The following is a 56,537-nucleotide window of genomic DNA, read 5'->3' as shown; positions in this document are numbered from 1 at the left end:
GCTGCCGCATGTCGACCTGGACGCCGATCACCGGGTAGATGGGCTCCCCGGTCTCGATGAGGTTCTCGGCGACGCGCTTGGCCTGGTTGATCGGGATGGCGAAGCCCAGGCCGATGCTGCCGGCCTGCGATTCGCCGAAGCCTCCGCCGCCCGCCGACTGGATCGCCGAGTTGATGCCGATCACGGCACCCTGGGCGTTGAGCAGCGGACCGCCGGAGTTGCCCGGGTTGATCGACGCGTCGGTCTGCAGGGCGCTCATGTACGAGGCGTTGCTGCTGCCGCCGTCGCTGGAGGCGACCGGGCGGTTCTTGGCGCTGATGATGCCCGTGGTCACGGTGCCGGAGAGGCCGAAGGGGGCACCGATGGCGATGGTGGCGTCGCCGACCGCGACCTTCTTCTCCGAGTCGCCGAGCGGCAGCGGCTTGAGGTCTGCGCCCGAAGCGTTCCGGAGCTTGATCACGGCCACGTCGTAGCCCTCGGCGCGGCCGACGATCTCGGCCTGGTACTCCTTGCCGTTGGAGAACGTCGCGGTGAGCTTGCCTCCGTCCGCCGCTGAGGCCACCACGTGGTTGTTGGTGAGGATGTGGCCTTCCTTGTCGTAGACGAAACCGGTGCCGGTGCCGCCCTCGGCCTCCTGTCCGCCTCCCCGGGCGTTCAGGGTCACGACACTGGGGAGTGCCCGCTGGGCTATCCCCGCGACGGAGTCCGGGGCGCGGTCGAGCACATCCGGGTCGCCCGGGGCCGAGATGGTCGTCGAGCCCCCGTCGTTCTGCTCCGCGGCCCAGAACCCGAGACCGCCGCCGACGCCGCCCGCGACCAGCGCGGCGGCGAGTACGGCCGCCACCACGCCGCCGCGGCCCTTCCTGCCCGGGGGCCTACCGGGCGGCGGGGGCACGTGCCCCGGGGCGCCCCAGCCCGCGCCTCCGGGCGGGGGCGGTGGCGGGGGCCAGCCGGCGCTTCCCCCGCCGTGGCCCTGGCCCGCTCCGTGGGACGCATGGCCGCCGGCGTCGTCCGGAGCTCCGTACTCCCGGCCTGCTCCCGCCCGTGCTTCCCCGGCGCCGTAAGGGCCGGCCTGAACCGGCTGCTGCGCCGGTGCGGCCGGCGGCTCCGGCGGGCGGCCGGGTGCTGTCGGACCGGGTTCGGGCCGCGGAAGCGGATAGTCCGACTGCGCAGCGTCTCCGCCGGAGGGCCCTTCCGGGCCGGACGGCGGCGCGGAGGGCGGGCGGGGCGGCGCTCCGGGCGCGGGCCGCTCCGTGCCCGGCGGAACGGCGGCGCCCTCGTTCTCGGTGCTCACGGCTTTCTCCTCGGGTGCGCGATACGTCTTGAGTCACGGCCCACAGTGCTGCATGTCTGCCACCAGCTTTCCCCACGGCGTGTCAGGGCGCTGTAAGCGCGGCAGCCCGCCCGTCCGCCCTTTCCTTTCCGGACATACCGCACGGCTTCCCTGACGCCGGGGTTTCGGACGGCGGCCGTTCACCCTGTGTGCCCGCAGGGGTGGCACCATAACGCGGTGACCGATGCGCGCCCGGACCTCGGCCTCCGCCCGGGGCCCCCCACCACCGCTGTCGTCGCCCACCGCGGCTCGTCCGAGGACGCTCCGGAGCACACACTGGCCGCGTACCGCAGAGCCATCGAGGACGGCGCCGACGCCCTGGAGTGCGATGTGCGGCTCACCGCCGACGGCCATCTCGTCTGTGTCCACGACCGGCGGGTGGACCGCACGTCCAACGGCAGGGGGGCCGTGTCCGCCCTGGAACTCTCCGAGCTCGCCGCGCTCGACTTCGGTTCCTGGAAGGACCGGGACGAGGCCCCGGACTGGGAACGCACGTCCGTCCTCACCCTCGAACGGCTGCTCGAACTCGTCTGCGACACCGACCGCCGGATCGAACTCGCCATCGAGACGAAGCATCCGACCCGCTGGGCCGGCCAGGTCGAGGAGAGGCTGCTGGAGCTGCTCCGCCGGTTCGGGCTGACCGATCCGCCGCGGGGTGAATCTTCAGCCGTACGGGTGATGAGCTTCTCGGCCCGCTCCCTGCACCGGGTACGGGTGGCGGCGCCCCGCATACCCACCGTCTACCTGATGCAGTTCGTCTCGCCGCGCCTGCGCGACGGGCGGCTTCCCGCCGGGGCCCGGATCGCCGGGCCGAGCATCCGGATCCTGCGGAACCAGCCCGAGTACGTCGCCCGCGCGCACCGGGCGGGCAACGAGGTGCACGTCTGGACCGTCGACGACCCGGCCGACGTCGAGCGCTGCGTGAGCCTCGGCGTGGACGCCATCATCACCAACCGGCCCGGGAGAGTCCTGTCACAACTCGGACGCACGGACGGCCACCGGAACGGCTGAACCCCCCGGTGGGGAGCGCACCGGCGCGTTCACCGCGTCGTCGATCGCGCGAAGTGCGCCACCGGATCGCTTATGGCCGGTTTCCGGCCCACCGGGGGAGGGCATCCATCCTCTGGCGTGGGGCGAAGGAGGTCTCGGGGGTGGCGTTGGTGGTGGCACAGGAAGTGCCGACTTCATCGAGCATGGCCGTGCCCCATGGGCCTTCGGGCGTGGGCATGGCGCGGCGCCGGATGCGCGAGGGACTGGGCATGAGCGGCGTTCCCGAGGGGGTCGTCGACGACGCGGTGCTGGTCCTCTCGGAACTCCTCAGCAATGCCTGCCGCCACGGCAGGCCCCTGCGGGGCGGGCTCCCGGGCTCCGGCGGGGGCGAGACGGTGCGCGCCGCCTGGCGCGTGGACGAATGCGGGCGTTTGACCGTGGAAGTGACAGACGGGGGCGGTCCGACCCGACCACTTCCGGCCACTCCGTCCGTAACGGCTCGCGGCGGCCGCGGGCTCAACATCATCCGATCGCTCGCCCAGGACTGGGGAGTCCGGGACGAGCTGAGCGGCGAGGTCACGGTCTGGGCCCGGTTCGCCCCGGCTGCCCGGAACCGCGAGCACGGCCTCGGTGACCGGCTGGGCGTGGGCGCGCTGCCGGGCCTGGAAATCGCCGATCTCCTGGACGATCTCGCCTGAGGACGGGCGGGGTCCACCCCGTCGGACCGCGCGGCTCTCCATCGGCTCCCGCCGTCCGGAACCGGGAAGCGTCCGTTCCGTCTCCGGCCCGGAGCCCTCTTCCGCGCGCCCTTCGGCGCGCCCTTCCGCGGGCCCTCCTTGCCCGAGGGGGCGACCCCCGTCCGTCTCCTCGCTCCGCGCACGGCGTCCCGCGGGTGTCCGTCACCCGCGGGCCCTCCGCGTTCGGCGGGCGGAGTCCTTGTGAGGGGCTAGGCTCGGCGGCCACAGACCTACCGCCGCATCCGGGAGAAACCCACGCCATGGCGAAGAAGCGCCCCCAGACCAAGGCCGGCAAGTCGTCCTCCGCGCGGGGATCCGGCGTCCGCCCGGCGGCCGCCGCGGACGCCGATGTCCCCGTCGTCGGCGCGCGCGAGCCCTGCCCCTGCGGCTCGGGCCGCCGCTACAAGGCCTGCCACGGCCGTGCCGCGGCGCAGGCCGTGACGGAGCTCGTCCAGCGTCCCTTCGAGGGGCTGCCGGGCGAGTGCGACTGGGTGGCACTGCGCGAACTGGTCCCGGCGGCGACGGCCGAGCTGCGTCTCAGGGAGCCGCTGCCCGACGGCGTGCCCTCGGTGACCCTGGCGACCGTCCTGCCGATGGCCTGGCCCGCGCTGCGGCGGGACACCGGCGCGGTGCTCCTGGGGCTCCAGAACGACACCGCTTCCGGTGACATCAGCCGTGATCTGGCGGATGTACTCGGCCGCGCCCTGACCGCCACCCCCGGCAGCCCGGTGGCCGCCGAACGGGTGCCGGCCGGCGGACCGCGCCTGCAGGATCTGCTGGACACCGGGGCGCCGTTCACGCCAGTGATCCACGACGGTTTCGAGTTCTGGCTGGAGGATGCCTCGAACACCACTCCGGAGGTGGCCGCCTCCCTGGAGCGTGCGAACGAGGCGGCCATCCCGACGGTCCGGCTGTCCGGCGTCGAAGCCGCATACTGGTGCGAGACCCCGGAGAAGAACCATCTGCGCTGGGTGATGCCGCACCCCGAGGAGCAGTTGCTCGATGCGCTCGCACGGCTGCACGCCGCGGGCAACTCCGCGCTCGGCGAGGGCACCCGGCTCGTCGGCTCCTTCCGGGCGCACGGGCTGCTGGTGCCGGTGTGGGACCTGCCGCGTGGCATGAGCGCGGACGACACCGAGAAGCCTGCGGCCGCGTTCGCCGAACGGCTCGGCGACGTGCTCACCTCCGAGGCACCGCTGTCGCCGGAGGAGCGCCGGGCGCGCGGTGGGCTAACGAACCGTCAGGTGACCTTGAGCTGACGGGAGATGGCGGCCCGTTAGAGAAGAAGTGATGTCTGTCACATCAACTTCTACCGAGCAGTAAATTCGCCCTCCGATTCTCGCGATCGAATTTGCGAACGGCCGATCTCTTGTTACGGTTCTAGGAGCCCGGTCGCTGGTGCATCCCCCGTCGCCAGCGACCGGGCGTTTTCCTGCCCGCAGCCGTGGGCGGCCCGCCCGGTCCCCTGCTCACCGGGGAACGGCGGCCAACTCCCCGCCGCCGCCCGGCACAGGGCCCGCCGGCGTCCTCCCCGCACGACGGACCGGAACCTCGGCGCGTGGCGCCGACGGCGATCAGAGGGCTCAGTAGGGCAGACGGCTGCCGCCGCCAGGAGTCCCCGTCCCCGCGCTCGCCTCCACCAGCGCTTCCACAACGGCCTCCACCCGTGGCAGCCACGGCCCGCCCGCCTCCCGCAGCGGGGCCCGCTCCCAGCGGACCTGCCCGGCGCCGGTGTCCGAGGGCGGCAGGGCCAGATAGCCGCCCTCACCGTGGAAGCGCAGCGAACCCGGCACCCAGTCCTGGCTGTAGAGCAGTTCGCCCAGTTCCGGCAGCGAGTACGGCGCCACGAGCAGCGCCCAGCGGGACGGGGTGGCGACGACCGGCCCCAGCCGGACCCCCATCCGCCCCAGTTCGGCCACCGCCTCGGCGCCCGCGACCGCCGGCAGGCTGACGGCGCACGGGGCGCGGCCCCCGGTCGCCAGGATCACCGGCGCGGAGGGGCGGTTGGTCCACCACCAGCGCACCATGCGGGCGTCGGTGGTCGCCGCCAGCAGCCCGGGGTCGAAGGGGTGGGCGCCGGGAACAACGCAGTCGGGATGCGGGCAGGCACAGTGCACTGTGCCGCCTCTTCCCGGCTGGGTGCCCACGCCGGGCAGTACCGGCCACCGCCACTCGGTGGCGCAGGTCAGTGCCGCGTCGAGCATGACCGACCTTCCGCCGCGCCTGCGCTTGAGCAGGAGCCTGCGTCGCATTCCGGGGATCTCGCGCATGAGCGCTCGTTCCTTTCCGTTAACGCCGAGGGCTGTTTCCGTCGCGTGGAACTGTGTCTGACTGCGTGGAGCAGTGGAGCAACTGTCTGGCAACTACCTGGAGTGGAACTGCACACCGAACTGCTGGCACTGCGGTCACCGCGCGCTCGGGACCCGGCCCGTCGCGCCGCGCGGAACACACCTGACTGTGCGTGGATCAGCGCATCACATCGCCGGCCGGCGTGGAGCATGGCATGGGGTGGCGCCCGTTCGGCGCGTGCCGCCCCCGTGCCCCCCAGTGGCGAGGTGCCCCCCACCTGTCCGCTCACGAGTGGGAGAGCGGCGTTCCCAGGCTAGGACGCGCCCGGCCTCCGCCGGGTTCCGGCGCGCCCGAACCGCCCTCGCCCCCTCTGCCGAGTACGTACCCGCCGCAGTGGACATGACGCGTTGCCGACGAGCCTCAGTCGACCGCGCATCGACCGGAGCACGTCGTTTTCCGGCCAAACGTAGCAGTCCTCCGAGCCTCGTCAAACCCGCTGACCCGAGGACGACACGGGTAAGCCGATTGTGCGCATCCGAGCTCTTCGGAGATGTTCTGTCACGCTTGACACCTTTGGCGGGGCAAGCCGACGTATCTCCCTGTTCATCGTGATACGCGGCCGCGCCCGGGGTCGGCGGATCGGCCGGCACATCCGCCTCCGGCATATGCCGCCCAGCGGATGTGTCTCCACAGAACGGGCGGGCGGCGCGGGATCCGCAACACCCGGGCGGCAACCGTGCGTGCGTCATGTTCACGGAAAGTGGCCGAAATCAGTCCGATGACTCCGGCACACCGCCATAATGCCCTGCCTCGCGATGCCACCCCGCGGCGGCCCCACCGGGCCCCGGGCCCCTCCCGCAGTCGTCCCCACAGCCGTCCCCACGGCCGTCGCCGCACCGTCCCGGCGGCCATGGCCCGACTCCCCGCGCCCGGGGAGGGACCTTCGCTCCTGCCCCTCCTGCGCCCTTCCCGCCGCCCATACGATGGGAGAAGGTCCCGTTCAAGGAGGAAACCGTGACCGAGCAGCCCGTACCGGCCCAGCAGAGCGAAACCGCCCCGGCGGGCGACCACCAGCCGATCAAGCAACGCAAGAACGGCCTCTACCCGGCCGTCTCCGACGAACTCGCCGCCCATATGCGCAACGGCTGGGCCGACACGGAGCTGCGGGGCCTGGAACCGCTGCCGCAGGCAGCCGAGACGGCCCGCCGCCGCTCCGCGCTCTCCCGGCGCTTCCCCGGCGAGCGGCTGGTCATTCCCGCGGGCAATCTCAGGACCCGCTCCAACGACACCGAGTACCCGTTCCGGGCCGGCACCGAGTACGCCCATCTGACCGGTGACCAGTCGGAGGACGGCGTACTCGTCCTGGAGCCAGCGGCGGACGGCGGGCACCAGGCCGTGCTGTATCTGCTGCCCCGTTCCGACCGGGAGAACGGTGAGTTCTGGCTGGACGGGCAGGGTGAGCTCTGGGTGGGCCGCCGGTACAGCCTCGCGGAGAACGAGCAGCGGCTCGGGCTGCCCTGCCGCGACGTCCGGAAGGCCGCGGGCGAACTGGCGGAGCAGGCCGGCCCCGTCCGCCTCGTCCGCGGCCACGACCAGGGCCTGGAAGCCGCCCTCGCCGACCGGCTCGACGCCGGGCGCGATGAGGAACTCCGGGTCTTCCTCAGTGAACTCCGGCTGGTGAAGGACGCGTTCGAGATCGGCGAACTGCAGAAGGCCGTGGACTCGACGGTGCGCGGTTTCGAGGACGTCGTGAAGGTCCTCGACCGGGCCGAGGCCACCTCCGAGCGCTACATCGAGGGCACCTTCTTCCTGCGCGCCCGGGTCGAGGGCAACGACGTCGGCTACGGCTCGATCTGCGCCGCGGGCCCTCACGCGACCACCCTGCACTGGGTCCGCAACGACGGCCCCGTGCGCTCCGGGGAACTGCTGCTCCTGGACGCGGGCGTGGAGACGCACACCCTCTACACCGCGGACGTCACCCGTACGCTCCCCGTCAACGGCCGCTTCACCGGCCTCCAGCGGAAGATCTACGACGCCGTGTACGAGGCCCAGGAGGCGGGGATCGCCGCCGTGCGCCCCGGGGCCAAGTACCGCGACTTCCACGACGCGGCACAGCGGGTGCTCGCCGGGAAGCTCGTCGAGTGGGGGCTCGTCGAGGGCCCCGTCGAGCGGGTGCTGGAGCTGGGGCTGCAGCGCCGCTGGACCCTGCACGGCACCGGGCACATGCTGGGCATGGACGTGCACGACTGCGCGCTGGCGCGGACCGAGACCTACGTGGACGGCACGCTGGAGCCGGGGATGTGCCTCACCGTCGAACCCGGGCTGTACTTCCAGGCGGACGACCTGACCGTGCCGGCCGAGTACCGCGGCATCGGCGTCCGTATCGAGGACGACATCCTGGTCACCGAGGACGGCAACCGGAACCTCTCCGCCGCCCTGCCGCGCTCCTCCGCCGGGGTGGAGTCCTGGATGGCGCGGCTGAAGGGCTGACGGGCCGAGCACCCGGGGGCCCGGTGGCACGGGCCCCCGGCTCGGCGGCGGAGCTCACGGGCTGAGGACGGGGCCGGCCAGCGGGCCGCCCGTGACCCGGGCCCCGTCCTGCCACTTGAGCATCTTGCTGAAGCAGACGACCGCGCCCCGGCCCGGCCGGTTCCGGACGTGGACGTGGTCGGCGAGGGACGCGATCAGCAGCAGGCCGCGGCCGTGCTCGGCGTGCTCGGCGTGCTCCGGACGCTCCGGGCGCTCGCGGTGACCGATGTGTTCCCTGCGGCCGGTGCGGTGGGCGGCGGGGCCGGCCCACCCGAGGCGGTCCGTGGGGCCGGTGTGGCCTGCGTGGCCCGCGCTCGGCGGGGACTGCTCGTTCTCCGGCCGCCCGGCCCGGCTGCGGCGACGGCCGGCGGATCCGGCGGACCCGGCGGACCCGGCGCGGGCGGCCGGGAAGCCGGGGCCCGAGTCGGCGACCTCGATACGGCACTTCTCACCGTCCAGGTACGCGGTGACGCGGTACCGTCCGTCCGCCGGATCCGCGGCGGCCTCACCCCCGTACGCCACCGCGTTGGCGCAGGCCTCGGAGAGCGCGACGGACAGTTCGAAGGACGTCTCGGGGTGCACCCCGGCGGTCTCCATCGTGCCGACGAGAAGCCGGCGGGCCAGCGGCACGCTGGCCGCCTCGCGCCGCAAGTGGAGTGACCACCAGATGCTCATGCTGCGGCCTCCTGGCTGCGGCTCGACGTACCGCTACGTATTGCCCGGGCCCTTCCGCGATAAGCCTGGGGCGTACGGCACTCCGCTCGTTCGGCGGTGTGCCCGGGGGCGCGGGGGCGCGCCGGCCCGGCCGGCGGACGCATCCGCACCACCCACCCTGGCGGAGGCGGCACGCGGGTGCGGTGCGATGATGAGTCCGCCATGTCTGGATTCACAGCACACGCCGGCACAGGCCTGCGCCTGGTGAGGGCCGCGGTGTTCGCCGCGGTCTGCGTCGTGCTGTCCGCGGCCGGCCACACGCTCGCCTCCCACGCCGTGGTCCCGCTGTGGGCGCTGGGCGGGGGCTTTCTCGCCGTCTCCGCGGTTGCCGCTCTGCTCGCGGGCCGCGAGCGTTCGCTGGCGGGCATCGCCGCGGCGCTGGGAGCCGGGCAGGTGCTGCTGCACACGCTCTTCGGATACGCCCAGCAACTCGCCGGGCCGGCGGCCGCTCCGGCGGACGGCACCGCGTCCGACTCCGTGACGGCGCTCGCCGCGCGGCTGCTGTGCGGTGAGGGCGGACGTCCTCTGTCGGCCGCCGAGGCCCACCACGTGGTGACCGCTGCGGGCATCGACCCCGGCGCGCTCGCGGCCGTCGGCGGGGCTCCCGGCGGGACCGGCGCGCACGGGGCTCTCCCGGCCTCGCTGGTGCCGTCGCCGGAGATGCTGCTGGCCCACCTGCTGGCGGCGGTCCTGCTCGGACTGCTGCTGCGGCGGGGGGAGGCGGCACTGTTCCGTCTCGTACGGCTCTCCGTGCAGGGGCTGGCCGAGGGGGCGCTCGTCCGGTCGCTGCGTGCCGCCGTCGGGCTGGCCCGGGCGCTGGTCGCCGGGCTGCCCGGTGCCGGCGGTCCGCGGGTGCGCGCGCGCCGCGTGCGCGGGGACGAACCGGGGCGTCCGCGGCCGCTGTACCTGAGGCACTCCGTCAGCAGGAGGGGTCCGCCGGACTTCCGCGCGGCGGCCTGACGCGGCGGTTCCGCCGGCAGACGCCGGGATCCGCGCGTCACCGTACGTGCGTTCGAGTCGCTCGCTGTCCCTGTCGGTGAGCGTCTCCTCTCACGCCTCCTTCACGCGCCCGACGCGCCCGATGGCCGGTTCAAGAACGACGCACCGGCCACGGTCTCCGCGTCCCGGCATCGCCGGTGTCCCACCGGTGCGGCAGCCGCGGTATGTGCGGCCTCCGGCGTCCACGCCGGTGACCGCCGTTCCCCTTGCGGGCCGCACCGGGTCCACCGGGCGATCCAGCGGGCCGTACCACGTGACACGACACGACCCACCGGAAAGACCCCTATGCCAACCACCCAACGCCTCACCCGCCCACGCGGCGGGAGGCGGACATCCCTGTGGCGCGGCAGCCTGCTCGCCGTCGCCGCCGCGCTCGCCCTCACCGCGTGCGGCAGTGGCGGCGACGGCAGCGCCGGGAAAGCCGCGGACGTCTCCGCGGAGCCCGCCAAGGCCGCGACCGTTCTCGACAACCCCTTCGAGAAGCCGGACCTGGTTCTCACGGACACGTCCGGCCGGAAGTACGACCTGGCCAAGGAGACCAAGGGGCGCCCCACGCTCCTCTACTTCGGCTACACCCACTGCCCCGACGTCTGCCCGCTGACGATGAGCAACATCGCCGTGGCCGCCAAGGCACTGCCCGCGGACCAGCGGAAGGACCTGCGCGTCGTCTTCGTCACCTCCGATCCCGAACGGGACACCCCGGAGCGGCTCGGCGCGTGGCTGCGCGGCCAGGACCCCGACTTCATCGGCCTGACCGGCGACTTCGACGCCATCCAGGCCGCCGCGCGCAGTGTCGGCATCGGCATCGCCCCGCCGACCAAGGACGAGAACGGCGACATCGTCTCCACCCACGGCGCCCAAGTCCTCGCGTTCTCCCCGGAGGACGACAAGGCCCACGTCCTCTACGGCGAGGACACCACTGTCGACGACTACACCCGAGACCTGCCCAAGCTCCTCAAGGGAGAGACCCCGTGAACCGCCGCACCATCACCACCACCGCCCTCAGCGCCGCCCTGGTGCTCGGTACCGCGCTCTCCCTGACCGGCTGCGCCACCGGGCCCGAACTCGGCACGAAGGGCGGCTACGTCCCCGAGCCCGTCATGCCCGACATGGCCGGCGGATTCCTCACGGTGACCAACACCGGTGACACCGCCGACCGGCTCACCCACGCCACCAGCGACATCTCCGACGACGTGGAGCTGCACCGCACCAAGGACGGCAAGATGCAGCAGGTCAAGTCGTTCGAGGTGCCGGCGAACGGCGAGCTCGTCCTGAAGCGCGGGGCGAACCACATCATGTTCAAGGAGCTCAAGCACAAGCCGGCCGTGGGGGAGAAGGTCTCCGTGACGCTCCACTTCGCCGAGTCGGATCCCCTTGAGGTGACGCTTCCGGTGAAGGCCGCCACCCACAACCCCACGATGAAGAAGCACTGACCGGCATGGCCTCCGCACCCTGCCGGGGCCGCCCGGCCGCCCGTACCGCCGCTGCCGGGCCCGGCACGTGCGGCGGGCGCGCCGGGCACGCCCGCCGCACCGCCGTCGTGCTGCCGTTCGGCGCGGCGGCCGTGCTGGGCGTCCTCGGCCTGCTCGGCGTACTGCTCGCCGGCGCCGTCCCGGCTTCGGCGCACGCCGTGCTGACCGGGAGCGCTCCGCGGCAGGGTGCGGTGGCCGACCGGGCGCCGGAGGAGGTGGTGCTCACCTTCTCCGAAAGCGTCACCCTGTCCCGCGACGCGATCCGGGTGCTCGGCCCGGACGCCTCGCGGGCCGACACCGGCGGGCCGCGTGACCTGGGCACGGGCGGCACCGTCCGGCACGGCGTCGACCTGCGGCCGGGGCTGCCCGACGGCACCTACACCGTCGCCTGGCGGGCCGTCTCCGCCGACGGCCATCCGGTCTCGGGCGCGTTCACCTTCTCCGTCGGTGCCCCCTCGGCGACCGCTGCGGCCCTGCCGGACGACCGGCCGGGCGGCGGACTCACCGGCCTTCTCCATGCCATCGCGCGGTACGCCGCCTACGCGGGCTTCGTCCTGTTCGTCGGCGGGGCCGCGTTCCTCCTGAGCTGCCGGCCGTCCACGGCCTCCGTACCGGCGCTGCGGCGGCTGGTGGTGCGGGGCTGGGCCGTGGTCACCGCGGCCACCTTCGCGCTGCTTCTGCTGCGCGGGCCGTACACCGAGGGCGGCGGACTCACCGCGATGTTCGATCCGGGTTCGCTGCGGGACGTGGTGGCGACGACCGCCGGGACCGCGCTCGTCTCCCGGCTGCTGCTGCTCGCGGTGGCCGCGTTCGGTGTGGCGGTCCTCGTCTCCCCGGGCCAGTGGTCCGCGGGACCCCGGGAGGAAGCCGACGGAGAGGGGGCGGTGCGAGGGCACGGGAATCCGCGCTTCTGGCTCGCGAAGGCCGGCGGAGTGGTCGTCGCCGTCGGCCTGGCGGCCACTTGGGCCGCCGCCGAGCACGCGTCGACCGGTCCACAGCCGTGGCTGGCCGTGCCGGTGGACATGCTCCATCTGCTGGCCGTGGCGCTCTGGCTGGGCGGCCTGGCGGCACTCCTGCTGACGCTGCACCGGGGACCGGCGGCGGAACGGCCGGTGGTGCTGCGGTTCTCCCGGGTGGCGCTCGGCAGTGTGCTGGTGCTCGCCTCGACCGGGCTGTACCAGTCCTGGCGGCAGGTGGGCTCGTGGGACGCCCTCACCACCACCTCGTTCGGACGGCTGCTGCTGGCCAAGGCCGGGCTGGTCGCCCTGATGCTGGTCTTCGCCCGCTGGTCCCGGCAGCGCATCGGCCTGCTGCCGGACGGGCCCGCGGCCCCCGCCGAGGAGCGGCGGGAGCACACCGCGGCCGCGCCGGGCGGGGTCCCGGCGCCCGGCGCCGAACCGGAGCCCGCACCGGAGACGGTGCGGGACGAACGGCCGGCGCCGGCCTCCGGCGGCGCCTCTTCCGTCACCGCTCCGGTGGACGCCGAGCGGGCCGTCCAGCTCGCCCGCCAGCGGGCCGCCCTCCAAGCGGCCCGCGAGCGGCGGGCCCGCGACGCCGACCCGGAGCGGACCCGGCTCCGCCGCTCGGTGCTGGCCGAGGCGGGCGTGGCCGCTCTCGTGCTCGCCGTCACGACCGCGCTGACGAGCACGGAACCGGCCCGTACGGAGGCACGGGCGGTCCGCGCCTCCGCAGGCAGCCCTGCGGCGTTCGGGCGGCCGGTCCTGCTCGACATTCCCTTCGACACCGGCGGCGAGGAGGGGGCCGGCACAGCCGGACTCCATCTCTTCGATCCCGCCAGCACCTGCGGCAACAGCCTCCATGTCTGGCTGGAGGATCCGGACGGCGAACCACTGGACGCGGCCGAGGTGAAGCTCGCCTTCACCCTCCCCGCCGAGGACATCGGACCGCTTCCGGTGAAGCTGGCCAGGCTCGGCGCGGGCCACTGGTCCGCCGCCGGGTTCCAGCTCCCCATGACAGGCACCTGGAAGGCATCCCTCACCGTGCGGACCTCCGACACGGACCAGACCACCGAGACCCGGAACGTGAAGATCGGCTGATGAACACTTCTCCCCTCTCCAGGCGCGCACTCCTCGGAACCGCGGGCGCGGCCGGTGCCGCCGGCCTCGTCGCCGGCGCGGCGGGCGGCGTGGCGGGCACCGCGCTCGCCGGTGACGACGCCCCGGCGCTCAGCACCGTGGGCTCCACCACCGTGATGTTTCACGGGAAACATCAGGCCGGCATCATCGGCGCCCCGCAGTCACGCGGGCATCTGGCCGCCTTCGATCTGCTGCCGGACGCCGGCCGGAAGGGGGCGGCCGCCCTTCTGCGCCGCTGGTCCCGGACGGCCGAGCGGCTGACCGCGGGCCGTGCGGCCGCGGACGACACCGGGATCGCCCTGGACGCCGGCCCGTCCTCCCTCACCGTCACCTTCGGCTTCGGGCACAGCTTCTTCGGTCGCACGGGACTGGAGGATCACCGCCCCGCCGCACTCGATCCGCTGCCCGCGTTCTCGTCCGATGCCCTGGACCCGCGGCGCAGCAACGGCGATCTGTGGGTCCAGATCGGCGCCGACGACGCACTGGTCGCCTTCAACGCCCTGCGCGCCCTCCAGAAGGACGCCGCGGGGACGGCCCGGGTCCGCTGGCAGATGAACGGCTTCAACCGCTCCGCCGGGGCGACGGCCCGGCCGATGACCACGCGCAATCTGATGGGCCAGGTCGACGGCACCCGGAATCCGCGACCGGAGGAGGCGGACTTCCAGCAGCGGGTCTTCGTGCCCGAGGGCGGCGGGGCGAAGGATCCGGAATGGATGGCGCACGGCTCGTACGCCGTGGTACGGCGTATCCGGATGCTGCTCGACGACTGGGAAGAACTGTCGCGGGAGGAGCAGGAACGGGTGATCGGGCGCCGCAAGGACAACGGTGCGCCGCTGTCGGGCGGCACCGAGACCACGCCCCTGGACCTGGAGAAGACCGGCTCCGACGGCCGGCCCGTCGTCCCCGCCAACGCGCACGCCCGGATCTCGATGCCGGAGACGAACGGCGGGGCCGCCATGCTGCGGCGTCCCTTCTCCTTCCACGACGGCTACGACGCGAAAGGGGTTCCGGACGCGGGTCTGCTGTTCGTCTGCTGGCAGGCGGACCCGCTGCGCGGCTTCATCCCCGTGCAGCGCAAGCTGGACCGGGGCGACGCGCTGTCGCCCTTCATCCGGCACGAGGCGAGCGGCCTCTTCGCGGTGCCGGGCGGTTGCGGGCCGGACGGCTACGTGGGCCGGGAGCTGCTGGAGGGATGAGCCCGTACGGGGAGCGGCGAGCGCCGTACGAGGCCGCGCGGGGAGCACTCCCGGCCGGCGGGCCGGTCTCCCCGGCCGCCGGTATGGTGGGAGGCTCCCCATGAGAAGGAGCCCCGCAGCGATGTCCGTCAGCCGCTACACGTATCTGGGCCCCGAGGGCACCTTCACGGAGGCCGCGCTCAGGACCCTGCCGGAGGCGGCGACGCGCGAACTGGTGCCGATGGTCTCCGTCCCGGCCGCGCTCGACGCGGTGCGGTCCGGGGAGGCGGCTGCCGCGCTGGTCCCGATCGAGAACTCGGTCGAGGGAGGGGTCACCGCCACTCTCGACGAGCTGGCCACCGGCAGGCCTCTGATGATCTACCGCGAGGTGCTGCTGCCGATCTCCTTCGCGCTGCTCGTCCGGCCCGGCACCGAGCTGACCGACGTGAAGACGGTGACGGGGCACCCGGTGGCGCAGCCGCAGGTCCGCAAGTGGCTGTCGGCGCACCTCCCGGACGTCCAGTGGGAGTCCGCGGCCTCCAACGCCGACGGAGCCCGGCTGGTGCAGGAGGGGCGGTACGACGCGGCTTTCGCGGGGGAGTTCGCGGCAGCGACATACGGGCTGAAGCCGCTGGTCACCGATATCCATGACGCGCAGAACGCGGTGACCCGCTTCGTACTGGCCGGCCGGCCCGCCCGGCCCGCGGCGCGGACCGGTGCCGACAAGACGTCCGTGGTGATCTGGCTGGGTGATGACCATCCCGGAGCACTGCTGGAACTGCTCCAGGAGTTCGCGGCCCGCGGGGTCAACATGATGCGCATCGAGTCGCGTCCGACCGGCGAGGGAATCGGCCGGTACTGCTTCTCCGTGGACTGTGAGGGGCACATCACGGACCGCCGGGTGGGCGAGGCCCTGATGGGTCTGAAACGGATCTGCCCCAGGGTTCGTTTCCTCGGCTCCTATCCGCGCGCCGGTGTGACGCCGGAGGAACTGCCGCCGCTGCGGCGCGGGACCACGGACGAGGAGTTCTCGGCCGCCTCCGACTGGCTGACGCGCTGTCTCGACGGGCGGAGTTGAGCGTCCGTTGCGGGCCGGTGTGGCCCGAGCGGCAGGAATGAGCACTGCGGCCGGCTGTGTACAGCACGCCGAGTTATCCACAGGCTGGAGTGCCCGCCTGGGGACAAGTCGACACGAGAATCGGACATAATCGACAAAACGCCCCATGATCTCCACTTTCCTCCACAATGCCGCTGATCCCTTTTCGTCAGCACAATTCTTCGCGAGCACTCCATGGAGTGAGGCATTACCGCCCGAAAGAGTGTGTGGAATGGGTTTGAGACGGGAATCCATCGGCCCGCACGAAAGAAGCAGGAATGATCAATTCCGACTTCCACAGCCCTCGCGCACACCCTGTGGATAAACCCTCCACCCCCGCCCCCACCTGTGGAAAACCCGCGCGGCGAAATGCCTCCCCGGCAACTCCCCAGCCCTCCGCCCGATCGGCCCCGTTCACCGCCCGGCCACCCGCGGCGGCATCGGCAGCCGGCCACGGAGTCCATTCCGGCTCACCTCACCCTTTTCCCTTTTCAAAGCAAAAGGGACAAAACGCTCCCGGGAATATCGGTGTCGAGGGTCAGGGGCCCGCACCGGTAGCCTGGAGCCGTGATTGACCTTCGCCAGCTCCGTGAGGACCCCGACCGTGTCCGCGCGTCCCAGCGCGCCCGTGGAGAGGACGTCGGCCTCGTCGACGCCCTGCTCTCCGCCGATGAGCGGCGCAGGTCGTCCGGCGTCCGCTTCGACGAACTCCGCTCCGAGCAGAAGGCGCTCGGCAAGCTGATCCCCAAGGCCTCCGGTGAGGAGAAGGCGGAGCTGCTGAAGAAGGCCGGCGAGCTCTCCGCCGCCGTCAAGGCCGCCGACGCCGAGCAGAACGAGGCCGCCGAGGAGACCCAGCGCCTGCTGAGCGGGCTCGGCAACCTCGTCCACCCCGAGGTACCCGTCGGCGGCGAGGACGACTTCACCGTCCTGGAGACCATCGGGGCGGCGCGCGACTTCGAGGCCGAGGGCTTCCGGCCGAGGGACCACCTGGAGCTGGGACAGCTGCTCGGCGCGATCGACGTCGAGCGCGGTGCCAAAGTCTCCGGCTCCCGCTTCTACTACCTGACGGGGATCGGCGCCCTGCTGGAGCTGGCGCTCGTCAACGCCGCCATCGCACAGGCGACCGAGGCCGGCTTCATCCCGATGCTGACCCCGGCGCTGGTCAAGCCGCGCGCCATGGAGGGCACCGGCTTCCTGGGCCAAGCCGCGGAGAACGTCTACCACCTGGAGAAGGACGACTTCTACCTGGTCGGCACCTCCGAGGTACCGCTCGCCGCCTACCACATGGACGAGATCCTCGACGCGGACCGGCTGCCGCTGCGCTACGCGGGCTTCTCGCCCTGCTTCCGCCGCGAGGCCGGTACCTACGGCAAGGACACCCGCGGCATCTTCCGCGTCCACCAGTTCGACAAGGTGGAGATGTTCTCCTACGTCACCCCGGAGGACTCCGAGGCGGAGCACCGGCGGCTGCTGGAGTGGGAAAAGCAGTGGCTCACCGGTCTGGAACTGCCCTTCCGCGTGATCGACGTGGCCACCGGTGACCTCGGGGCCTCCGCCTCCCGCAAGTTCGACTGCGAGGCCTGGATTCCCGCACAGGGCAAATACCGCGAGCTCACCTCCGCCTCCAACTGCACCGAGTTCCAGGCCCGCCGGCTGTCGGTGCGGATGCGCGACGGCAAGCACGTCCGCCCGCTGGCCACCCTCAACGGCACCCTCTGTGCCGTACCCCGCACCATCGTCGCGCTGCTGGAGAACCACCAGCGGCCGGACGGCTCGGTCCGCGTACCGGAGATGCTCCGCCCCTTCCTGGGCGGCCGCGAGACCCTGGAGCCCGTGACCGCGTGAGCGCCCCCGCCACCGCCCGCCCGGACGCCCCGGGCGGGCATCTCCCCTACCGGCTGATCGCCACCGATCTCGACGGCACCCTGCTGCGCGGCGACGACACCGTCTCGCCGCGCTCACGGGACGCGCTGGCGGCGGCCACCGCCGCGGGCGCCGCGCACATCGTCGTCACCGGCCGCGCGGTGCCCTGGGCGCGGCACGTCCTCGACGACCTGGGATACCGGGGGCTCGCGGTGTGCGGACAGGGAGCGCAGGTCTACCACGCGGGCGAGCACCGGCTGCTGACCTCCGTCACCCTCGACCGGCAGCTCGCCGGGCTGGCCGTCGCCAAGATCGAGGCGGAGACCGGGCCGCTGGCCCTGGCCGCGAGCCGGGACGGACTGGACGGCGAGGTGCTGGTCGGCCCCGGCTACCGAGCGCAGGGTCCGTTGCCGTACCTCACCTTCCAGGACATGGACGAGGTCTGGTCCGCGCCGCTCAACAAGCTCTACATCCAGCACCGGGAGCTGGACGACGACTCCCTCGCCCGGGTCGCGCGCACCGTCGCCGGGCATCTGGTGGGCGTGGTGATGTCCGGGGCGGGCATCGTGGAGCTGCTGCCGCTGGGGCTCAGCAAGGCCACGGGGCTCTCCCTGGCCGCCCGCCGGCTCGGGCTGCGGGCGGCGGACACCATCGCGTTCGGCGACATGCCCAACGACATCCCGATGTTCGGCTGGGCCGGCTACGGCGTCGCCATGGCCAACGCGCACGCCGAACTGAAGTCCGTCGCCGACGAGGTCACGGCCTCCAACGACGAGGACGGCATCGCCGTCGTCGTGGAACGCCTCTTCGGCTGAACCCCCGGGTTCGCGGTCTCCGACTCCCCCGGCCGGATCTCCGGCCGCGCGTGACCGCCGCGCCGGCGGCTCGTTGGCCACCGTGCGTGGAGGCAACTGGAGTTCGAGGCGTCGAGAGTACGTGAAGTGGCGGATTGCCGGGCGGCAGAACCGGTCATCGAGTACGTGGTCGCATGAGCAGCCTTCGCTCCTGGTCCCTGGATACGGGGAGGTTCCCCAACCGTTCCGGAAGGAAGGGGGAGGCACTCTCATGCCACCCGAATCCGCACTGCTCAAATCCCGCGCGCTCCGCGACAGCCTCGCCGTGCGCACGGGCGTGCTCGACAAGGTCAAGGCCCTGTCGATGCTCCCGGACGGCCTGCACGTCACGACGCGCATGGTCGCCGGATACTTCGAAGTGAGCGAAGACGTGATCCGGCAACTCGTGGCGCGCCACCGCGCCGAGCTGTCATCCAATGGCATGGTCACGCTCCGAGGCGCTGACCTGCGTCGATTTAAGCAGGACATCCTGTCACGCCATTCAGGAGGGGGTTATCCACAGGCCAGGTCGAACCTGGGGATCTTCACCCGCCGTGCTGTACTCAACGTGGCGATGCTGCTGCGGGACAGCCCCGTCGCGCGCGAGGTCCGCGGGTACCTCCTCGACGTCGAGGAGCACCCCGGCACCCCGCGCACGGGGAGTCATCCATCCCGGTACCGCTCACTCGAAGCCAGGGTGACCGTCGTCGAGTCCTGCCGCGCCGATGTCGGGGCCGCGCTGCGCGATCTCGGTCCGGTCCTGCGCAGGACCTCCGACCGGCTGGACCGGATCGACGCGCGGCTCGACATGATGGACCGCCGCCTCGCGTTCATGGACCGGCGGCTGGACCACACCAACGACGTCGTCTGCGCGATGAGCGAGCGCATGGCCGGCCTGGATGCCGGGCTGCGGCAGCTTCAGCAGGAGACGGCTCGGTGCCCGCGCCCGCGGGGCGGCCGGCGCTGACGGTCGTCCCCGTCCAAGCACGGCCGGGGCCGGGGCGCGTACCTGTGAGGTGCGCGCCCCGGCCTGTCCCGTTCCCGCCGTCCCGCCGTGCCGGTCCCACCGGCCTGTCGTTCCGGTGCCCCATGGCCCCGTCCGCCCGGCCCGTCCGCCCGGCCCGTCCGGCGCCCGCGTCCGCAGCCCTCGGCTCACTCCTCCCCGGCCAGCTTCAGCACGCGCAATTTCTGTCCCGCGTACCAGGTGGCGACGGCCGTGACGACGGTCAGCAGCACCACCGCCGGGACCAGGCCGACGTCGGAGGTCACCAGTCCGCCGTCCGCGGTCTTCTGCGCGAGGGCCAGCGCCCACTGCTGCACACTGAGCGTCCGGGCGCCCTCGATCAGGCTCCCGAACAGGGATTCCCACACCAGCGCGTAGACGAGTCCGGCGACGACGGCGTGCCGGGTGACCGTGCCGAGCAGCAGGAAGACGGCACTGTAGGCGACGGAGGCGACCGCGGCGGCCAGCGCGTAGGCGACGGCGACGTTCTGGCTGTTGCCGTTGAGGACGAACCCGGCGATCAGGGTGGGCACCGCGGAGAAGACGACCGTCACCGCGATCGCCACCAGCAGTTTGGTGACGATGATGGTGGGCCGCTTCACCGGTTTGGCGAGCAGGTAGACGATCGAGCCGTCGTCGATCTCGGGACCGATCGCTCCCGTGCCGGCGATGACGCCGATGAGCGGGACCATCGTGGCGAGGGCGAAGCCGCCCAGCACGTCGGCGGCGATCTGGTCGTCGACTCCCGCCAGTTGGCGCACCGCCACCGCGATGAGCAGCAGCAGTGCGGGGAGGAGGAAGAGGATCAGCGCCCGGCGGCGGCCGAGCAGGCCCCGGTAGGTGAGCCGGGCGACCGTGGAGTTGTACATCGGTTCGGGCTCCTTCAAGCCGCAGGGCCGCTCAGGCCGTTACGAGGTAGGAGAAGACGCTCTCCAGGGACTCGTCGGAGGGCGAGACCGTGAGGAGCCGGATGCCGTGCTCGCGGGCGACCCGCGGCAGCAGTTCGGTGAAGCGGGGGAAGTCGACGGCCTGGACGTGCAGGGCCCCGTCCGCCCGGTCGATCTCGATGCCGGCCGTGGACGGATCGGCGATCAGCGCGGCGGCCAGGGAACGGTCGTCGCTGGACCGGATGAGGTAGCGGTGCGGGCGGTCCGTCATCAGGCGGCGGATCTTCCGGAAGTCGCCGGAGGCCGCGTGCCGGCCGGCGACGATCACCTCGATGTGCTGGGCGAGTTGCTCGACCTCCTCCAGGATGTGCGAGGAGAAGAGCACGGTGCGGCCCTCGTCCCCCATCCGCCGCAGCAGTTCCATGAGCTGCATCCGCTGGCGCGGGTCCATACCGTTGAAGGGCTCGTCGAGCAGCAGGACGGACGGCTCGTGGACCAGCGCGGAGGCCATCTTCACGCGCTGCCGCATGCCCTTGCTGTACGTGGCGATCTTCCGGTTCTGCGCGTACTCCATCTCGACGGTGGCCAGCGCCCGCCCGGCCGCCGCGCCGGGGTCCTTCAGCCCGTGCAGCTCGGCGTTGGCGAGCACGAACTCCCGTCCCGTCAGGAAGTCGTACATCGACTCCCGTTCCGGCACGATGCCGATCCGCCGGTACGCCTCCTCGTTGCGCCAGACCGCCGTCTCGTCGAGGGTGACGGCGCCGGTCGACGGGGCGAGGAAGCCGGCCATCATGTTGATGAGGGTGGATTTCCCCGCGCCGTTGGGACCGAGCAGGCCGGTGACACCGGGACCGATGGTCATGGTGATGTCGTTGACGGCGACCACGTTGCCGAACCAGCGGGAGACGTGGTCGATCTTGAGGGTGGTCACAGCCCGACCTTCCGGTAGCGGCGCATCAGCAGCGCGTGGGAACCGGCGATCAGCCCGAGGACCACCGCCGGGTAGACGATTCCGGCGAGCACGCCGGACGGCCCCTCGCCGCCGGGGAAGGCGGAGTCCGCGCCGAGGAACAGCGACTGCACACCGTCGACGAGGGTGACCGGCGAGAACAGGCCGAGCCAGCCGATGGCCTGCTCGTTGCCCTGTTCCCAGGCGATCGCCTGGACGGTGCTCACCGCGCCGTAGGAGATGGTCATCACGGCGATGACGGCGGCGACACCGAAGCCCCGGCGGGGGGTGAGCGCGGCGACGACCAGCCCGATACCGGCGAAGAGCACGGACAGCACGGCGACCGAGGCCAGTCCCTGGCCGAAGCCCTTGGTCTGGTCGGCGAAGTCCAGCTTGGCCAGCAGCGCGCCCGCGTAGAGGACGACGAGCGGTGCCGCGGTCAGCAGGAACAGGGCCGAGGCCATCGCCGCGTACTTGGCGGCCACGTAGTCCACTCGCTCGATCGGCCGGGAGAAGTAGAGCGGCACGGTGCGGAACCGCAGGTCGCGGGAGACGGACTGCGGGGCCTGGGCGGCGAGGTAGAGGCCGATGACGGCCTGGAGGTAGATCGCGTACCGCGTGTATTCGAGCGGCAGTTCCTTCATGTCGGTCGCCACGGCGACCGAGACGATGATGCCCGCCGGCAGGCACATCACCGCGAGCAGCAGCATCGGCAGGACCTTGGACTTGGCCGACCGGCCGAGCCCGTACGCGCCGCGCAGGCTCTGGGAGAAGAGCGAGAGCCGGGCGTAGGAGCGCCCGAGGCGGGGGCCGTCGTAGCGGCGGTAGCCGATGTTGTGGATGCGGGTCGGGTCGGCGGACGGGTCCGCCGTGGGTGCCGTGCTCTCAGGCGGCATCGCGGCCACCTCCGTTCCGTCCGTCCGTGTTCCGGGTGTGCGGCGGGGCCGAGGGACCGGGCCCGGCGGTCCCGGAGGGCTCCCCGGGGCGGAAGACCTCCGCGATGTGGTGGCGGCGCTGTTCCATGCGCACCAGGCCGAGTCCCAGTCCGGCCACGGTGTCGCGGACGGTGTCGTACGTCGCGTCGCTCTCGGCGTCCAGGAGCAGCACCCGGCCCGCGCCGGGCGCGTGTCCGCCGGCGGCGTGGCGGACCCCCGCGCGGGCCAGTGCCTCCGCCAGTGCGGCCGTGCCGTCGGGGTGCTGTTCGGTGTCCGTGACCTCGACCGCGATGACCGCGGTCTTCTGGGTGAAGTCGCTGGTGGAGCTGGAGCGCAGCAGGGCGCCGCCGTCGATGACGACGACGTGGTCGCAGGTGCGTTCGAGCTCGCCGAGGAGGTGGGAGGTCACCAGCACGGAGATGCCGAAGTCGGTGTGGACGCGGCGGATGAGGGCCAGCATCTCGTCCCGGCCGACGGGGTCGAGGCCGTTCGTCGGCTCGTCCAGCAGGACCAGTTGCGGATCGTGAACCAGCGCCTGGGCGAGCTTGACCCGTTGCTTCATTCCGGTGGAGTAGCCGCCGATGGGGCGGTACCGCTCTTCGTAGAGGCCAACGTGCCGCAGGGTGTCGGCGGTGCGTTCGCGCGCGGCGGCGGGCGGCAGCCCCGATATCCTCGCCATGTGCACGACGAACTCGGTCGCGGACACGTCGGGCGGCAGGCAGTCGTGCTCGGGCATGTAGCCGACCCGTTCCCGGATGGCACTGCCCTCGCCGGCCACATCGAGGCCGAGCACGGCGGCCCGCCCCTCGGTCGCCGGGGACAGCCCGAGCAGGATCTTGATCAGAGTCGACTTACCGGCCCCGTTGGCGCCCACCAGGCCGGTCACGCCCGGTCCGATGGTCATGGAGAGCCGGTCGAGCGCGGTCACCTTGGGGAACCGCTTGCTGAGGCTTTCGGTCACGATCACAGTCACGGCAACGACGGTAGTGGCGTGCACCACACCGGGCGTCAGCCCTGGCGGCTGTCTCCGCGTCCACCTCCAGGTGTAGGGACCCGTAAGGGCTGTACACCAAAGTTGTTACCACTGGTAACGTCGCACGACGCGGAGAAGCCCGGAACCCGGGGGCTCCCTGAGGCCGGAGGGCGGTGCCGGATGACCGGTGACATGCGCGAACACTGGGTGCGGAGCGAAGGCGGCGTACGGCTGTGCGTGACCGGGCTGGGAAAGCCCGGGCAGCCGGTGCTGATCCTGCTCCACGGCTACCCGGACAGCAAGGAGGTCTGGACCGAGGTCGCACGGCGGCTGGCCGACCGGTTCCATGTCGTCCTCTACGACGTGCGCGGCTGCGGCCGCTCCACCGCGCCCCGGCCGCTGCGCGGCGGTTACACCCTGGAGAAGCTGACCGCCGACTTCCTCGCCGTGGCGGACGCGGTGAGCCCCGGACGGCCCGTCCATCTCGCCGGCCACGACTGGGGCTCGGTGCAGGGCTGGGAGTTCGTCACCACGGCCGCCGCGGACCGCATCGCTTCCTTCACCTCGGTCTCCGGCCCGTCCCTGGACCACTTCGGCCACTGGGCCGCACGCCGGCGGAGCGGGGCGCTCGGTGCGCGCGGCGTCCGCGAACTGCTCGGCCAGCGCCTGCGCTCCTGGTACGTCTACGCCCTGCACACGCCGCGCCTCCCCGAACTGGCCTGGCGCGGACCGCTCGCCCGCCGGTGGCCCGGCATCCTGCGCCGCCTGGAGAAGCTGCCCGCCGACGGCTACCCGCTTCCCTCCCTGTCCCGGGACGCCGCCCACGGCGCATGGCTCTACCGCGACAACTTCCGCGCCCGCACCCGGTACCCACGCGCCGACGCCCGGGCCCGGGTGCCCGTGCAGCTCGTCGTCCCCACCGGCGACGTCTTCCTCTCCGAACGTCTCTATGACGACCTCGACCGGTGGGCACCCCGGCTCGTGCGCCGGAGCGCAGCGGCCGGCCACTGGGTGATCCGGACCCAGCCGGAGCGGATGGCCGACTGGATCGCCTCGTTCGCCCTGGAGGCCGGCGCCTCCGCCGGCTTCCCGGCCGCGGAGCCTCCCGCGGGCTGACACACTCCCACCATGGAGCCGCCCCCGCACCTGCCCAGCACCGAGGCCGCCGTCACCGCCCTCCGGCAGATCGCGCGCGAGTTCGAGCTGACGGTACGGGTGACCGACGACATCGGGGCCGACCGCTCGGCGCGGCGGACCGCCGCCGGGGCCTTCGCCGTCACCGACGAGGACGGCTCCCTGCCGCACGAGGCCCATGTCGAACTGACCGGCTCACCCGGAGTGGAGGTCGAGCTGTACTCCGAGGGCGACGCCAAGATCACCGTCGACGGCGTCGAGTTCCACGACCTCCCGCGCGCTGTGGTGCCGGACTTCCTCCGCGCCGTGTACGGGGGAACGGCCCATGTGCGGGGCCGCCTCCTCCCACCGGGCTACTGGCTCGTCGTCCCGCTGCCGGGCGGACCCTGCTACAGGGAACTCGTGCTCTCCGGGCCGCTGCTGTCCCCCTGGCTGCGCCGGTCGGTGCGCTGAGCCGGGCAGCACCGCGGGCCCCACAGCGGGCAATGGGGCCGGCGGGCCGCTCCCGGCCCCCCACCGGGGGGCCGCGCGGGGCGGACGTAGGCTCGGATCATGAGCCCGCGCCTGAGCACCGTGATCCTCCCCGTCAACCGCTGGGACGAGGGAGGCCGTGTCACATGGCAGCGCGCCGAGGAGCTGGGGTTCCACACCGCGTACACCTACGACCACCTGTCCTGGCGGTCCTTTCGCAACGGCCCCTGGTTCGGCGCCGTGCCCACCCTCACGGCCGCGGCCGCGGCGACCCGCCGGCTGCGCCTGGGCACCCTCGTGACCTCACCGAATTTCCGGCATCCCGTGACGCTGGCCAAGGAGTTGATCACGCTCGACGACATCTCGGGCGGACGGTTCACCCTGGGCATCGGGGCGGGGGGCAGCGGCTTCGACGCCACCGCGCTCGGGCAGCAGCCGTGGAGTCCGCGGGAGCGGGCGGACCGGTTCGGCGAGTTCGTGCCCCTGCTGGACCGGCTGCTGACCGAGGACTCGGTATCGCAGCGGGGCGCCTTCTACACCGCGGGGGAGGCCGTGAACCTTCCCGGCTGTGTCCAGCGGCCCCGGCTGCCCTTCGCCGTCGCCGCGACCGGTCCGCGGGGGATGAGGCTGGCCGCGCGGTACGGACAGGCGTGGGTGACGACGGGCGACCCGAAGATCTGCGAGACGGGCACCCCCGAGCAGTCGGACGAGGCGTTGCGCGGCCAGCTCCGGAGACTCGCCGGGGCCTGCGCGGAGCTCGGCCGGGACGTGGCGGACCTGGACCGGATCCTGCTGACCGGCTTCACCCCGGACCGGGCCCGTCCCCTGGAGTCCCTGGGCGCCTTCGTGGACTTCGCCGGGCGGCACCAGGAGCTGGGCTTCACGGAGATCGTGGTGCACTGGCCGATCCCCGGTTCGGATTTCGCCGCCGACCAGGCCGTCTTCGAGACGATCGCCACCGAGGCCGCCCAGCAGCTGGGCTGACACGGGCGGTCACCGTGCCGCGCCCTCCGCACGATGCCCGATGGGAACGGGGACCCGTGGTACGGCCCGTACAGCGGGTGCGCAAGTGACCACGGGCGTCGCACGGCGGCGTGCTCCGTGTCCCCCGTGACGCTCCCTTGTGCGCACCATCGCACGCTTGTGCGCGCATATGCGCGAAGATGGAGGGGTGACCTCAGCTACCGAGCGGCCCGAGCCGCACCACCCGGCCCCCACCGGAGCCGGCGCCCCGGCCGCCACGACCGGGCCCGTACGGCTGATCGCCACCGACCTCGACGGCACCCTGCTCCGGGACGACAAGACGGTCTCCGACCGGACGGTCTCCGCACTGGCCGCCGCCGAGAAGGCAGGCATCGAGGTCTTCTTCGTGACCGGCAGGCCGGCGCGCTGGATGGATGTCGTCAGCGACCATGTGCACGGCCACGGCCTGGCGATCTGCGCCAACGGCGCGGCCGTCGTCGACCTGCACCGGGGCGGGCTCGTCGTGGAGGTACGCCCCCTGCACCGCCTCGCCGCGATGGACGTGGTCGGCGCGCTGCGCGCCGCCGCGCCGGACACCTCGTTCGCCGTCGAACTGACCACCGGGCTCCACTACGAGCCGGACTACCCGCCGTTCCACCTCGATCCCGGGGCCACGGTGGACGCCGCCGAACGCCTCCTCGCCGCGGACGCGTGGCACGCGGAGACGCCGGTGCTCAAGCTGCTGGCCCACCACCCGGGGATGCCCCCGGACGACTACCTCGCCCTGGCCCGGGAGACGGCGGGAGCGCACGCCTCCTTCACCCGTTCCAGTCCCACCGCGCTGCTGGAGATCAGCGGGCTGGGGGTCAGCAAGGCCTCCACGCTCGCGCAGTGCTGCGCGGAGCGCGGTATCTCCCCCGGTGAGGTGGTGGCGTTCGGCGACATGCCCAACGACTTGGAGATGCTGAGCTGGGCGGGCAGCTCCTACGCGATGGCCAACGCCCATCCCTCCGTGCTGGCGGCCACATCGGCCCGCACGGCCGCCAACGGGGAGGACGGTGTCGCGATCGTCATCGAGCGCATCCTGGAGGAGCAGGCGTAGCCGTCCGTCCCGGCGGCGCGCCGCGACGGCCTCAGCCCGGGGCCAGGGCGGCCTCCGGCAGCTCCCGGAACCGCCGGGCACCGGCCGTGTCCGCCGCCTGCTCCCGCTCCCGCATCCGCCGGAACGGCCCCTCGGCGGCCGACAGCTCCGCATACGTTCCGCGCTGGACGGCACGCCCGCGGTCCAGCACGACCACCTCGTCGACGGCCTCCAGGCCCGCCAGCCGGTGGGTGATCAGTACGGTTGTCCGGCCCTCGGTCGCCGCGAGCAGGTCGGCCGTGAGGGCGTCCGCCGTCGCCAGGTCCAGATGCTCGGCGGGCTCGTCGAGCACCAGCACCGGGAAGTCCGCGAGCAGGGCCCGGGCCAGGGCGAGCCGGCGGCGCTGGCCTCCGGACATCCTGGCGCCGTGCTCGCCGACGAGCGTGTCCAGACCTTCCGGCAGCCCTTCCACCCACTGCAGCAGCCGGGCACGTGCCAGGGCGGCCAGCAGTTCGGGTTCCTCGGCGGACGGCCGGGCGAGCCGCAGGTTCTCACGGAGTGAGCTGTCGAAGAGGTGCGCGTCCTGTGCGCAGAGCCCGACCAGCCGCCGCACCGCGTCACCGTCGAGCGCGGTGGCATCGGCACCGGCCAGGGTGTAGCGGCCGGACTCGGGGTCCAGGAAGCGCAGCAGCACCTGCGCGAGGGTCGTCTTGCCGGAACCGGACGAGCCCACCACGGCGATCCGGCGCCCCGCTGTCAGGTCGAGGTCCAGCCCGTCCAGGGCGGGCAGCCGCTGCCCCGCGTAGCGGGCCGTCAGGTTCCGTACCACCAGGGGGAACGGTGTGGCGGGCGGGGCGGCGGGCTCGGACGGTTCGCGCACCGGCTCGGGTGCGGCCAGCACCTCCCGGATCCGCCCGGCGGCGCGCCGGGCCCGCTGCTGATGGAGCACCGCGAGGGGGAGGTCGGTGACCGCCTCGAAGGCCGCGAGCGGAAGCAGGACGACCACCGCCAGCGCGACCCCCGCGAGCCTCCCGTCGTGCACCGCCTGCACTCCGGCCCAGGCCGTACCGGCCACGGTGAGCCCGGACACCAGGGCGGAGAGCCCGGCACCGGCACCGGCGGCCGCCGCGGAGCGCCCGGCCAGCCCGGTGAGCTCCGCGTCCGCGCGGCGGGCGTCCTCCGTACGGGCCCGGAGCGCACCGGCCACCGTCAGCTCGGCGGTGCCCGACAGCAGGTCCACGACCCGGGTGGCCAGCACTCCGCGCGCCGGGGCAAGTTGCCGTTCGGCCCGGCGCGACACGGCCCCGGAGAGCAGCGGCACCCCGGCGCCGGCGGCGAGCAGCCCCAGGGCCAGCACGGCTCCCGCTTCCGGCAGCAGCCAGGCGGTGAAGCCGACGGACCCCGCGGAGACGAGCAGAGCCACCCCCACGGGCAGCAGACGGCGCAGGAAGTAGTCCTGGAGGGAGTCGACATCGGCGACGAGCCGCGAGAGGAGATCGCCGCGGCGCGTGGTGCGGAGGCCGGCCGGTGCCAGCCGTTCAAGCCGCCGGAAGACGGCGACGCGCAGATCGGCGAGCATCCGGAAGACGGCGTCATGGGCGACGAGCCGCTCGGCGTAGCGGAACACGGCCCGGCCGATGCCGAAGGCCCGGGTGGCCGTGACCGCCACCATGAGGTGGAGGATGGGCGGCTGCTCGGAGGCCCGCGAGATCAGCCAGCCGGATACGGCCATGAGTCCCACCGCACTGCCGAGCGCGAGGCTTCCGAGTACCAGCGCCAGCAGGAACCGGCCCCGCCGGGCCCGTGCCCGGCTCCGTACCCAGCGCAGCGGGTCCGTGTCCCGTCGCCGCGGGATTCCGGCGGCCCGGCCGGCCGTGCGGACGGAGCCCACCGGCCCGTCCGGTGTCTCCGGCGACGAGCCCGGCGCCTCGCCCCCACCCGCCGGCACGGCCGGAACGGAGGTCCGGACGGGAGGCACCGGGGCGCCGGCGGGTGCCGTCGCCCCGGTCGGCCGGGAGAGCTCCACCACCCGGTCGGCGACCGCCAGCAGGGCCGGCCGGTGCACCGCCATCAGCACCGTGCGGCCCGCCGTCAGCCGGGCGACCGCCGCCACGACCGCCGACTCGCTCTCACCGTCCAGGTTCGCCGTCGGCTCGTCCAGCAGCAGCACGGGGCGGTCGGCGAGGAAGGCCCGGGCAATCGCGATCCGCTGCCGCTGGCCGGCCGAGAGCCCGGTGCCGCCCTCACCGAGAGCGGTTTCGGGTCCTTCGGGCAGGCCGGCGACGAAGTCCAGCGCTCCCGCGGCGCGCAGCGCTTCCCGGACGGCCGTGTCGTCGGCGTCCGGCCGGGCCAGCCGTACGTTCTCGGCGACCGTACCGGCGAAGAGGAAGGGCTGCTGGGGGAGCCAGGCGATCTGCCGGCGCCAGCCGTCGAGGTCCACGGTGGAGAGGTCCGTGTCCCCGAGCAGCAGCCGCCCGTCCGAGGCCTCGGCGAAGCCCAGGACGGCGTGGAGAAGGGTGGTCTTTCCCGCCCCACTGGGACCGGTCAGCGCGACCGTCTCACCCGGCCGGACGGTCAGGGAGGTGCGCGGCAGTGAGGGTTGCGTACGCCCCGGGTGCCGGACGGCGAGATCCTCCAGCCGCAGACCGGCGGCCCGGGCGTCGGGGGCCGGAGCCGTGCCGCCGGCGGACGCCGGCGGGGTTTCCAGTACGGCGAACACCTGGTCGGCGGCGGCCAGCCCCTCGGCGGCAGCGTGGTACTGCGCTCCCACCTGCCGGATCGGCAGATAGGCCTCGGGCGCGAGGATCAGCACCACCAGTCCGGTGAAGAGGTCCAGGTCCCCGTGGACGAGCCGCATACCGATGCCGACGGCCACCAGCGCCACCGACAGGGTGGAGAGCAGCTCCAGGGCGAAGGAGGAGAGAAAGGCGATCCGCAGGGTGCGCAGGGTGGCCCGCCGGTAGTCGGCGGTGATCGCCCGGATCGACTCGGCCTGCGCCTTGGCGCGGCCGAAGACCTTCAGGGTCGGCAGGCCCGCGACCACGTCGAGGAAGTGGCCCGACAGCCGGCTGAGGAGCTGCCACTGCCGGTCCATCCGCGCCTGGGTGGCCCAGCCGATGAGCACCATGAACAGAGGGATCAGCGGCAGGGTCACCACGATGATCGCCGCGGAGACCCAGTCCGCGGTGACGATCCGGGCCAGGACAGCCGCCGGCACCACGACCGCCAGCCCCAGTTGCGGCAGGTAGCGGGCGAAGTAGGCGTCCAGGGCGTCGATACCCCGGGTGGCCAGTGCCGTCAGCTCACCGGTGCGCTGCGAGCTCAGCCAGCCGGGGCCGAGCCGGGTGGCGTGTTCCAGCAGGCGAGTGCGCAGCTCGGACTTGACCGAGGCGCCGGCCCGGTGCGCGGCCAGTTCCGTCAGCCAGGAAACCAGGGCCCGGCCGGCGGAGACGGCCACGAGCAGGAGCAGCGGTGTGGTCAGTCCGTCGGCGTCCAGCCCTTCCCGGAAGGCACCGACGATCAGCTCGGCGAGCAGCACCGCCTGGGCCACCACCAGGCCGGCCCCCGCCAGCCCGAGGGTCACGGCGGCCAGCAGGAAGATCCTGGTGGCGCGGGCGTAACGGAGCAGGCGGGGGTCGACGGGTTTCACGTGAAACAGTCCCTCGGTTTCTCAGTGCGCGTCGGCGAGGTGCTGGGTGCCGATGCGCTTGCGGAAGACCCAGTAGGTCCAGCTCTGGTAGAGCAGCACCAGCGGGGTCGCGATGGCGGCGCACCAGGTCATGATCTTCAGCGTGTACGGAGTGGAGGAGGCGTTGCTGACCGTCAGGCTCCACTCCTCGTTCAGCGTGGACGGCATGACGTTCGGGAAGAGCGTCAGGAAGAGCATCGCCACGGCGGCCACGATGGTGACCCCGGAGAGCGCGAAGGCCCAGCCCTCCCGGCCCCGCTGGTTCATGGCGATGGCTCCGAGGAGCGCACCGGCCGCAGCCAGCATCGCCACCAGGCTCAGGGCGTCACCCTTCTCCCACTGGGTCCAGCCCAGCCAGAGCACCGCGAGTACCGCCGTCGCCAGACCCACCGCCGTCGCCAGCTTCCGGGCCCGGAGCCGGATGTCCCCCACCGTCTTGAGGGCGACGAAGACGGCACCGTGGAACGTAAAGAGGGTGAGCGTCACCAGCCCGCCCAGCAGCGCGTACGGGTTGAGCAGGTCGAAGAAACCTCCGACGTACTCCTTCTGCTGGTCGATCGCGACGCCGCGCACGATGTTGCCGAAGGCCACGCCCCAGAGGAACGCCGGCAGCAGCGAGGTCCAGAAGATCGCGTGCTCCCAGTTGGTCTGCCAGCGGTCCTCATCCCGCTTGTGCCGGTACTCGAAGGCGACACCGCGCACGATCAAGGCGAGCAGGATGAGCAGCAGCGGCAGGTAGAAGCCGGAGAAGAGGGTGGCGTACCACTCGGGGAAGGCGGCGAAGGTCGCTCCCCCCGCGGTGAGCAGCCAGACCTCATTGCCGTCCCAGACCGGCCCGATGGTGTTGATCAGTACCCGGCGCTCCTGCCGGTCGCGCGCCAGCACCTTGGTGAGCACGCCGACTCCGAAGTCGAAGCCCTCCAGGAAGAAGTAGCCGGTCCAGAGGACGGCGATCAGAACGAACCAGACGTCGTACAGTTCCATGTCCAGCTCCTCACTCTCAGTACGAGAAGGCCATGGGCCGGTCGGCGTCGGCGTCGTCCCCGCCGGGACCGCCGATCTTGGTGGGCGGGTTGAGGTCGGCCTCCGTGAGCTCCGGCGGTCCGGCCTTGACGTACTTGACGAGGAGCTTCACCTCGATCACCGCGAGAATCGCGTAGAGCAGCGTGAAGACGCTCATCGACAGCAGCACCTCACCCTGGGTCACCCCTGGGGAGACGGCGTCCTCGGTGCGCAGCACGCCGTAGACCACCCACGGCTGCCGGGCCATCTCGGTGAAGATCCAGCCCCAGGAACTGGCGAGCAGCGGGAAGCCGATGGTGAGCACGGCCAGCTTCCAGTACCAGGTGGTGAGCGCGGCGCCGAGTTCCGTGTTCCGGGTGAGCGCCAGGCGCGGCGGCTCGTCCTCGGCGGTACGGAGCCGGGGAGCCAGCCACAGCTTGTTGCGGGTGAGGTAGAGCCCCACCACGCCGAGGGCGAAGGAGACCATCCCGAAGCCGATCATCCAGCGGAATCCCCAGTAGGCGACCGGGATGTTGGGCCGGTAGTCACCGGGTCCGTACGTGTCCCGCAGGTCCTGGTTCACGTCGTTGATGCCCGGGACCTCGGTCTTCAGATCACCGTGGGCGAGGAAGGAGAGCAGTCCGGGGATCTCGATGGCCACCTTGTTGTGGCCCTCGTCGACATCGCCGTAGGCGAAGACGGAGAAGGGCGCCGGCGCCTCGCTCTCCCACAGCGCCTCGGCCGAGGCCATCTTCATCGGCTGCTGCTCGTACATCACCTTGCTGAGCTGGTCGCCGCTGACGGCGGTCAGCAGACCGCCGACCACCAGGGTGACCAGGCCGAGCCGGAGCGATGTCCGCATCTCGGGGAGGTGCCTGCCACGGCGGAGGTGGACGGCCGCGATACCCACCATGAAGGCGCCGCCGGCCAGGAAGGCCGCGGTGAGGGTGTGGAAGACGACCACGACCGTCGTCTCCTGGGTGAGCACGGCCACGAAATCGGTGAGTTCGGCCCGCCCGGACTCCTCGTTGATCCGGTACCCGACCGGGTGCTGCATCCAGGAGTTGGCGGCCAGGATGAAGTACGCGGAGAGCACGGTGCCGATCGCGACCATCCACATGCAGGCGGCGTGGATCTTCTTGGGCAGCTTGTCCCAGCCGAAGATCCACAGGCCGATGAAGGTCGACTCGAAGAAGAAGGCGATCAGTGCCTCGAAGGCCAGCGGCGCTCCGAAGATGTCCCCGACGAAGCGGGAGTAGTCGGACCAGTTCATCCCGAACTGGAACTCCTGCACGATGCCGGTGACGACGCCCATGGCGATATTGATCAGGAAAAGCCTGCCCCAGAACTTGGTCGCCCGGAGGTACTTCTCCTTGCCCGTCCGCACCCAGGCGGTCTCAAGCCCCGCCACCAGGGAGGCGAGGGAGATCGTCAGCGGCACGAAGAGAAAGTGGTAGACGGTGGTGATGCCGAACTGCCATCGCGCCAGCGTCTCGGGCGCCAAGGCTATGTCCACGGTCCCTCTCCTTCACATCGCGGTAGTCGATGCGTAGATGTCCTGTCGCCTTCCGTCCGTACGGGACAAACAGGAGTGCTTGTGAACGCGTTCACATTCACAAGCACCAGTATGGCGCACCGTTTCCGCCACCACACAACCAGGGGGTGTGCCCTGCGGCACACCCCCGACCTGCGGTTTTTCATGCCCGGACGACCTCTTGACCACGCCGGGCGGCGTCGCTACAGCTCCTTGCGGAAAGCCTCCGCGGCGTTCAGCAGAAGATCGTTCGCCTCGGTCTCACCGATCGTGATCCGGACTCCCTCACCGGGGAACGGCCTGACGACCACACCCGCCCGCTCGCACGCCGCCGCGAACTCCGCCGTCCGCTCCCCGAGCCGCAGCCAGACGAAGTTCGCCTCCGAGGCGGGAACCGTCCACCCCTGGGCGGCCAGCCCCGCGGAGACCCGCCCCCGCTCTCCCACCAGCGCCTCCACGCGTTCCAGCAGCGCCTCCTCGCTGCGCAGCGAGGCCACCGCCGCATCCTGCGCCAGCCGACTCACCCCGAAGGGCACCGCGGTCTTCCGCAGCGCCGCCGCGACCGGTTCGTGCGCCACGGCGAAACCGACCCGCAGTCCCGCCAGCCCATAGGCCTTGGAGAAGGTACGCAGCACACAGACGTTCGGCCGGTCCCGGTAGACCTCGATCCCGTCCGGTACCTGCTCGTCCCGGATGAACTCGCGGTACGCCTCGTCCAGGACGACCAGGACGTCCGACGGCACCCGGTCCAGGAAGCGTTCCAGCTCGGCGCGGCGGACGACCGTGCCCGTCGGGTTGTTCGGATTGCAGACGAAGATGAGCCGGGTCCGCCCGGTCACGGCGTCCGCCATGGCATCCAGGTCGTGCGTCTCATCACCGGCCAGCGGCACCTGCACGGAGGCCGCTCCCGAGATCTGCGTGATGATCGGATACGCCTCGAAGGAGCGCCAGGCGTACATCACCTCGTCGCCGGGTCCCGCCGTGGCCTGGATCAGCTGCTGGGCGACGCCCACGGAGCCGGTCCCGGTCGCCAGATGGGTGGCCGGCACGTCGAAGCGCTCGGCCAGCTCGGCCATCAGCCCGCTGCAGGCCATGTCCGGGTACCGGTTGAAGCTCCCCGCCGCCCCGAGGACGCTCTCCATGACTCCCGGCAGCGGCGGGTACGGGTTCTCGTTGGAGGACAGCTTGTACGTGACCGGCCCGTCCCCCGCCGCCGCCGGCTTGCCCGGCTTGTACGTCGGAATGCTCTCCAGCACACCGCGCAGCCTGGGCATCACCGGGGTCTCGGGGGAGTCCCCCCGCGGATCAGTGTGCATCGACATCCTCCTCGACCGTGCCACCGCCATCAATACTGCTTACCTTATGAGGATTGCGGCTCCGGGCAATGGGCCGGGCACAGTGGAGGAGCGCGCCACGCCTCGGCGCACGCCGGTGGCTCGCGCCCTGGCGCGCATCACTCGTCCAGGTGACTGAGACCTCTTCGAAACAATCAACGTTCGCTGGACAACGCCCCCTTTGGTTCCCAAGAAGAGCAGAAGACTCGTCCTACGCCTGTCTTCCCAAGGTAATTCGTGCAATCAGCCATGCAGAAACGTGCCTCTTGATGACCCATCCCCGGCCCCTTTGGCTCGGCCCCAGTCGCCCTAATATCGGCTGGCCATGACAGCAGCAGAGAAGCACCAGGTGAGCCGGTCGACCGGCCGTCGGCTGGGGCGGGCGGGCATCAGAGATGTGGCCGCCGCCGCCGGTGTCTCGATCACGACTGTCTCCGACGCCCTCAACGGCAAGGGCCGGCTCCCCGACGCCACCCGACGCCATGTCCGTGAAGTGGCCGAGCGGCTCGGATACCGCCCGTCCGCCGCCGCCCGCACCCTCCGCACCGGCAAGTCCGGACTGATCGGCCTGACCGTCACCACCTACGGGGACGAACCCTTCACCTTCACCGAGTTCGCCTACTTCGCCGAGATGGCCCGCGCCGCCACCTCCGCCGCGCTGGCCCGCGGTTACGCGCTCGTCATCCTCCCCGCGACCTCCCGCCACGACGTCTGGTCCAACGTCGCCCTCGACGGCACGGTCGTCATCGACCCCTCCGACCACGACCCGGTCGTCACCGAACTCGCCCGGCAGCGCATCCCCGTCGTCTCCGACGGCCGGCCCGCCGGCTCCGTACCCGTCACCGCCTGGGTCGACAACGACCACGAGGCCGCCGTCCTCGGCCTGCTCGACCATCTCGCCGACGCCGGGGCCCGCCGGATCGGCCTGCTCACCGGCACCACCACGGACACCTACACCCGGCTCTCCACCACGGCCTACCTCTCCTGGTGCGAACGGGCCGGACAGGACCCGGTCTACGAGAAATACCCGGCTCACGACCCACGCGCCGGAGCGGTGGCCGCGGACCGGCTGCTCGCCCGCCCCGACCGGCCGGACGCCGTCTACGGCCTCTTCGACCCGAACGGAACGGACCTCCTCGCCGCCGCCCGCCGCTACGGCCTGCGGGTACCGGACGACCTGCTGCTGGTCTGCTGCAGCGAGTCCACCGTCTACGCCAGCACCGAGCCGCCCGTCACCACCCTCTCCCTCAAACCGCGCCGAATCGGCACCGCGGTCGTCCAACTGCTGATCGACGCCATCGAGGGCCTGGACGAAGGGCGGCGGGTGGAGCAGGTCATACCGACGGAACTGATCGTGCGCACCTCCTCCCAGCCGCGGGCCTCGCGCACGACCGTCAGCCCGCCCCGGTCACCCGCCGAACCGGCCTGACGCGGACGGTCCGGCGGCCGGAGGGCGCATCCGGAAGGGCGGCCGCCCCGGCCCGCCGGGCAAACCGGTACAAAACTCCGGGGTCCCCGCCATCGCGGTGATTGCCGGCTCCCTGGTGCGTCACAACCTGCGAGCAGCATTCCTATGATGGGCGCACGACACCGCGGACCCCTTGATCACGAGGGGCCTCCCCATCCTGAAGTGGGGCGAGTGCCTCCGCCCGCAGGGGAGGCAGGTCCGACCGGTGCACGGCGGCGCGATGGTGGAGGGGTCGATGATCCAGGGGGCCGGTCAGGGACCCGCGGTACGGGGCATGATGGCCATGCCGGTGGTGCCCGTGAACACTGCGGTACCGCCGTACGCGACCGACGACGGCTACACCCCCACCGAACGCAATCTGCCGGTGGTCGGCCGCGCCCCCACCCCGGACGTACCGACGGTCCCTCTCGCCCCGGCGGTCGCCCCCGAGGCCGGAACCGCCTCCGGAAATGGCCCGGGACCGCTGTACGTCGTCGGCGACGTCCACGGCTACCTCGACGAACTGCGCGCGGCCCTGCTCGCCCAAGGGCTGATCGACTCCCAGGACCGCTGGGCCGCGGGCAACACCCGCCTGTGGTTCCTCGGCGACTTCACCGACCGCGGCCCGGACGGCATCGGGGTCATCGACCTCGTCATGCGGCTCTCCGCCGAGGCCGCGGCGGCCGGCGGCTACTGCAAAGCCCTGATGGGCAATCACGAGTTGCTGCTCATCGGGGCCAAGCGCTTCGGCGACACCCCGGTGTCCTCCGGTGCGGGCACCGCCTCCTTCCACGCCGCCTGGCTGCTCAACGGCGGACAGCGCAGCGACATGGACCGGCTGCAGGACCACCACGTGCAGTGGATGGCACGGCTTGACGCGATGGCCGAGGAGGACGGCCATCTGCTCGTCCACTCGGACACCACGGCCTACCTCGACTACGGCGATTCGATCGAGGCCGTGAACGACGCCGTGACCGAAACCCTTCAGCGCGCCGACGCCGAGGAGTGCTGGGACCTGTTCCGCAAGTTCACCAAGCGGTTCGCGTTCCGTGACCAGGGTGGCGCCGAAGCCGTCCGCGCGTTGCTCGGGGCCTACGGCGGACGGCGCATCGTCCACGGTCACAGCCCGATCCCGTATCTGACCGGCCAGGTGGGCAGCGAGGACGGCGAGGACGGCGGTGCGCCCGTCGTCGAGGGACCGCACGTGTACGCGGACGGGCTGGCCGTCGCCATGGACGGCGGTGTCACCATGGCCGGAAAGATGCTGGTGGCCCAACTTCCCCTACCCGGCTGAGGATTACGCGGTTCGCGGCCGGGGCAGGTAGTCAGGTCCACGGTGGGGTCAATTTCCGGCAACACCCTGTCACCGCGCGCCATGGGCGCTCTACCATCGGCTTATCCGCAGCAGGCTCTCTCCTCCGTTTCCGCCCGCCCGCCCGGTGAGAATCGGCGAGCCAGGGCCTACGGAGCATCGGGGGATGCACATGAACAGCGCACCGCATCTGCTTCCCGAGGACCGCCCCGACTTCGCGCGCGTCCTCGACCAGGTTCTGCGCCATGCGAACCGGCGCCCGGAGCTCAGCGCCGTCGGCCGGCGGCTCAACGCCGAGCAGCTGCGCACGAAGGCCCTGGAGGCGGCCCCGGAGATCGCGGCCCGGGCCGCGGCGGAGTACCGGCAATACGTCGAACTCCGTGACGCGTCGCGCCGCGCCCCGCGACAGCAGGACGGCGCGGGCGAGGCTCCGGCCGGCGGGAAGGACGGCAGCGGCGGACACGGGGTCGGCTTCGCCACCGCCGTCGGCGAGGCCGCCGAAAGCTCCGGAGCCGGACTCCTCGCGGTCTTCGCGGTGCTGGCGCCGGTGCTGTCCGGTGCCGCTGCGGCGATCTTCCTGCTGATCGGCTATCTGCTCCATCTGGTCAGCCCCGAGCAGCCCATGGCGGACCCGATCATCAACGCCGGCTGGATCTTCCTCGCCCTGACCGCCGCGGGGATCGTCATCGCCATGTTCGGCCTGCTCCTCACCGCGCTGCGCGACGGCGCCGGCTCCCTGCGGGCCTCCGCCGAGGACGACGGGACCAGCGAGCTGGCCCGGGCCCGGGACGCCTGGCGGCGGGCCCTGCTCGACCGCGGCATCGTGCCGTTCCTGCAGGCGGCCCTGGAGGAGCCGAGGGCGGCCGGACAGGTCATGGGAGGCCCGTACGGCGGTGTTGGGGACACAGCGGGGGTCGCCGAGAGCCGTACGCCCCACCTCGGCTACAGCAGGCCGGGGTTCAGCAGCCCGGCCACGGACACCGGGCAGGGAGGCGGCAGCACCACCCGGGCCGGCTTCGACAGCCCCGGTTTCTCCAGCCCGGACTACGGCGGCCCGGAGCACCAGCCGGAGTAGCCGCCGCCCCGGCCACCCGTTCCACCGCTCGCTCTGCCGGGGGACGGAAGGCCGGGGATGGCGGACCGGCTCGATCAGTCGGCGACCGGGAGATACACCCGGTGGCCCGCCTCCGCGAACTCCCGGGATTTCTCCGCCATACCGGCCTCGATCTCCTCCATCTCCCCGCCGTGCCGCCGGCGGATGTCCTGCGAGATCTTCATTGAGCAGAACTTCGGTCCGCACATCGAGCAGAAGTGGGCCGTCTTCGCCGGTTCGGCCGGCAGGGTCTCGTCGTGGAAGGCCCGTGCCGTGTCCGGATCGAGAGCCAGGTTGAACTGGTCCTCCCAGCGGAACTCGAAGCGTGCGTCGGACAGCGCGTCGTCCCAGTCCTGGGCTCCGGGGTGGCCCTTCGCCAGATCCGCCGCGTGCGCCGCGATCTTGTACGTGATGACGCCGGTCTTCACATCGTCGCGGTCGGGCAGGCCCAGATGTTCCTTGGGTGTGACGTAGCAGAGCATCGCCGTCCCCCACCAGGCGATCATGGCCGCGCCGATGCCCGAGGTGATGTGGTCGTAGCCGGGCGCCACATCGGTGGTCAGCGGGCCCAGCGTGTAGAACGGGGCCTCCTCGCAGATCTCCTGCTGGAGGTCGATGTTCTCCTTGATCTTGTGCATCGGGACATGGCCCGGGCCCTCGATCATCGTCTGCACCCCATGGGCCTTGGCGACGGTGTTCAGCTCGCCCAGCGTGCGCAACTCGGCGAACTGCGCCTCGTCGTTGGCGTCCGCGACGGAACCGGGCCGCAGCCCGTCACCGAGCGAGAACGTCACGTCGTAGGCGGCCAGGATCTCGCAGAGCTCCTCGAAGTTCTCGTAGAGGAAGCTCTCCTTGTGGTGGGCCAGGCACCAGGCGGCCATGATGGAACCGCCGCGCGAGACGATGCCCGTCTTCCGGCGGGCCGTCAGCGGGACGTAGCGCAGCAGGACCCCGGCGTGGACCGTCATGTAGTCCACACCCTGCTCGGCCTGTTCGACGACGGTGTCCTTGTAGATCTCCCAGGTCAGCTCCTCGGCGCGGCCATCGACCTTCTCCAGGGCCTGATAGAGCGGCACGGTGCCGATGGGAACGGGGGAGTTGCGCAGCACCCACTCGCGCGTGGTGTGGATATTGCGTCCGGTGGACAGGTCCATGACGGTGTCGGCTCCCCAGCGGGTGGCCCAGGTCATCTTCTCGACCTCCTCCTCGATGGAGGAGGTGACGGCCGAGTTGCCGATGTTGGCGTTGACCTTCACCAGGAACCGCTTGCCGATGATCATCGGTTCGGTCTCGGGATGGTTGACGTTGGCCGGCAGCACCGCACGCCCCGCCGCGATCTCCTCGCGGACGGTCTCCGGGGAGACGTTCTCCCGGAGCGCGACGTACTCCATCTCGGCGGTGATCTCGCCCCGTCGTGCGTAGGCGAGCTGGGTGACGGGGGAACCGTCCCGGCTGCGGCGGGGGCGCCGCGGCCCGCCGGGGAAGACGGCGTCGAGATTCCGCAGGCCGCCCCCGGGGCCGGTGGCCCTGAGGCCGTCGTCCTCGGGGCGCGGCGGCCGCCCGTCGTATTCCTCGGTATCGCCGCGGCCGGTGATCCAGCCCTCCCGGAGCGGTGCCAGGCCGCGCCGGACATCGGTGTCGACCGCGGGATCGGTGTACGGGCCGGACGTGTCGTACAGCGTGACGTCGCGGCCGTTGGTGAGGTGCACCCGCCGTACCGGAACCCGCAGGTCCGGGCGCGAGCCGGTCAGATGGTCCTTGTGCCATCCGATCGGCCGGTTCCCGTTCCCGCCCGGTTCCTGGGCAGACGTGTGCGCATCCTGAAAGGTCATGAGACCTACTCCCTACGCCGGCATTACCCGGTAACAGGTTCGGCGGTCGGCGCAGCGGCTTCCGCAACGGCAGGGCCGGTCCCGGCCGCTCCGTGTACGGAGGTCAGCGCCCTCTCAGCCCGGTGCTCCGAGCTCCCGCGTGTGCAAAGGCGGTCCCCACGCTAACGCCGTCCCGGCGTCGATGACCAGAGGGCCCCTCTTCTTGCGATGATCTGGCGGTGACCCCGATGACCGAAAGCCACGCGCACACCCACGCCCACGGCCCCGCGACCCCCGTGTCCCGGAGACTGCGCAAGATCATCGCTGCGGTGCTGATCCCGTTCGCCGCGGCCGTCGCCGCCGGGCTGCTGATGCTCTGGCCCGGTGGCGCGCCGGGGCACGAGCCGAGTGGTGTCGGCATGGACCGGCAGATGGAACAGGGCGAGGTCGTCGCGGTCGAGAAGGTGAAGTGCTCCGACGTGAACGCGGGAGGCGGACAGCCGCCCGGCGAGGAGCGGCCGGAGACACCCGGCACACCGGGAGAGGACCGCGGTGACAGCTGCGAGAAAGCAACCGTGCGGGTCACCACCGGCGACGACGAGGGACGCGAGTTCACCGAGATCGTGCAGCCGGACTCCACCCGCCGGCTCAGCGAGGGCCAGGGCGTGATCGTCGCCTACGCGCCGGACGCGCCCCGGGAGTTGCAGTACTCGGTGACGGACGTGGACCGTGAGGTTCCCATCTCCCTGCTCGCCGCACTCTTCGCACTGGCCGTGGTGGCGGTGGGCAGGCTGCGCGGCCTGTTCGCGCTGGTCTCGCTGGTCGTCAGCTTCGGGGTGCTCACGCTCTTCATCCTCCCCGCGATCCTCCAGGGGCAGAATCCCCTGCTCGTCGCGGTGATCGGCAGCAGCGCCATCATGCTGGCCGCGCTCTATCTCTGCCACGGGCTGACGGCCCGGACGTCCGTGGCCGCCCTGGGCACGCTCATCTCACTGCTGTTGATCGGCATTCTGGGCTCCGTCTTCATCGACTGGGCGAGGCTGACCGGGAACACCTCGGACGAGACAGGGCTCATCCACGGTCTGTACCCGGACATCGAGATGAGCGGCCTGCTGCTGGCCGGTGTCATCATCGGTTCACTGGGCGTGCTCGACGATGTGACGGTCACCCAGACCTCGGCGGTGTGGGAGCTGAAGCAGGCGGATCCGACGATGTCGGCGCGGCGGCTGTACCGGGCGGGCATCCGGATCGGGCGCGACCACATCGCGTCGGTGGTCAACACCCTGGTGCTGGCCTACGCGGGTGCCGCCCTCCCGCTGCTCCTGCTGTTCTCCATCGCACAGAGCAGCGTCAGCACGGTCGCACTGAGCGAGGTTGTGGCCGAGGAGATCGTCCGGACGCTGGTGGGCAGCATCGGGCTCATCGCCTCGGTGCCGGTCACGACCGGCCTCGCGGCGCTCGTGGTCTCGGCGGACCGGTCCGCGGCGGCCGTCCCGGCGCCGGGAAGCGGTACGGAGGCGGGGCCGCCACGGCGTACGGAAGGCGGGCGGGGTCGCGGCCGCCGCCGCAAACCGTGAGCGGACCGGCCCGGGTCGCCTTCCGTGGCAGCCGGCCGCTCAGCCCGCGTTGCGGGCCTGGGAGAGGATGCGGTCGAGTGTCTCCGCCAGCCGGTCGTCGAAGTCTCCGGCGGACTGCTCCTGCCCCATGGGGACGATGCGGTCGGTCCGGTCGAGGAAGGCGACCAGCGGGGCCGCGCCCGCCCGGAAGGTGGCACGGTCCTCGCCGACCTGAAGCCGGATGAAGACGTCGGACAGCACACCGGGGGTGGCGGGAGCGATGTGCACGTCCCCGTCACCAGTAGGCGCGCTGAGCCCGTCCAGCAGCAGATCGCGGGCGAATGCCCAGGTCACCGGTGCGTCGCCGGGCAGATGGAAGGTGAAGCGGACCGCGAAGGGGTCGGCCGGCTCGTACTCCAGCTCCACCGGAATGCGGAAGGAGAGCTCCTCGGAGACGAGGAAGCTCATCATCAGCTCTGCCTGAATCGTGTCGCGCATGGTCCACTGCCCCGTGTCGCTCGGGTGGCCTGTCCTGGAGCCTCCGCGGCCCTCCTGACGTCATGGTGCTCAACGCTCTGGCGGGACCGCTAGGAGTGGTGGTTCGGGTACTTCAGGTGCGGGCGGGGCCACAGGGAAGTCCGCCCAGTGCGCAGCGTAGCCGTTTCGGAGCAAGGAGTTGCTGACCGCCATGGTGTGAGGCGGAGAAAGACGGCGGGAGACCGCACCGCGGTGTGTGCCCCGGCTCGTCGGCCGGGGCACACACCGCGGGTGAGGACACGGACAACCGTGCGGTGGAAACCGCCCGGGGCGGGGACTCACCAGTCGCCGCGCGAGGATCCGTCCCCTGACGACGTGCTGAATTTCCTCACCACGTAGACCAGTCCGGCCACCAGGGCGGCGAACACCAGGACCTTGAACAGCAGTCCGATGACGAAACCGACCACATTCGCGATCAGGCCGCCGAACACGATGAGCGCCAGGACCGGAACGGCCACCCACTTCACCCACCACGGCAGACCTTCGAAGATCTCCTTGACCGCCACTGTCGTTCCCCTGCCTCCCGATCACGGAGCCGGGACCTCCGGCCGCTTCCGATGCTAGACGCGCCCGAGGCGCGGCGGAGGGGCCGCTGCCCCCGTCCTTCCCTGACCCGTCCCCTACGGGGTCCGCGGGCGCGCGGCCGGTCAGCTCTCCGGGGGAGAGAAGACCACCATGACCCGGAGGTCCTCGCTGATGTGGTGGAACTTGTGCGGGACCCCGGCCGGTACGTAGACGACACTGCCGCGGGCCACCGTGGTGGTCTCCGTGCCGACCGTGATCGAGCCGCGGCCGGTGATGACGAAGTAGATCTCGTCCTGCCGGTGCGGCTGCTGGGGGTCGGTGGATCCCGCGTCGAGCGCGTACAGCCCCGCGGACATGTTCCGTTCGCGCAGGAACTGCAGATAGGCGCCCTCGTTCGCGGCGCGTTCCCCGTCGAGCTCGTCCAGCCGGAAGACCTTCATACCCACCCCTCGCTCCGCCTCTCGGCTCAGCCTGTTCCGTCTGGGACGATCACACCATGACGAACTTCGTAGTCAAGACACTCGCCAACGCCGCGGCTCTGGCCGTGGCCATCTGGCTGCTCAAGGACATCACGCTCACCGGGGACAGCACGGGCGACAAGACGCTGGCGCTGTTCCTGGTCGCGCTGATCTTCGGTGTGGTGAACATCGTGGTGAAGCCGGTGGTACAGCTGCTGTCGCTGCCGCTCTTCATCCTCACCCTCGGTCTGTTCACCCTGGTCGTGAACGCGCTGATGCTGATGCTGACCTCCTGGCTCGCGGATCAGGTCGATCTGCCCTTCCACGTCGAGGGCTTCTGGACCGCCGTGCTCGGCGGCCTGATCATTTCCGTCGTCTCCTGGGCGGTGAACGTGGTCCTGCCCGACGGTGACTGACCGGGAACGAAGCCGCCTGACGATGATGGACGGATGAACGAGATGACCGGAGACGGAACCCGCAGCGTCCGGGCAGGGCTCCCCGAACCGGTGGCGTACGAACCGGCCATGCCCGGGCCGGTGTTCGCCGCCCACTACCACCTGCCCGGCGAACCGGTCGGCCCCTACACCTACGGCCGCGACGAGAATCCGACCTGGACCCGGCTCGAAGAAGCCATCGGAGAGCTGGAATCCCCGGGTACCGCGGCCGAGACCATCCTCTTCCCGTCCGGGATGGGTGCCGTCTCGGCCGTACTGCTGTCCCAGGTACGCAGCGGAGATACCGTGGTGCTGCCCAGCGACGGCTACCAGGCCCTCCCGCTGGTGCGGGAGCGGCTGGAGGCCTATGGCATCGAGGTGCGCACCGCACCGACGGCGGGGGACGCACAGCTCGGGCTGCTCGACGGTGCCAAGCTGCTGTGGATCGAGAGTCCGTCCAACCCCGGCCTGGACGTCTGCGACATCAGACGACTGGCGGAGGCGGCGCATACGGCGGGTGCGCTGGTCGCTGTCGACAACACGCTGGCCACACCGCTCGGTCAGCGCCCTCTCGACCTGGGTGCCGACTTCTCCGTGGCCAGCGGCACCAAGGCACTGACCGGACACGGCGATGTGCTGCTGGGCTATGTCTGCTGCCGTGATCCGGAGCGGGCCGCGACGGTGCGGAAGTGGCGCAAGACCGCGGGTGCCGTGACCGGCCCTCTGGAGGCCTGGCTCGCCCATCGCTCACTGGCCACGCTCCACCTGCGGGTCGACCGGCAGGCGGTGACCGCCCTCGCGCTGGCCGGGGCTCTGCGCGAACGTCCGGAGGTGACCGGGCTGCGCCACCCAGGGCTTCCGGACGACCCCGCCCACCCGGTCGCCGCGGCGCAGATGCGCGCCGGGCGCTTCGGCTGCGTCGTCTCCTTCGCCTTGCCCGACCGGGCGTATGCGGAGCGCTTTCTGGCCGCCTTGCGGCTGGTTGACGAGGCCACGAGCTTCGGCGGCGTGCGCTCAACGGCCGAGCGACGCGGCAGGTGGGGCGGGGACGCCGTGCCGGAGGGCTTCATCCGTTTCTCGGTGGGGGTCGAGGACACGGAGGACCTGCTCGCCGACGTGCTGCGTGCTCTGGACGAGGCGGCCGGGGCGGCGGCCGCGGGCCGACCGGAGCCGGGAGCCGGCTGACCGGCCACAACGGCCGGACGGCTCGAACCTCCCCCCTCGTGGTTCGAGCCGTCCTCGGTTCCGCGCGCGAGAAACCGCTTCCACAAGGCTAGTTGACGTTAAGTCATTGTCCAATCACCCTGACAGCACAAACCCGCCGGCGAGGTACCGCCGTCCACCCCTCGGGGGTTCCCGCCCGCGGTTCAGCAACTCGACGGCCTGTTTTCGGACCCGTCCGACTGCGGCCCTCCGAAGCAGCGCGCATCGGCCACAGGTGTTTCGAACCGGCCGCACTGGGCCACATCAATCCCATGACCGAACGGTTGGTGGTCAAGCGCACCGCCCGCGCCATTCTGCTCGACGGCGACCAGATGATCCTGATCAAGCGAACGAAACCCGGCCGCCCTCCGTACTGGATCACGCCCGGTGGCGGAGTGGAGCCGGAGGACGCCACCGTCGTCGACGCCCTTCACCGGGAGGTGGACGAGGAACTGGGGGCGAAGATCACAGATGCGGTCCCGGCCTTCGTCGATACCGTGGAGCACACTGCGGAAGACGGCATGGCCGGAGTGAAGGTGCAGCACTTCTTCCTCTGCCGACTGGAGTCGATGGACCTGTCACGACGGCACGGCCCGGAGGTCGACGAGCCGAGCGGCGAGTACGACATCGTCCGGATTCCGTTCACCCGCGTCGGACTCGCGTCTGTCGACATCGTGCCACTGTCACTGAGGCACTACCTGGACGGCAATATCGAGGGTGTACGGGCACTCCATGCGCCGGATCTGGGCTGAACAGCGCCCCCTTCCGTTTCACGTGAAACGGAAGGTCCCGTCGTCCCGTTTCACGTGAAACGGGTCCAGTCCACCGATTCGACCCCACTTTTCTTGGACTCGCAACCATGAACACCCTCGTAATCCGCCCGGCCGGCCCGGGCGACCTGGCTCCCATCGTCGCCATGCTGGCCGATGACCCGCTCGGCGCCCGGCGTGAGTCCCCGGACGACCTGACTCCGTACCGCACCGCGCTCGACCTGCTCACGGCCGACCCCAACCAGTACCTCATGGTGGCCGTACGGGACGGCCGGCCGGTCGGCACCCTGCAACTCACGATCATCCCTGGGCTTTCCCGCGGGGGAGCCACCCGCGCACTGATCGAGGCCGTACGGATTCACGCCGACGAGCGCGGCAGCGGGCTCGGCGCCCGCCTCATCGAGTGGGCCGTCGACGAGTCCCGCCGCCGGGGGTGCGCGCTGGTGCAGCTCACCTCGGACGCCACCCGCACCGACGCTCACCGCTTCTACGAGAAGCTGGGTTTCACCGGCTCTCACGTCGGCTTCAAGCTGTCCCTCTGAGTCTTTTACGTCCCCGGTTTCGGGGGATCACTCCCTCGGGCCGGGGACGGCCGGCCGCCAGCCGTCCCGGTCCACTCCGCCCGGCACCGGCGACGAAGGGTCGTAGGGCTCACGCGTGAAAACGAAGCTGCCCAGGTCCAGATGGCTGAGGGAACCGTCCGGCCGGCGGACGGCGCGCAACGTCTCGCCGAGGTAGTAGCCGTCCAGGCCGGTCCAGGTGCCGTCCTGGGCGGCCCGAAACCGCGAGGTGCGGCCCACGCCGGTGAGCGCGGTGAGTTCCAGGGCTCCGCCGGAAAGCAGCCGGAGCGCAAAGGGGGTGGGCCCCCAATACCACGGGCCGGTGAGTTCCAGCAGATCCGGCCCGGCCTCGGGCAGCGGTCGCCACGGCTCCGGGATACGCGGCTCGCGTTCCGCCACGATCTCCACCAGATCTGCCGCCGCCTGGCCGACCGCGGGGCCGGAGGTGACGTTGGCGAGCACCAGAGCGGCGACATCGTCCTCCGCGCTGATCCACAGCGTCGCCAGATAACCCGGAAGCGAACCCGTGTGGCCGCAGAATGCACGCCCGTTCCGGCGGAACAGCTGCAAGCCCAGCCCGTATCCCGCGTCCCAGCCCCCGGGTACGGGGACCGTGGCGGGACGGCGCATCTCGGCCACCGTCTCCGGGCCGAGTACGCGTGCGTCACCGTGCATGAGGAAGGCCGCGAAGCGGCCCAGGTCCGCGGTCGTGGACCACAGCTGACCGGCGGGAGCCATGATGCCGAGGTCCTCGGCCGGTTCGGGCAGCATCACGTCCGCCCACGGATGCACTGCCCAGCCGTCGGCATGGGGAGCCCTGGGCCGCACGCCGGTGCGTGTCATCCCCAGTGGTTCCAGCACCTCTTGGAGGAGCACCTTTTCCCACGGCTCTCCGCGCAGTCTCTCCACGAGCGAGCCGAGCAGGGTGTAGCCGGGGTTGGAGTAGTGGTGCACCCGGCCCGGAGGGTGCACCACCGGCCGGTCTCCCAGCACATCCGGAAGCCGGGGCCGCAGCTCCCCCGGAGTCCGCTCCCACCACGGTCCCGGCGCCTCGGCTGCCAGCCCGGCGCTGTGGGACAGCAGTTGGGCAATGGTCACCTGCCCCACACCGGTGCCCGGCAGATGCTTCTCCAGCGGATCGTCGAGCCCGATGAAGCCCTCCTCCCGCAACCGGAGCACCAGCACCGCGGTGAAGACCTTGGTGATGGAACCGACGCGGTACTGCGTTCCGTCCCCCGGGGTCCCGTCCGCCGCCGAACCGCGCCCTCCGCTCCAGACGGTGCGACCGCCGCGCACCACGGCCCCCACCAGGGACGGTGCCCGGCCCTCGGACTGGGCCACGGCGATCCGGTGGTACAGCGCGCGGGCCGTTTCCGGCAGCAGATCTTCGAAGGATGCAGTCATGGGCCAACTCAAGCAGGCCGGATCAGGTCTGTGCCATGTCGACGAAGCGGGAGTAGTGGCCCTGGAAGGCGACGGTGATGGTGGCCGTCGGTCCGTTGCGGTGCTTGGCCACGATCAGGTCCGCCTCCCCGGCCCGGGGAGACTCCTTCTCGTAGGCGTCCTCGCGGTGCAGCAGGATCACCATGTCGGCGTCCTGCTCGATGGAGCCGGACTCGCGGAGGTCGGAGACCATCGGCTTCTTGTCGGTCCGCTGTTCGGGCCCTCGGTTCAGCTGCGACAGCGCGATGACCGGGACTTCCAGCTCCTTGGCGAGCAGCTTCAGGTTCCGGGACATGTCCGAGACCTCCTGCTGGCGGCTCTCGGGCCGCCGCGCCCCGCCGGACTGCATCAGCTGGAGGTAGTCGATCACGACCAGTTGCAGGTCGTTCCGTTGCTTCAGCCGCCGGCACTTGGCGCGGATCTCCATCATGGAGAGATTCGGGGAGTCGTCGATGTAGAGGGGGGCCTGGGAGACGTCGGGCATCCGGCGGGCGAGCCGGGTCCAGTCCTCGTCGGTCATGCTGCCGGAGCGCATGTGGTGCAGGGCCACCCGCGCCTCCGCCGACAGCAGGCGCATGGCGATCTCGTTGCGGCCCATCTCCAGGGAGAAGATGACGCTCGGCATGTTGTTCTTGATCGAGCAGGCCCGGGCGAAGTCCAGGGCCAGGGTCGACTTGCCCATCGCCGGGCGGGCCGCGATCACGATCATCTGGCCCGGGTGGAGCCCGTTGGTGAGTGAGTCGAGGTCGGTGAAACCGGTCGGCACTCCGGACATCTGGCCGCTGCGGGAGCCGATCGCCTCGATCTCGTCGAGCGCGCCCTCCATGATGTCGCCGAGGGGGAGGTAGTCCTCGCTGGTGCGCTGCTCGGTGACGGCGTAGATCTCCGCCTGGGCATTGTTGACGATCTCGTCGACATCGCCGTCGGCGGCGTATCCCATTTGCGTGATGCGGGTGCCCGCCTCGACGAGCCGGCGGAGCACCGCGCGCTCATGGACGATCTCGGCGTAGTACTCGGCGTTGGCGGCCGTGGGAACCGACTGGACGAGGGTGTGGAGATACGAGGCTCCACCGACCCGCGTGATCTCGCCGCGCCGGGTCAGTTCGGCGGCGACGGTGATCGGGTCGGCCGGCTCGCCCTTGGCGTAGAGGTCGAGGACGGCCTGGTAGACCGTCTCGTGCGCGGGGCGGTAGAAATCGCTGCCCTTGAGGACCTCCACCACATCGGCGATGGCGTCCTTCGAGAGCATCATGCCGCCGAGGACGGACTGCTCGGCGTCCAGATCCTGGGGCGGCACCCGCTCGAAGCCGGAGCCTCCGCCCGGCCCGGACCAGGGGTCCTCCCGGCCGCGGTCGTGCTGGTCGGGGCGGCCGCGCTCACCCCGGTGGGCGGGTCGCGACGCGGGCAGCCGGTCCCCCGGGCGGACGTCCGGCGCCCAGGCGTCTTCCGTGTCCGGCTGGGTCATTCCGGCACCTCCTCCCGTCCGCGACGCGGACTGTTCGCCACCCTGCGAACCTCCTCGCCGTGCGACTCCTTCTTACGGCACGGCTCTGACACATGGGATGCTCGACCCCCGTGGCGGCGCATCGAGTTCAGTGCGGTGGCCGGACCACCGTAGAGCCGGAGGAGCACAGGACCAAGAAAGTTATCCACAGGGTGTGTGGACGACGGATCGCATCCTGTGGAGAACTCGGCGCAACCTGTGTACGAGCCGGGGGACAGTCCTGTGGACAGTACGCCAATCACACCATCATTACCGCCCTGACCTGCTGTTTCACCATCCACCGGCTGTGCAGAAGAAAAAAATCCGCAACCCGGCCGAGATCACGGCAAAGAGACCCCCGCGGACCGCCGGAGTACCGTCCCGGTAAGGGCTGTGGATAAACTCCGTCCCTTACCTGTGGAAGATTGGAGCCGTCGGTCATGACCCAGGCCCCCGCACCGCCCCGGCCGGGCCGCAGCCACGACCGCGAGATCGTCTCACTCGCGCTCCCCGCCTTCGGCGCCCTGGTCGCGGAGCCCCTCTTCGTCATGGCCGACAGCGCCATCATCGGCCATCTCGGCACTCCGCAGCTGGCCGGTCTCGGCATCGCCGCCGCACTTCTCATGACGGCCGTCAACGTCTTCGTCTTCCTCGCCTACGCCACCACCGCCGCCGTGGCCCGCCGCGTCGGAGCCGGAGACCTGTCCGCCGCGATCCGGCAGGGCATGGACGGCATCTGGCTCGCCCTGCTCCTCGGGACCGGCGCCGTCGCCGTCGCGCTCCCCGCCGCACCCTGGCTCATCGGTCTCTTCGGCGCCTCCGGCACGGCCACCCCGTACGCGGTCACCTATCTGCGCATCAGCGCGCTCGGCATCCCGGCGATGCTCGTCGTCCTGGCCGCCACAGGCGTGCTCCGGGGGCTGCAGAACACCCGCACCCCGCTGCACATCGCCGTGGGTGGATTCACGGCGAACGCCGCTCTCAACGCCCTGCTCGTGTACGGCGCCGGTCTCGGCATCGCCGGCTCCGCCTGGGGCACCGTGATCGCCCAGTCCGGCATGGCCGCCGCTTATCTCACCGTCGTCGTGCGGGGCGCCCGGCGGCACGGCGCCTCGCTGCGGCCGGACGCGGCCGGGATCCGCGCCTGCGCGCGGGCCGGGGCGCCGCTGCTGGTCCGCACCCTCTCCCTGCGCGCCATCCTCGTGATCGCCACCGCGGTGGCGGCCCGGCTGGGGGACCCGGAAGTGGCCGCCCACCAGATCGTGCTGACGCTCTGGTCGCTGCTGGCCTTCGCGCTGGACGCGATCGCCATCGCCGGGCAGGCCATCATCGGGCGCTACCTGGGCGCGGGGGACACCGCGGGTGCGCGGGCCGCCTGCCGCCGCATGGTGCAGTGGGGCGTCGCCTCGGGGGTGGTGCTGGGACTGCTGCTGGTCCTGGCCCGGCCCCTGCTGCTGCCGCTGTTCACCGAGGACGAGGCCGTCCACGCACTGCTCCTGTCCGCACTGCTGGTGGTGGCACTCGTCCAGCCGGTGTCGGGGGTCGTCTTCGTGCTGGACGGGGTACTGATGGGCGCCGGGGACGGTCCGTACCTGGCCTGGGCGATGCTGGCCACCCTCGCCGTCTTCGCCCCGCTCGCGCTCTCCGTACCGGCGCTGGGCGGCGGCCTGACCGCGCTGTGGTGGGTGATGGGACTGATGATGACCGTGCGGCTGGTCACCCTCGGCCTCCGCGCGGCCTCCGGCCGCTGGATGGTCACCGGTGCCGTACGGGGCTGAGAGGCTCGTACGGCGTCTGAGGGCTCCGTACGGCCCAGTGCCGCCCCCCGGGCGGCCGGAAGCACGCCGTGCCCGGGCTGAGCGGGACGGGAGACGGTCCCGGTGCGGGACGGCGGTGACAGCGGTGACGGCGCTCCCGGACGCGCCGCGGGGCCGTACCCCCCGGTGAGGAGGTACGGCCCCGCATACGCCCTGCCGAGCGCCGCGATCAGGCGGCGACGACCTCGACGCCCACCTTGGCGGCGACGTCGGCGTGCAGACGCACGGACACCTGGTGCGCGCCCAGGGTCTTGATCGGCGCACCGAGCTCGATGCGGCGCTTGTCCACGTCCGGGCCGCCGGCCTGCTTGATCGCCGAGGCGATGTCGGCCGGGGTGACGGAACCGAAGAGACGGCCGGAGTCACCCGAGCGGGTGGCCAGGCGGACCTTCACGGACTCCAGCTGGGCCTTGACGGAGTTGGCCTGCTCGATCGTGGCGATCTCGCGGATCTTGCGGCCGCGGCGGATCTGCTCGACGTCCTTCTCGCCGCCCTTGGTCCAGCGCATCGCGAAACCGCGCGGGATCAGGTAGTTGCGAGCGTAGCCGTCCTTGACGTCGACGACGTCGCCCGCGGCGCCGAGGCCGGAGACCTCGTGGGTGAGGATGATCTTCATTTCTCGGTCACCCTTCCCTTATCGCGCGGACGAGGTGTAGGGCAGCAGCGCCATCTCACGGCTGTTCTTGACGGCCGTGGCGACATCGCGCTGGTGCTGGGTGCAGTTGCCGGTGACGCGGCGGGCACGGATCTTGCCGCGGTCGGAAATGAACTTCCGCAGCATGTTCGTGTCCTTGTAGTCCACGTACGCGGTCTTGTCCTTGCAGAACGCGCAGACCTTCTTCTTCGGCTTGCGCGGAGGCGGCTTCGCCATTGTCTCTCTCCAGTGTGATCAAAAAGTTTCGCTGACCGCCCGGCCAGGCCCCGTGGCCTAGAAGGGCGGCTCGTCCGAGTAGCCGCCGCCGGAACCGGAGCCGGAGCCGGAGCCACCGCCCCAGCCACCGCCGCCGCCCTGCTGGCCGCCGCCGGCCGGCGCACCGGTCGCCCAGGGGTCGTCGGCGGGAGCCCCGCCGCCCTGCTGGCCGCCGCCGGGGCCGGGGCCGCCGCCCCAGCCGCCGCCACCGCCCTGACCGCCGCCGTAGCCGCCCTGCCCGCCGCGGCCGGTGGTCTTGGTGACCTTGGCCGTGGCGTTGCGCAGGCTGGCGCCGACCTCGTCGACGTCCAGCTCGTAGACCGTGCGCTTGACGCCCTCGCGGTCCTCGTAGGACCGCTGCTTCAGGCGGCCCTGCACGATGACGCGCGTGCCGCGCTGGAGCGACTCGGCGACGTTCTCCGCCGCCTGCCGCCAGACCGAGCAGGTGAGGAAGAGGCTCTCGCCGTCCTTCCACTCGTTCGTCTGGCGGTCGAAGGTGCGGGGGGTGGACGCGACACGGAACTTCGCGACCGCCGCACCGGACGGGGTGAAGCGCAGCTCGGGGTCGTCGACGAGATTGCCGACGACCGTGATGACGGTCTCGCCTGCCATAGGGGTACCTCTCGGCGGGTGCTGCTGGCTGCGGATTGCTGGTGGACCGGACTACTCGGCGCTGCCCGGTTCAGCCCCGGGCGTCACCGCTGAACCTGCGCCGGAGCGCGGGGTTCAGTGGGTCTCGGGACGGAGGACCTTGGTCCGGAGGACCGACTCGTTCAGGTTCATCTGACGGTCGAGCTCCTTGACGACCGCGGGCTCGGCCCGGAGGTCGATGACCGAGTAGATGCCCTCGGGCTTCTTGTTGATCTCGTACGAGAGACGACGACGGCCCCAGGTGTCGACCTTCTCGACCTTGCCGTTGCCCTCACGGACGACGGAAAGGAAGTTCTCGATCAGCGGCGCGACTGCGCGCTCCTCGAGATCGGGGTCGAGGATGACCATCACCTCGTAGTGACGCATGTGGAACCCACCTCCTCTGGACTCAGCGGCCACGGTCTTTCCGTGGCAGGAGGGTCGTGATGCGTGCGCAACGGTACCGGCCGGCACTGACAACCGCGGAAATCCGGAAGGAGCCGGGGATGCGGCCGGGGAATCGGACACCGGTGCAGACCGTTCAGCCTACCCGCAAGTCCGCTTCCGGTTGAAATCCCGTGGCAGGACCCCGCAATCTGGGTACATCGGGTGTGACCGGCGCTACAGTTCGCCGCTTTCCGCCAGGAGGTGTCTCATGGCGCAGCCAGTACGTCATCACCGCAACCCGCTCTCCGCCGTCAGTTCCGTCTTCAACAGCGACGGCAGGGCCCATCCCGTCGAGAACAGCTTCGTCGCCGCCACCGTGGTCCTCGGTGCGGTGGCCTTCGTCACCGCGCAGTTCGACGATCTGCATCTGATCAGCTCCTGGACCGGCCTCCTCGGCATCCTCAGCGGGGCCTGGGGCCAGATGATCTCCGCCACCACCTCCGAGCGCTTCGCGCTGATCATCGGACTCGGGGCGGCGGGGCTCGGATTCTTCCTCGGCATGGCGAACGGCGGTCTCTTCGGCGGCCTGATCGGTTAGCCGGTTCTCCCCGGCAGGCCCGCACTCCCGTTGCGGCCGCCCCGGCACGGTCCTCCGGGCCGTACACCCGAACGGGGTGCTCCCCGGCGCAGTAGGCTTCGCGGCGAGAGCCGGAGCCCCAACCCCCTGGGGACACACCTGCCGAGGAGCACCCCGCATGAGCCTGACCCTGAGGACCATCAGCCGTGAGCAGCATCTGGCGTACATCCAGAGCCTGCCCTCGGCCAGCCACTGCCAGGTTCCGGCGTGGGCGGACGTGAAGACGGAGTGGCGCTCGGAGAACCTCGGCTGGTTCGACGGCTCCGGCCGCCTCGTCGGCGCCGGGCTGGTCCTCTACCGGCAGCTTCCCAAGGTCAAGCGGTACCTGGCGTATCTCCCCGAGGGCCCGGTCATCAACTGGTTCGCGCCCAACCTCGAGGACTGGCTGCAGCCGATGCTCGCGCATCTCAAGCAGGCGGGCGCCTTCTCCGTGAAGATGGGCCCGCCCGTGGTCATCCGCCGCTGGGACGCCCCCGCGATCAAGGCCGGTATCCAGAACCCGGACGTCAAGCGGCTCCGGGACGTCGAGGCCACGTTCATCGAACCGCGCGCCTTCGAGGTGGCCGACCGGCTGCGCCGGATGGGCTGGCAGCAGGGCGAGGACGGCGGCGCCGGCTTCGGCGACGTCCAGCCCCGGTACGTCTTCCAGGTGCCGCTGGAGAACCGCTCCCTGGAGGACGTCCACAAGTCCTTCAACCAGCTCTGGCGGCGCAACATCAAGAAGGCCGAGAAGGCCGGCGTGGAGGTCGTCCAGGGCGGTTACGACGACCTCGCCGAGTGGCAGCGGCTGTACGAGACCACCGCCGAGCGGGACCGCTTCCGGCCGCGGCCGCTGAGCTACTTCCAGCGCATGTGGACGGCGCTCAACGCCGAGGACCCCAACCGCATGCGCCTCTACTTCGCCCGCCACGAGGGCGAGAACGTCGCGGCCGCGACAATGCTGATCGTCGGCGGCCACGTGTGGTACTCCTACGGCGCCTCCGCCAACCACAAGCGCGAGGTGCGGCCCTCGAACGCCATGCAGTGGCGGATGCTGTGCGACGCCTACGCCCTCGGGGCGAGCGTCTACGACCTGCGCGGCATCAGCGACTCGCTCGACGAGAACGACCACCTCTTCGGGCTCATCCAGTTCAAGGTCGGCACCGGTGGCCAGGCGGCCGAGTATCTGGGCGAGTGGGACTTCCCGCTGAACAAGCTGCTGCACAAGGCACTTGACATCTACATGTCCCGGCGCTGACCCCACCGGGCCGCCCCAGGCCGCTCACCGCCGTCTCACGCCGTCTCACCGCCGTTCACAGCCCATCCACCGAAAACACGAGAGAGGTACCGGACCGGCCATGGCGCTCACCCTCTATGTCGACACCGCTCGCTGGCGGGCGCATCAGCAGTCCGTTCTCCAGCAGTTCCCGGGCATGGTCCCGGTCTGCAAGGGCAACGGCTACGGCTTCGGCCACGAGCGGCTCGCGGAGGAGGTCTCCCGCTTCCGCTCCGACATCCTGGCCGTGGGCACCACCTACGAGGCCGCCCGGATCAAGGACTACTTCAGCGGCGACCTGCTGGTCCTCACCCCCTTCCGGCTGGGTGAGGAGCCGGTGCCGCTGCCCGACCGGGCGGTGCGGTCCGTGTCCTCGGTGGAGGGCGTGCGCGGGCTGGTCGGCGCGCGGGTCGTCATCGAGCTGATGAGCAGCATGCGACGGCACGGCGTGGTGGAGGAGGACCTGCCCAAACTCCACGCGGCGATCGAGGACGTCCGCCTGGAGGGCTTCGCGCTGCATCTGCCGCTCGACCGCACCGACGGCTCCGACGCGGTGGAAGAGGTCCTCGGCTGGATGGACCGGCTGCGCACCGCGCGCCTGCCGCTGCACACCATGTTCGTCAGCCATCTGGCGGCCGGTGAACTGGCCCAGCTTCAGCAGCAGTTCCCGCAGACCCGCTTCCGCGCCCGGATCGGCACCCGGCTGTGGCTGGGCGACCACGACGCGACGGAGTACCGCGGCGCAGTCCTGGACGTCACCCGCGTCGCCAAGGGCGACCGCTTCGGCTACCGCCAGCAGAAGGCCACCTCCGACGGTCATCTGGTGGTCGTCGCGGGCGGCACCTCGCACGGGGTGGGCCTGGAGGCCCCGAAGGCCCTGCACGGCGTCATGCCGCGCGCGAAGGGCGTCGCCCGGGCCGGGCTCGCCACCGTCAACCGCAACCTGTCGCCGTTCGTGTGGACCGGCAAGCAGCGCTGGTTCGCGGAGCCGCCGCACATGCAGGTGTCGATCCTCTTCATCCCCTCCGAGGTGGCACCGCCGCAGGTGGGGGACGAGCTCGTGGCCCATCTGCGGCACACGACCACCCAGTTCGACCGGATGGTCGATCGCTGAGGTGCCCGGGCCGGGCCCGGGGGGCCAAGCCGCCCCGGGTCAGCCCGATGATCCGCGCCGTGCCGCCCCGCCGGTCTCCACGCCCCACCGCAGCCGCTGTCCGCCGAAGGACGGCGGCTGCTCCGCGTACGGCACGGGGCGGCGCAGGACGAAGGCGTCCGCCGCACCGTCCAGGAGGCCGCCGGACGGATCGTCGGAGCCGTCCCGGCGGACCGGGTCCCGCTCCGGGAAGAGGATGTCGCGGACGACCACCGCGCAGAGGTAGAGGGTGCCCAGCAGATGCACGAGGATCAGGAGCTGGTAGCCCTCCGCCGGGAGTCCCCGGTGCGCGTCGCCGCTGGAGGTGTAGGCGAGGTACATCCAGATGCCGAGGAAGTAGACGGCCTCGCAGGCCTGCCAGATCAGGAAGTCCCGCCAGCGCGGCCGGGCCAGCGCGGCGAGCGGTACGAGCCACAGCACGTACTGCGGGGAGTAGACCTTGTTGAACAGGATGAAGACGGCGACGACCAGGAACGCCAGCTGGGCGAAACGCGGCCGGCGCGGCGCCCGGAGCGTGACGACGGCGATGCCGGCGAAGGCCAGCAGCGTCAGGGCCGTGGCCCAGGTGTTGGCGTCCTCCAGCGGGTCGCCCGTGCGCTGGGAGATGATCAGCCAGAAGGAACCGAAGTCGACCGGCCGCTCCTGGCTGAAGGTGTAGAACTTCTTCCAGCCCTCCGGCGCCAGCATCATCACCGGCGCGTTCACCACGAGCCAGGCCACGGCCGCGCCGCCCAGCGCGGTGCCGTACGCCCGCATCCGGCCCGCGCGCAGGCAGAGCAGGAAGAGCGGTCCGAGGAGCAGCACGGGATAGAGCTTGGCGGCGGTGGCCAGGCCGATCAGGACCCCGGCGGGGAGCGGGCGGCCGCGTGACCACATGAGCATCGCGGCGGCGGTGAGGGCCACGGCGAGCAGGTCCCAGTTGATGGTCGCGGTCAGGGCGAAGGCCGGGGCGAGAGCGACCAGCAGGGCGTCCCAGGGGCGCCGGCGGTGGGTGCGGGCCACGCTGACGGCGATGACGACCGCGCAGACCATCAGC

At 71.6% G+C, this 56,537-nt stretch carries 50 protein-coding genes, 1 pseudogene and 1 riboswitch (2 of these 52 cut by a window edge); of the genes and pseudogenes, 29 read left to right on the top strand and 22 right to left on the bottom strand.

The features are described 5' to 3' along the window. Positions 1–1,294: the 5' portion of a S1C family serine protease gene (locus KBZ10_RS02010; protein ID WP_210985680.1), read on the bottom strand. The gene continues 257 nt to the left of window position 1, outside the view; only the first 1,294 of its 1,551 coding nucleotides appear in the window; its start codon is at positions 1,292–1,294; the stop codon falls past the left edge of the window. 216 nt (positions 1,295–1,510) lie between these two features. Between KBZ10_RS02010 and KBZ10_RS02005 the strand changes: the two genes are divergently transcribed. From KBZ10_RS02005 to KBZ10_RS01995, 3 genes are all read left to right on the top strand, one after another. Continuing rightward, positions 1,511–2,344, top strand: coding sequence for a glycerophosphodiester phosphodiesterase (locus tag KBZ10_RS02005; protein WP_210985679.1), 834 nt, complete (start codon positions 1,511–1,513; stop codon positions 2,342–2,344). A 53-nt stretch (positions 2,345–2,397) separates the two neighbouring features. Continuing rightward, the gene (locus KBZ10_RS02000; RefSeq protein WP_210985678.1) at positions 2,398–3,021 is read left to right on the top strand and encodes an ATP-binding protein; all 624 of its coding nucleotides are present in this window, start codon (positions 2,398–2,400) and stop codon (positions 3,019–3,021) included. A 299-nt stretch (positions 3,022–3,320) separates the two neighbouring features. Further along, entirely contained in the window at positions 3,321–4,319 is a 999-nt protein-coding gene (locus KBZ10_RS01995) for a DUF5926 family protein (protein WP_210985677.1), read from the top strand. 324 nt (positions 4,320–4,643) lie between these two features. Here the strand turns inward: KBZ10_RS01995 and KBZ10_RS01990 are convergent, their stop codons facing one another. Next, positions 4,644–5,330 (bottom strand): bifunctional DNA primase/polymerase, encoded by a 687-nt coding sequence (locus KBZ10_RS01990; RefSeq protein ID WP_210985676.1) that lies wholly within the window; start codon positions 5,328–5,330, stop codon positions 4,644–4,646. A gap of 1,033 nt (positions 5,331–6,363) precedes the next feature. On the opposite strand from KBZ10_RS01990, the gene KBZ10_RS01985 reads away from it, so the two are divergent. Next, on the top strand, positions 6,364–7,839 hold the full coding sequence (locus KBZ10_RS01985) for an aminopeptidase P family protein (RefSeq protein WP_210985675.1): 1,476 nt from the start codon (positions 6,364–6,366) through the stop codon (positions 7,837–7,839). A 54-nt stretch (positions 7,840–7,893) separates the two neighbouring features. Here the strand turns inward: KBZ10_RS01985 and KBZ10_RS01980 are convergent, their stop codons facing one another. Continuing rightward, positions 7,894–8,553 carry an ATP-binding protein gene (locus KBZ10_RS01980; RefSeq protein ID WP_210985674.1) on the bottom strand — a complete coding sequence of 220 codons (660 nt, stop codon included), beginning with the start codon at positions 8,551–8,553 and terminating at the stop codon, positions 7,894–7,896. A gap of 201 nt (positions 8,554–8,754) precedes the next feature. Here KBZ10_RS01980 and KBZ10_RS01975 point away from each other — a divergent pair, with 201 nt between their 5' ends. From KBZ10_RS01975 to KBZ10_RS01935, 9 genes are all read left to right on the top strand, one after another. Further along, positions 8,755–9,552: a hypothetical protein gene (locus tag KBZ10_RS01975; protein WP_210985673.1), complete on the top strand. Its 798-nt coding sequence runs from the start codon at positions 8,755–8,757 to the stop codon at positions 9,550–9,552. Positions 9,553–9,876: 324 nt separating this feature from the next. Beyond that, a complete protein-coding gene (locus KBZ10_RS01970) occupies positions 9,877–10,566 on the top strand; it encodes an SCO family protein (protein WP_210985672.1) in 690 nt (229 codons plus the stop codon). Then, the gene (locus tag KBZ10_RS01965) at positions 10,563–11,024 is read left to right on the top strand and encodes a copper chaperone PCu(A)C (protein ID WP_210985671.1); all 462 of its coding nucleotides are present in this window, start codon (positions 10,563–10,565) and stop codon (positions 11,022–11,024) included. The genes KBZ10_RS01970 and KBZ10_RS01965 overlap by 4 nt, the downstream gene beginning before the upstream one ends. A gap of 5 nt (positions 11,025–11,029) precedes the next feature. After that, positions 11,030–13,120, top strand: coding sequence for a copper resistance protein CopC (locus tag KBZ10_RS01960; RefSeq protein WP_210985670.1), 2,091 nt, complete (start codon positions 11,030–11,032; stop codon positions 13,118–13,120). After that, complete coding sequence (efeB, locus tag KBZ10_RS01955; protein WP_210985669.1) at positions 13,120–14,355, top strand: iron uptake transporter deferrochelatase/peroxidase subunit; 1,236 nt, start codon at positions 13,120–13,122, stop codon at positions 14,353–14,355. Before KBZ10_RS01960 ends, efeB begins: the two co-directional genes overlap by 1 nt. Before the next feature lie 121 nt (positions 14,356–14,476). After that, positions 14,477–15,412: a prephenate dehydratase gene (gene pheA, locus KBZ10_RS01950; RefSeq protein WP_210985767.1), complete on the top strand. Its 936-nt coding sequence runs from the start codon at positions 14,477–14,479 to the stop codon at positions 15,410–15,412. A 585-nt stretch (positions 15,413–15,997) separates the two neighbouring features. Further along, on the top strand, positions 15,998–17,275 hold the full coding sequence (gene serS / locus KBZ10_RS01945; protein WP_210985668.1) for a serine--tRNA ligase: 1,278 nt from the start codon (positions 15,998–16,000) through the stop codon (positions 17,273–17,275). Beyond that, on the top strand, positions 17,272–18,108 hold the full coding sequence (locus KBZ10_RS01940) for an HAD family hydrolase (RefSeq protein ID WP_210985667.1): 837 nt from the start codon (positions 17,272–17,274) through the stop codon (positions 18,106–18,108). The genes serS and KBZ10_RS01940 overlap by 4 nt, the downstream gene beginning before the upstream one ends. A gap of 250 nt (positions 18,109–18,358) precedes the next feature. Next, complete coding sequence (locus KBZ10_RS01935; RefSeq protein ID WP_210985666.1) at positions 18,359–19,093, top strand: hypothetical protein; 735 nt, start codon at positions 18,359–18,361, stop codon at positions 19,091–19,093. Positions 19,094–19,278: 185 nt separating this feature from the next. Here the strand turns inward: KBZ10_RS01935 and KBZ10_RS01930 are convergent, their stop codons facing one another. From KBZ10_RS01930 to KBZ10_RS01915, 4 genes are read right to left on the bottom strand one after another with little or no spacing between them, the layout of a single operon-like run. Next, on the bottom strand, positions 19,279–19,998 hold the full coding sequence (locus KBZ10_RS01930) for an ABC transporter permease subunit (protein WP_210985665.1): 720 nt from the start codon (positions 19,996–19,998) through the stop codon (positions 19,279–19,281). A gap of 31 nt (positions 19,999–20,029) precedes the next feature. Beyond that, positions 20,030–20,947 (bottom strand): ABC transporter ATP-binding protein, encoded by a 918-nt coding sequence (locus KBZ10_RS01925; RefSeq protein WP_210985664.1) that lies wholly within the window; start codon positions 20,945–20,947, stop codon positions 20,030–20,032. Next, the gene (locus KBZ10_RS01920) at positions 20,944–21,861 is read right to left on the bottom strand and encodes an ABC transporter permease subunit (protein ID WP_210985663.1); all 918 of its coding nucleotides are present in this window, start codon (positions 21,859–21,861) and stop codon (positions 20,944–20,946) included. The genes KBZ10_RS01925 and KBZ10_RS01920 overlap by 4 nt, the downstream gene beginning before the upstream one ends. Next, entirely contained in the window at positions 21,851–22,867 is a 1,017-nt protein-coding gene (locus tag KBZ10_RS01915) for an ABC transporter ATP-binding protein (RefSeq protein WP_374223291.1), read from the bottom strand. The genes KBZ10_RS01920 and KBZ10_RS01915 overlap by 11 nt, the downstream gene beginning before the upstream one ends. Positions 22,868–23,053: 186 nt before the next feature. On the opposite strand from KBZ10_RS01915, the pseudogene KBZ10_RS01910 reads away from it, so the two are divergent. The 4 genes and pseudogenes from KBZ10_RS01910 to KBZ10_RS01895 form a co-directional block, all read left to right on the top strand. Next, positions 23,054–23,980: pseudogene (locus KBZ10_RS01910) on the top strand (alpha/beta fold hydrolase); the annotation flags it as partial. A gap of 21 nt (positions 23,981–24,001) precedes the next feature. Continuing rightward, the gene (locus KBZ10_RS01905; RefSeq protein ID WP_210985660.1) at positions 24,002–24,460 is read left to right on the top strand and encodes a hypothetical protein; all 459 of its coding nucleotides are present in this window, start codon (positions 24,002–24,004) and stop codon (positions 24,458–24,460) included. A 99-nt stretch (positions 24,461–24,559) separates the two neighbouring features. After that, positions 24,560–25,462, top strand: a complete 903-nt coding sequence (locus KBZ10_RS01900) for an LLM class flavin-dependent oxidoreductase (RefSeq protein ID WP_210985659.1) — start codon at positions 24,560–24,562, stop codon at positions 25,460–25,462. 169 nt (positions 25,463–25,631) lie between these two features. Continuing rightward, positions 25,632–26,543, top strand: coding sequence for an HAD hydrolase family protein (locus KBZ10_RS01895; protein WP_210985658.1), 912 nt, complete (start codon positions 25,632–25,634; stop codon positions 26,541–26,543). A 31-nt stretch (positions 26,544–26,574) separates the two neighbouring features. On the opposite strand, the gene cydD is transcribed toward KBZ10_RS01895, so the two are convergent. The 4 genes from cydD to hisC all read right to left on the bottom strand — a co-directional run bounded on the left by cydD (position 26,575) and on the right by hisC (position 34,020). Beyond that, positions 26,575–30,171 (bottom strand): thiol reductant ABC exporter subunit CydD, encoded by a 3,597-nt coding sequence (gene cydD, locus KBZ10_RS01890; protein ID WP_210985657.1) that lies wholly within the window; start codon positions 30,169–30,171, stop codon positions 26,575–26,577. Positions 30,172–30,192: 21 nt separating this feature from the next. After that, positions 30,193–31,194: a cytochrome d ubiquinol oxidase subunit II gene (gene cydB / locus KBZ10_RS01885; protein WP_210985656.1), complete on the bottom strand. Its 1,002-nt coding sequence runs from the start codon at positions 31,192–31,194 to the stop codon at positions 30,193–30,195. A 16-nt stretch (positions 31,195–31,210) separates the two neighbouring features. After that, positions 31,211–32,728: a cytochrome ubiquinol oxidase subunit I gene (locus tag KBZ10_RS01880; protein ID WP_210985655.1), complete on the bottom strand. Its 1,518-nt coding sequence runs from the start codon at positions 32,726–32,728 to the stop codon at positions 31,211–31,213. Positions 32,729–32,949: 221 nt separating this feature from the next. Next, a complete protein-coding gene (gene hisC, locus KBZ10_RS01875; RefSeq protein ID WP_210985766.1) occupies positions 32,950–34,020 on the bottom strand; it encodes a histidinol-phosphate transaminase in 1,071 nt (356 codons plus the stop codon). Between the two features lie 385 nt (positions 34,021–34,405). On the opposite strand from hisC, the gene KBZ10_RS01870 reads away from it, so the two are divergent. From KBZ10_RS01870 to KBZ10_RS01860, 3 genes are all read left to right on the top strand, one after another. Then, complete coding sequence (locus KBZ10_RS01870) at positions 34,406–35,509, top strand: LacI family DNA-binding transcriptional regulator (RefSeq protein WP_210985654.1); 1,104 nt, start codon at positions 34,406–34,408, stop codon at positions 35,507–35,509. 259 nt (positions 35,510–35,768) lie between these two features. Further along, entirely contained in the window at positions 35,769–36,821 is a 1,053-nt protein-coding gene (locus KBZ10_RS01865) for a metallophosphoesterase (protein WP_210985765.1), read from the top strand. A gap of 190 nt (positions 36,822–37,011) precedes the next feature. Further along, a complete protein-coding gene (locus KBZ10_RS01860) occupies positions 37,012–37,914 on the top strand; it encodes a hypothetical protein (RefSeq protein ID WP_307847116.1) in 903 nt (300 codons plus the stop codon). A 74-nt stretch (positions 37,915–37,988) separates the two neighbouring features. Here KBZ10_RS01860 and thiC read toward each other — a convergent pair whose 3' ends face one another. Then, a complete protein-coding gene (gene thiC, locus KBZ10_RS01855) occupies positions 37,989–39,764 on the bottom strand; it encodes a phosphomethylpyrimidine synthase ThiC (protein ID WP_247701609.1) in 1,776 nt (591 codons plus the stop codon). Continuing rightward, positions 39,757–39,913: riboswitch (TPP riboswitch) on the bottom strand. It overlaps the preceding gene by 8 nt. A 78-nt stretch (positions 39,914–39,991) precedes the next feature. Between thiC and KBZ10_RS01850 the strand changes: the two genes are divergently transcribed. Continuing rightward, a complete protein-coding gene (locus KBZ10_RS01850; protein WP_210985763.1) occupies positions 39,992–41,320 on the top strand; it encodes a YibE/F family protein in 1,329 nt (442 codons plus the stop codon). Positions 41,321–41,359: 39 nt separating this feature from the next. On the opposite strand, the gene KBZ10_RS01845 is transcribed toward KBZ10_RS01850, so the two are convergent. The 3 genes from KBZ10_RS01845 to KBZ10_RS01835 form a co-directional block, all read right to left on the bottom strand. Then, positions 41,360–41,797, bottom strand: coding sequence for an SsgA family sporulation/cell division regulator (locus KBZ10_RS01845; protein ID WP_210985652.1), 438 nt, complete (start codon positions 41,795–41,797; stop codon positions 41,360–41,362). A gap of 317 nt (positions 41,798–42,114) precedes the next feature. Next, positions 42,115–42,342: a DUF5326 family protein gene (locus KBZ10_RS01840; RefSeq protein WP_210985651.1), complete on the bottom strand. Its 228-nt coding sequence runs from the start codon at positions 42,340–42,342 to the stop codon at positions 42,115–42,117. Positions 42,343–42,483: 141 nt separating this feature from the next. Beyond that, positions 42,484–42,801 carry a cupin domain-containing protein gene (locus tag KBZ10_RS01835; protein ID WP_210985762.1) on the bottom strand — a complete coding sequence of 106 codons (318 nt, stop codon included), beginning with the start codon at positions 42,799–42,801 and terminating at the stop codon, positions 42,484–42,486. Between the two features lie 56 nt (positions 42,802–42,857). Between KBZ10_RS01835 and KBZ10_RS01830 the strand changes: the two genes are divergently transcribed. The 4 genes from KBZ10_RS01830 (at position 42,858) to KBZ10_RS01815 (ending at position 45,768) form a co-directional block, all read left to right on the top strand. Next, on the top strand, positions 42,858–43,235 hold the full coding sequence (locus tag KBZ10_RS01830; RefSeq protein ID WP_210985650.1) for a phage holin family protein: 378 nt from the start codon (positions 42,858–42,860) through the stop codon (positions 43,233–43,235). A 33-nt stretch (positions 43,236–43,268) separates the two neighbouring features. Beyond that, complete coding sequence (locus KBZ10_RS01825) at positions 43,269–44,438, top strand: cystathionine gamma-lyase (RefSeq protein ID WP_374223287.1); 1,170 nt, start codon at positions 43,269–43,271, stop codon at positions 44,436–44,438. Positions 44,439–44,728: 290 nt separating this feature from the next. Next, the gene (locus KBZ10_RS01820) at positions 44,729–45,208 is read left to right on the top strand and encodes an NUDIX domain-containing protein (RefSeq protein ID WP_210985649.1); all 480 of its coding nucleotides are present in this window, start codon (positions 44,729–44,731) and stop codon (positions 45,206–45,208) included. Between the two features lie 107 nt (positions 45,209–45,315). Next, positions 45,316–45,768 carry a GNAT family N-acetyltransferase gene (locus KBZ10_RS01815; RefSeq protein WP_210985648.1) on the top strand — a complete coding sequence of 151 codons (453 nt, stop codon included), beginning with the start codon at positions 45,316–45,318 and terminating at the stop codon, positions 45,766–45,768. Between the two features lie 27 nt (positions 45,769–45,795). Here KBZ10_RS01815 and KBZ10_RS01810 read toward each other — a convergent pair whose 3' ends face one another. Beyond that, positions 45,796–47,190 (bottom strand): serine hydrolase, encoded by a 1,395-nt coding sequence (locus tag KBZ10_RS01810; RefSeq protein WP_210985647.1) that lies wholly within the window; start codon positions 47,188–47,190, stop codon positions 45,796–45,798. A 22-nt stretch (positions 47,191–47,212) separates the two neighbouring features. Further along, entirely contained in the window at positions 47,213–48,694 is a 1,482-nt protein-coding gene (dnaB, locus tag KBZ10_RS01805) for a replicative DNA helicase (protein ID WP_210985646.1), read from the bottom strand. 458 nt (positions 48,695–49,152) lie between these two features. Here dnaB and KBZ10_RS01800 point away from each other — a divergent pair, with 458 nt between their 5' ends. Then, positions 49,153–50,490: an MATE family efflux transporter gene (locus tag KBZ10_RS01800; RefSeq protein ID WP_210985645.1), complete on the top strand. Its 1,338-nt coding sequence runs from the start codon at positions 49,153–49,155 to the stop codon at positions 50,488–50,490. A gap of 208 nt (positions 50,491–50,698) precedes the next feature. On the opposite strand, the gene rplI is transcribed toward KBZ10_RS01800, so the two are convergent. The 4 genes from rplI to rpsF all read right to left on the bottom strand — a co-directional run bounded on the left by rplI (position 50,699) and on the right by rpsF (position 52,456). Further along, positions 50,699–51,145, bottom strand: a complete 447-nt coding sequence (rplI, locus tag KBZ10_RS01795) for a 50S ribosomal protein L9 (RefSeq protein ID WP_210985644.1) — start codon at positions 51,143–51,145, stop codon at positions 50,699–50,701. An 18-nt stretch (positions 51,146–51,163) separates the two neighbouring features. Next, positions 51,164–51,400 (bottom strand): 30S ribosomal protein S18, encoded by a 237-nt coding sequence (rpsR, locus tag KBZ10_RS01790; RefSeq protein WP_004950692.1) that lies wholly within the window; start codon positions 51,398–51,400, stop codon positions 51,164–51,166. Between the two features lie 57 nt (positions 51,401–51,457). After that, positions 51,458–52,051, bottom strand: a complete 594-nt coding sequence (locus tag KBZ10_RS01785) for a single-stranded DNA-binding protein (RefSeq protein ID WP_210985643.1) — start codon at positions 52,049–52,051, stop codon at positions 51,458–51,460. Positions 52,052–52,165: 114 nt separating this feature from the next. Next, the gene (rpsF, locus tag KBZ10_RS01780) at positions 52,166–52,456 is read right to left on the bottom strand and encodes a 30S ribosomal protein S6 (RefSeq protein WP_019707397.1); all 291 of its coding nucleotides are present in this window, start codon (positions 52,454–52,456) and stop codon (positions 52,166–52,168) included. 268 nt (positions 52,457–52,724) lie between these two features. Here rpsF and KBZ10_RS01775 point away from each other — a divergent pair, with 268 nt between their 5' ends. The 3 genes from KBZ10_RS01775 (at position 52,725) to KBZ10_RS01765 (ending at position 55,462) form a co-directional block, all read left to right on the top strand. After that, complete coding sequence (locus KBZ10_RS01775; RefSeq protein WP_210985642.1) at positions 52,725–53,054, top strand: hypothetical protein; 330 nt, start codon at positions 52,725–52,727, stop codon at positions 53,052–53,054. 157 nt (positions 53,055–53,211) lie between these two features. After that, entirely contained in the window at positions 53,212–54,330 is a 1,119-nt protein-coding gene (locus tag KBZ10_RS01770; protein WP_019707395.1) for a peptidoglycan bridge formation glycyltransferase FemA/FemB family protein, read from the top strand. Positions 54,331–54,430: 100 nt separating this feature from the next. Then, entirely contained in the window at positions 54,431–55,462 is a 1,032-nt protein-coding gene (locus KBZ10_RS01765) for an alanine racemase (RefSeq protein ID WP_210985641.1), read from the top strand. A 39-nt stretch (positions 55,463–55,501) separates the two neighbouring features. Here KBZ10_RS01765 and KBZ10_RS01760 read toward each other — a convergent pair whose 3' ends face one another. Continuing rightward, a protein-coding gene (locus KBZ10_RS01760; protein WP_210985640.1) for a glycosyltransferase family 87 protein crosses the window boundary here: on the bottom strand, positions 55,502–56,537 show its 3' portion. 449 nt of this gene lie beyond the right edge of the window; only the last 1,036 of its 1,485 coding nucleotides appear in the window; its start codon lies beyond the right edge, outside the window; the stop codon is at positions 55,502–55,504.

Origin of the sequence: Streptomyces sp. F63 (genome assembly GCF_018070345.1) — a bacterium.
In the GTDB taxonomy this organism is placed as follows: Bacteria; Actinomycetota; Actinomycetes; order Streptomycetales; family Streptomycetaceae; genus Streptomyces.
Note: the sequence above shows the minus strand (reverse complement) of the source record. Positions and strands in the feature narration are given on the sequence as shown.

Excerpts from the sequence above, each read along its gene's own strand:
- KBZ10_RS01995 (WP_210985677.1), top strand. The coding sequence starts at position 3,321 with ATGGCGAAGAAGCGCCCCCAGACCAAGGCCGGCAAGTCGTCCTCCGCG.
- KBZ10_RS01990 (WP_210985676.1), bottom strand. The coding sequence starts at position 5,330 with ATGCGCGAGATCCCCGGAATGCGACGCAGGCTCCTGCTCAAGCGCAGG.
- KBZ10_RS01980 (WP_210985674.1), bottom strand. The coding sequence starts at position 8,553 with ATGAGCATCTGGTGGTCACTCCACTTGCGGCGCGAGGCGGCCAGCGTG.
- KBZ10_RS01975 (WP_210985673.1), top strand. The coding sequence starts at position 8,755 with ATGTCTGGATTCACAGCACACGCCGGCACAGGCCTGCGCCTGGTGAGG.
- KBZ10_RS01970 (WP_210985672.1), top strand. The coding sequence starts at position 9,877 with ATGCCAACCACCCAACGCCTCACCCGCCCACGCGGCGGGAGGCGGACA.
- KBZ10_RS01960 (WP_210985670.1), top strand. The coding sequence starts at position 11,030 with ATGGCCTCCGCACCCTGCCGGGGCCGCCCGGCCGCCCGTACCGCCGCT.
- efeB (WP_210985669.1), top strand. The coding sequence starts at position 13,120 with ATGAACACTTCTCCCCTCTCCAGGCGCGCACTCCTCGGAACCGCGGGC.
- pheA (WP_210985767.1), top strand. The coding sequence starts at position 14,477 with ATGTCCGTCAGCCGCTACACGTATCTGGGCCCCGAGGGCACCTTCACG.
- KBZ10_RS01935 (WP_210985666.1), top strand. The coding sequence starts at position 18,359 with ATGCCACCCGAATCCGCACTGCTCAAATCCCGCGCGCTCCGCGACAGC.
- KBZ10_RS01930 (WP_210985665.1), bottom strand. The coding sequence starts at position 19,998 with ATGTACAACTCCACGGTCGCCCGGCTCACCTACCGGGGCCTGCTCGGC.
- KBZ10_RS01920 (WP_210985663.1), bottom strand. The coding sequence starts at position 21,861 with ATGCCGCCTGAGAGCACGGCACCCACGGCGGACCCGTCCGCCGACCCG.
- KBZ10_RS01905 (WP_210985660.1), top strand. The coding sequence starts at position 24,002 with ATGGAGCCGCCCCCGCACCTGCCCAGCACCGAGGCCGCCGTCACCGCC.
- KBZ10_RS01900 (WP_210985659.1), top strand. The coding sequence starts at position 24,560 with ATGAGCCCGCGCCTGAGCACCGTGATCCTCCCCGTCAACCGCTGGGAC.
- KBZ10_RS01895 (WP_210985658.1), top strand. The coding sequence starts at position 25,632 with ATGCGCGAAGATGGAGGGGTGACCTCAGCTACCGAGCGGCCCGAGCCG.
- cydB (WP_210985656.1), bottom strand. The coding sequence starts at position 31,194 with ATGGAACTGTACGACGTCTGGTTCGTTCTGATCGCCGTCCTCTGGACC.
- hisC (WP_210985766.1), bottom strand. The coding sequence starts at position 34,020 with ATGCCCAGGCTGCGCGGTGTGCTGGAGAGCATTCCGACGTACAAGCCG.
- KBZ10_RS01870 (WP_210985654.1), top strand. The coding sequence starts at position 34,406 with ATGACAGCAGCAGAGAAGCACCAGGTGAGCCGGTCGACCGGCCGTCGG.
- KBZ10_RS01865 (WP_210985765.1), top strand. The coding sequence starts at position 35,769 with ATGGTGGAGGGGTCGATGATCCAGGGGGCCGGTCAGGGACCCGCGGTA.
- KBZ10_RS01860 (WP_307847116.1), top strand. The coding sequence starts at position 37,012 with ATGAACAGCGCACCGCATCTGCTTCCCGAGGACCGCCCCGACTTCGCG.
- thiC (WP_247701609.1), bottom strand. The coding sequence starts at position 39,764 with ATGACCTTTCAGGATGCGCACACGTCTGCCCAGGAACCGGGCGGGAAC.
- KBZ10_RS01850 (WP_210985763.1), top strand. The coding sequence starts at position 39,992 with ATGACCGAAAGCCACGCGCACACCCACGCCCACGGCCCCGCGACCCCC.
- KBZ10_RS01845 (WP_210985652.1), bottom strand. The coding sequence starts at position 41,797 with ATGCGCGACACGATTCAGGCAGAGCTGATGATGAGCTTCCTCGTCTCC.
- KBZ10_RS01835 (WP_210985762.1), bottom strand. The coding sequence starts at position 42,801 with ATGAAGGTCTTCCGGCTGGACGAGCTCGACGGGGAACGCGCCGCGAAC.
- KBZ10_RS01830 (WP_210985650.1), top strand. The coding sequence starts at position 42,858 with ATGACGAACTTCGTAGTCAAGACACTCGCCAACGCCGCGGCTCTGGCC.
- KBZ10_RS01825 (WP_374223287.1), top strand. The coding sequence starts at position 43,269 with ATGAACGAGATGACCGGAGACGGAACCCGCAGCGTCCGGGCAGGGCTC.
- KBZ10_RS01820 (WP_210985649.1), top strand. The coding sequence starts at position 44,729 with ATGACCGAACGGTTGGTGGTCAAGCGCACCGCCCGCGCCATTCTGCTC.
- KBZ10_RS01815 (WP_210985648.1), top strand. The coding sequence starts at position 45,316 with ATGAACACCCTCGTAATCCGCCCGGCCGGCCCGGGCGACCTGGCTCCC.
- KBZ10_RS01810 (WP_210985647.1), bottom strand. The coding sequence starts at position 47,190 with ATGACTGCATCCTTCGAAGATCTGCTGCCGGAAACGGCCCGCGCGCTG.
- dnaB (WP_210985646.1), bottom strand. The coding sequence starts at position 48,694 with ATGACCCAGCCGGACACGGAAGACGCCTGGGCGCCGGACGTCCGCCCG.
- KBZ10_RS01800 (WP_210985645.1), top strand. The coding sequence starts at position 49,153 with ATGACCCAGGCCCCCGCACCGCCCCGGCCGGGCCGCAGCCACGACCGC.
- rplI (WP_210985644.1), bottom strand. The coding sequence starts at position 51,145 with ATGAAGATCATCCTCACCCACGAGGTCTCCGGCCTCGGCGCCGCGGGC.
- rpsR (WP_004950692.1), bottom strand. The coding sequence starts at position 51,400 with ATGGCGAAGCCGCCTCCGCGCAAGCCGAAGAAGAAGGTCTGCGCGTTC.
- KBZ10_RS01785 (WP_210985643.1), bottom strand. The coding sequence starts at position 52,051 with ATGGCAGGCGAGACCGTCATCACGGTCGTCGGCAATCTCGTCGACGAC.
- rpsF (WP_019707397.1), bottom strand. The coding sequence starts at position 52,456 with ATGCGTCACTACGAGGTGATGGTCATCCTCGACCCCGATCTCGAGGAG.
- KBZ10_RS01775 (WP_210985642.1), top strand. The coding sequence starts at position 52,725 with ATGGCGCAGCCAGTACGTCATCACCGCAACCCGCTCTCCGCCGTCAGT.
- KBZ10_RS01770 (WP_019707395.1), top strand. The coding sequence starts at position 53,212 with ATGAGCCTGACCCTGAGGACCATCAGCCGTGAGCAGCATCTGGCGTAC.
- KBZ10_RS01765 (WP_210985641.1), top strand. The coding sequence starts at position 54,431 with ATGGCGCTCACCCTCTATGTCGACACCGCTCGCTGGCGGGCGCATCAG.